This is a genomic window from Fusobacterium sp. (assembly GCF_032477075.1).
In the GTDB taxonomy this organism is placed as follows: domain Bacteria; phylum Fusobacteriota; class Fusobacteriia; order Fusobacteriales; family Fusobacteriaceae; genus Fusobacterium_A.
This window is the reverse complement of sequence record NZ_JAWDXO010000019.1, coordinates 1-56,119: the sequence shown is the minus strand read 5'-3', so window position 1 is coordinate 56,119 and position 56,119 is coordinate 1. Positions and strand designations below refer to the sequence as shown.

General features: G+C 28.0%; 55 protein-coding genes. 22 read left to right on the top strand and 33 right to left on the bottom strand.

The annotated features are described in order from the left end of the window. Positions 1-120: 120 nt before the first annotated feature. Entirely contained in the window at positions 121-804 is a 684-nt protein-coding gene (locus E6771_RS09315; protein ID WP_316091030.1) for a DinB family protein, read from the top strand. Positions 805-891: 87 nt separating this feature from the next. On the opposite strand, the gene E6771_RS09310 is transcribed toward E6771_RS09315, so the two are convergent. Continuing rightward, complete coding sequence (locus tag E6771_RS09310; RefSeq protein ID WP_316091029.1) at positions 892-1,434, bottom strand: hypothetical protein; 543 nt, start codon at positions 1,432-1,434, stop codon at positions 892-894. A gap of 139 nt (positions 1,435-1,573) precedes the next feature. Here E6771_RS09310 and E6771_RS09305 point away from each other — a divergent pair, with 139 nt between their 5' ends. Beyond that, positions 1,574-2,254 (top strand): pseudouridine synthase, encoded by a 681-nt coding sequence (locus E6771_RS09305; RefSeq protein WP_316091028.1) that lies wholly within the window; start codon positions 1,574-1,576, stop codon positions 2,252-2,254. A gap of 42 nt (positions 2,255-2,296) precedes the next feature. Further along, positions 2,297-3,298 carry a tyrosine-type recombinase/integrase gene (locus E6771_RS09300; protein WP_316091026.1) on the top strand — a complete coding sequence of 334 codons (1,002 nt, stop codon included), beginning with the start codon at positions 2,297-2,299 and terminating at the stop codon, positions 3,296-3,298. A gap of 642 nt (positions 3,299-3,940) precedes the next feature. On the opposite strand, the gene E6771_RS09295 is transcribed toward E6771_RS09300, so the two are convergent. From E6771_RS09295 to E6771_RS09270, 6 genes are all read right to left on the bottom strand, one after another. Then, complete coding sequence (locus tag E6771_RS09295) at positions 3,941-4,849, bottom strand: PhzF family isomerase (protein WP_316091024.1); 909 nt, start codon at positions 4,847-4,849, stop codon at positions 3,941-3,943. 92 nt (positions 4,850-4,941) lie between these two features. Beyond that, positions 4,942-5,727, bottom strand: coding sequence for a family 1 encapsulin nanocompartment shell protein (locus E6771_RS09290; RefSeq protein WP_316091023.1), 786 nt, complete (start codon positions 5,725-5,727; stop codon positions 4,942-4,944). A gap of 16 nt (positions 5,728-5,743) precedes the next feature. Continuing rightward, positions 5,744-6,103, bottom strand: a complete 360-nt coding sequence (locus E6771_RS09285; protein WP_316091022.1) for a ferritin-like domain-containing protein — start codon at positions 6,101-6,103, stop codon at positions 5,744-5,746. A gap of 186 nt (positions 6,104-6,289) precedes the next feature. Then, positions 6,290-7,114, bottom strand: a complete 825-nt coding sequence (nagB, locus tag E6771_RS09280; protein ID WP_316091021.1) for a glucosamine-6-phosphate deaminase — start codon at positions 7,112-7,114, stop codon at positions 6,290-6,292. A gap of 36 nt (positions 7,115-7,150) precedes the next feature. Next, positions 7,151-8,005 carry a MurR/RpiR family transcriptional regulator gene (locus E6771_RS09275; protein ID WP_316091020.1) on the bottom strand — a complete coding sequence of 285 codons (855 nt, stop codon included), beginning with the start codon at positions 8,003-8,005 and terminating at the stop codon, positions 7,151-7,153. A 15-nt stretch (positions 8,006-8,020) separates the two neighbouring features. Continuing rightward, complete coding sequence (locus E6771_RS09270; RefSeq protein WP_316091019.1) at positions 8,021-8,938, bottom strand: TIGR01212 family radical SAM protein; 918 nt, start codon at positions 8,936-8,938, stop codon at positions 8,021-8,023. Positions 8,939-9,339: 401 nt separating this feature from the next. Here E6771_RS09270 and E6771_RS09265 point away from each other — a divergent pair, with 401 nt between their 5' ends. Next, positions 9,340-10,185 (top strand): DMT family transporter, encoded by an 846-nt coding sequence (locus E6771_RS09265; RefSeq protein ID WP_316091016.1) that lies wholly within the window; start codon positions 9,340-9,342, stop codon positions 10,183-10,185. On the opposite strand, the gene E6771_RS09260 is transcribed toward E6771_RS09265, so the two are convergent. From E6771_RS09260 to E6771_RS09245, 4 genes are all read right to left on the bottom strand, one after another. After that, the gene (locus E6771_RS09260; protein ID WP_316091015.1) at positions 10,178-10,888 is read right to left on the bottom strand and encodes a 2-phosphosulfolactate phosphatase; all 711 of its coding nucleotides are present in this window, start codon (positions 10,886-10,888) and stop codon (positions 10,178-10,180) included. The two genes, E6771_RS09265 and E6771_RS09260, sit on opposite strands and share 8 nt — an antisense overlap. Positions 10,889-11,097: 209 nt before the next feature. Beyond that, positions 11,098-11,823, bottom strand: a complete 726-nt coding sequence (locus E6771_RS09255; protein WP_316091014.1) for a basic amino acid ABC transporter substrate-binding protein — start codon at positions 11,821-11,823, stop codon at positions 11,098-11,100. 42 nt (positions 11,824-11,865) lie between these two features. Continuing rightward, positions 11,866-12,594, bottom strand: a complete 729-nt coding sequence (locus E6771_RS09250; protein ID WP_316091012.1) for an amino acid ABC transporter ATP-binding protein — start codon at positions 12,592-12,594, stop codon at positions 11,866-11,868. Further along, complete coding sequence (locus tag E6771_RS09245) at positions 12,587-13,297, bottom strand: amino acid ABC transporter permease (protein WP_316091011.1); 711 nt, start codon at positions 13,295-13,297, stop codon at positions 12,587-12,589. The genes E6771_RS09250 and E6771_RS09245 overlap by 8 nt, the downstream gene beginning before the upstream one ends. A 473-nt stretch (positions 13,298-13,770) precedes the next feature. Between E6771_RS09245 and asnA the strand changes: the two genes are divergently transcribed. The 4 genes from asnA (at position 13,771) to E6771_RS09225 (ending at position 17,646) form a co-directional block, all read left to right on the top strand. Then, positions 13,771-14,754 carry an aspartate--ammonia ligase gene (gene asnA, locus E6771_RS09240; RefSeq protein ID WP_316091010.1) on the top strand — a complete coding sequence of 328 codons (984 nt, stop codon included), beginning with the start codon at positions 13,771-13,773 and terminating at the stop codon, positions 14,752-14,754. A 306-nt stretch (positions 14,755-15,060) separates the two neighbouring features. Beyond that, the gene (locus E6771_RS09235; protein WP_316091009.1) at positions 15,061-15,975 is read left to right on the top strand and encodes an AEC family transporter; all 915 of its coding nucleotides are present in this window, start codon (positions 15,061-15,063) and stop codon (positions 15,973-15,975) included. A gap of 93 nt (positions 15,976-16,068) precedes the next feature. After that, complete coding sequence (gene iadA / locus E6771_RS09230; RefSeq protein WP_316091008.1) at positions 16,069-17,223, top strand: beta-aspartyl-peptidase; 1,155 nt, start codon at positions 16,069-16,071, stop codon at positions 17,221-17,223. A gap of 18 nt (positions 17,224-17,241) precedes the next feature. Further along, positions 17,242-17,646, top strand: coding sequence for a YkvA family protein (locus E6771_RS09225; protein WP_316091007.1), 405 nt, complete (start codon positions 17,242-17,244; stop codon positions 17,644-17,646). A gap of 45 nt (positions 17,647-17,691) precedes the next feature. Here E6771_RS09225 and E6771_RS09220 read toward each other — a convergent pair whose 3' ends face one another. From E6771_RS09220 to E6771_RS09185, 8 genes are all read right to left on the bottom strand, one after another. After that, positions 17,692-18,447: a class I SAM-dependent methyltransferase gene (locus E6771_RS09220; RefSeq protein WP_316091006.1), complete on the bottom strand. Its 756-nt coding sequence runs from the start codon at positions 18,445-18,447 to the stop codon at positions 17,692-17,694. Between the two features lie 24 nt (positions 18,448-18,471). Then, a complete protein-coding gene (locus E6771_RS09215) occupies positions 18,472-19,188 on the bottom strand; it encodes an ABC transporter ATP-binding protein (RefSeq protein WP_316091005.1) in 717 nt (238 codons plus the stop codon). Between the two features lie 4 nt (positions 19,189-19,192). Beyond that, positions 19,193-19,990 (bottom strand): ABC transporter ATP-binding protein, encoded by a 798-nt coding sequence (locus tag E6771_RS09210; protein ID WP_410054671.1) that lies wholly within the window; start codon positions 19,988-19,990, stop codon positions 19,193-19,195. Then, the gene (locus E6771_RS09205) at positions 19,983-20,954 is read right to left on the bottom strand and encodes a branched-chain amino acid ABC transporter permease (protein ID WP_316091004.1); all 972 of its coding nucleotides are present in this window, start codon (positions 20,952-20,954) and stop codon (positions 19,983-19,985) included. The genes E6771_RS09210 and E6771_RS09205 overlap by 8 nt, the downstream gene beginning before the upstream one ends. A gap of 9 nt (positions 20,955-20,963) precedes the next feature. Beyond that, complete coding sequence (locus E6771_RS09200) at positions 20,964-21,848, bottom strand: branched-chain amino acid ABC transporter permease (protein ID WP_316091003.1); 885 nt, start codon at positions 21,846-21,848, stop codon at positions 20,964-20,966. A gap of 70 nt (positions 21,849-21,918) precedes the next feature. Beyond that, the gene (locus E6771_RS09195) at positions 21,919-23,079 is read right to left on the bottom strand and encodes an ABC transporter substrate-binding protein (protein ID WP_316091002.1); all 1,161 of its coding nucleotides are present in this window, start codon (positions 23,077-23,079) and stop codon (positions 21,919-21,921) included. A gap of 558 nt (positions 23,080-23,637) precedes the next feature. Next, positions 23,638-23,922: a GNAT family N-acetyltransferase gene (locus tag E6771_RS09190; protein WP_316091001.1), complete on the bottom strand. Its 285-nt coding sequence runs from the start codon at positions 23,920-23,922 to the stop codon at positions 23,638-23,640. A 25-nt stretch (positions 23,923-23,947) separates the two neighbouring features. Beyond that, positions 23,948-24,433, bottom strand: a complete 486-nt coding sequence (locus tag E6771_RS09185; protein ID WP_316091000.1) for a hypothetical protein — start codon at positions 24,431-24,433, stop codon at positions 23,948-23,950. 243 nt (positions 24,434-24,676) lie between these two features. On the opposite strand from E6771_RS09185, the gene E6771_RS09180 reads away from it, so the two are divergent. From E6771_RS09180 to E6771_RS09165, 4 genes are all read left to right on the top strand, one after another. Then, positions 24,677-24,919: a TIGR03905 family TSCPD domain-containing protein gene (locus E6771_RS09180; protein ID WP_316090999.1), complete on the top strand. Its 243-nt coding sequence runs from the start codon at positions 24,677-24,679 to the stop codon at positions 24,917-24,919. A 112-nt stretch (positions 24,920-25,031) separates the two neighbouring features. Next, complete coding sequence (locus E6771_RS09175) at positions 25,032-25,775, top strand: putative ABC transporter permease (RefSeq protein ID WP_316090998.1); 744 nt, start codon at positions 25,032-25,034, stop codon at positions 25,773-25,775. A gap of 282 nt (positions 25,776-26,057) precedes the next feature. Beyond that, on the top strand, positions 26,058-27,584 hold the full coding sequence (locus E6771_RS09170) for an ABC transporter substrate-binding protein (protein ID WP_316090997.1): 1,527 nt from the start codon (positions 26,058-26,060) through the stop codon (positions 27,582-27,584). 36 nt (positions 27,585-27,620) lie between these two features. After that, complete coding sequence (locus tag E6771_RS09165) at positions 27,621-28,649, top strand: M42 family metallopeptidase (protein WP_316090996.1); 1,029 nt, start codon at positions 27,621-27,623, stop codon at positions 28,647-28,649. Positions 28,650-28,815: 166 nt separating this feature from the next. Here E6771_RS09165 and E6771_RS09160 read toward each other — a convergent pair whose 3' ends face one another. After that, positions 28,816-29,544 (bottom strand): DNA alkylation repair protein, encoded by a 729-nt coding sequence (locus E6771_RS09160; protein ID WP_316090995.1) that lies wholly within the window; start codon positions 29,542-29,544, stop codon positions 28,816-28,818. Between the two features lie 383 nt (positions 29,545-29,927). Between E6771_RS09160 and E6771_RS09155 the strand changes: the two genes are divergently transcribed. The 3 genes from E6771_RS09155 (at position 29,928) to E6771_RS09145 (ending at position 31,579) form a co-directional block, all read left to right on the top strand. After that, positions 29,928-30,458: a GNAT family N-acetyltransferase gene (locus tag E6771_RS09155; protein ID WP_316090994.1), complete on the top strand. Its 531-nt coding sequence runs from the start codon at positions 29,928-29,930 to the stop codon at positions 30,456-30,458. An 89-nt stretch (positions 30,459-30,547) separates the two neighbouring features. Next, positions 30,548-30,769 (top strand): hypothetical protein, encoded by a 222-nt coding sequence (locus E6771_RS09150; protein WP_316090993.1) that lies wholly within the window; start codon positions 30,548-30,550, stop codon positions 30,767-30,769. Between the two features lie 57 nt (positions 30,770-30,826). Beyond that, positions 30,827-31,579, top strand: coding sequence for a toxin-antitoxin system YwqK family antitoxin (locus E6771_RS09145; protein ID WP_316090992.1), 753 nt, complete (start codon positions 30,827-30,829; stop codon positions 31,577-31,579). Positions 31,580-31,824: 245 nt separating this feature from the next. Here the strand turns inward: E6771_RS09145 and E6771_RS09140 are convergent, their stop codons facing one another. Then, on the bottom strand, positions 31,825-32,373 hold the full coding sequence (locus tag E6771_RS09140; protein ID WP_316090991.1) for a CD3072 family TudS-related putative desulfidase: 549 nt from the start codon (positions 32,371-32,373) through the stop codon (positions 31,825-31,827). 229 nt (positions 32,374-32,602) lie between these two features. Between E6771_RS09140 and E6771_RS09135 the strand changes: the two genes are divergently transcribed. Genes E6771_RS09135 through E6771_RS09125 form a run of 3 tightly spaced genes read left to right on the top strand, consistent with a single transcriptional unit; the run spans position 32,603 to position 38,177 of the window. Further along, the gene (locus tag E6771_RS09135) at positions 32,603-34,021 is read left to right on the top strand and encodes a TolC family protein (RefSeq protein ID WP_316090990.1); all 1,419 of its coding nucleotides are present in this window, start codon (positions 32,603-32,605) and stop codon (positions 34,019-34,021) included. Continuing rightward, positions 34,011-35,111, top strand: coding sequence for an efflux RND transporter periplasmic adaptor subunit (locus E6771_RS09130; protein ID WP_316090989.1), 1,101 nt, complete (start codon positions 34,011-34,013; stop codon positions 35,109-35,111). The genes E6771_RS09135 and E6771_RS09130 overlap by 11 nt, the downstream gene beginning before the upstream one ends. A 12-nt stretch (positions 35,112-35,123) precedes the next feature. Further along, a complete protein-coding gene (locus E6771_RS09125; protein ID WP_316090988.1) occupies positions 35,124-38,177 on the top strand; it encodes an efflux RND transporter permease subunit in 3,054 nt (1,017 codons plus the stop codon). A gap of 204 nt (positions 38,178-38,381) precedes the next feature. Here E6771_RS09125 and E6771_RS09120 read toward each other — a convergent pair whose 3' ends face one another. From E6771_RS09120 to E6771_RS09105, 4 genes are all read right to left on the bottom strand, one after another. After that, positions 38,382-39,464 (bottom strand): GDSL-type esterase/lipase family protein, encoded by a 1,083-nt coding sequence (locus tag E6771_RS09120; protein WP_316090987.1) that lies wholly within the window; start codon positions 39,462-39,464, stop codon positions 38,382-38,384. 214 nt (positions 39,465-39,678) lie between these two features. After that, the gene (locus E6771_RS09115) at positions 39,679-40,704 is read right to left on the bottom strand and encodes an aspartate-semialdehyde dehydrogenase (RefSeq protein WP_316090985.1); all 1,026 of its coding nucleotides are present in this window, start codon (positions 40,702-40,704) and stop codon (positions 39,679-39,681) included. A gap of 12 nt (positions 40,705-40,716) precedes the next feature. After that, entirely contained in the window at positions 40,717-42,039 is a 1,323-nt protein-coding gene (locus E6771_RS09110) for an aspartate kinase (RefSeq protein WP_316090984.1), read from the bottom strand. Positions 42,040-42,057: 18 nt separating this feature from the next. Further along, positions 42,058-43,221 (bottom strand): homoserine dehydrogenase, encoded by a 1,164-nt coding sequence (locus tag E6771_RS09105; RefSeq protein WP_316090983.1) that lies wholly within the window; start codon positions 43,219-43,221, stop codon positions 42,058-42,060. 114 nt (positions 43,222-43,335) lie between these two features. Between E6771_RS09105 and thrC the strand changes: the two genes are divergently transcribed. The 4 genes from thrC to E6771_RS09085 all read left to right on the top strand — a co-directional run bounded on the left by thrC (position 43,336) and on the right by E6771_RS09085 (position 46,596). Beyond that, positions 43,336-44,814 (top strand): threonine synthase, encoded by a 1,479-nt coding sequence (thrC, locus tag E6771_RS09100; RefSeq protein ID WP_316090982.1) that lies wholly within the window; start codon positions 43,336-43,338, stop codon positions 44,812-44,814. Then, positions 44,811-45,686: a homoserine kinase gene (gene thrB, locus E6771_RS09095; RefSeq protein WP_316090981.1), complete on the top strand. Its 876-nt coding sequence runs from the start codon at positions 44,811-44,813 to the stop codon at positions 45,684-45,686. The genes thrC and thrB overlap by 4 nt, the downstream gene beginning before the upstream one ends. Before the next feature lie 9 nt (positions 45,687-45,695). After that, the gene (locus E6771_RS09090) at positions 45,696-46,133 is read left to right on the top strand and encodes an ACT domain-containing protein (protein WP_316090980.1); all 438 of its coding nucleotides are present in this window, start codon (positions 45,696-45,698) and stop codon (positions 46,131-46,133) included. Positions 46,134-46,386: 253 nt separating this feature from the next. Then, positions 46,387-46,596 carry a Mu transposase C-terminal domain-containing protein gene (locus E6771_RS09085; RefSeq protein ID WP_316091031.1) on the top strand — a complete coding sequence of 70 codons (210 nt, stop codon included), beginning with the start codon at positions 46,387-46,389 and terminating at the stop codon, positions 46,594-46,596. A gap of 781 nt (positions 46,597-47,377) precedes the next feature. On the opposite strand, the gene cas2 is transcribed toward E6771_RS09085, so the two are convergent. Genes cas2 through cas6 form a run of 8 tightly spaced genes read right to left on the bottom strand, consistent with a single transcriptional unit; the run spans position 47,378 to position 55,972 of the window. After that, the gene (gene cas2 / locus E6771_RS09080) at positions 47,378-47,662 is read right to left on the bottom strand and encodes a CRISPR-associated endonuclease Cas2 (RefSeq protein ID WP_316090979.1); all 285 of its coding nucleotides are present in this window, start codon (positions 47,660-47,662) and stop codon (positions 47,378-47,380) included. After that, the gene (gene cas1b / locus E6771_RS09075) at positions 47,663-48,664 is read right to left on the bottom strand and encodes a type I-B CRISPR-associated endonuclease Cas1b (protein WP_316090978.1); all 1,002 of its coding nucleotides are present in this window, start codon (positions 48,662-48,664) and stop codon (positions 47,663-47,665) included. A gap of 9 nt (positions 48,665-48,673) precedes the next feature. After that, a complete protein-coding gene (locus E6771_RS09070) occupies positions 48,674-49,156 on the bottom strand; it encodes a CRISPR-associated protein Cas4 (protein ID WP_316090977.1) in 483 nt (160 codons plus the stop codon). 13 nt (positions 49,157-49,169) lie between these two features. After that, entirely contained in the window at positions 49,170-51,755 is a 2,586-nt protein-coding gene (cas3, locus tag E6771_RS09065) for a CRISPR-associated helicase Cas3' (RefSeq protein ID WP_316090975.1), read from the bottom strand. A 7-nt stretch (positions 51,756-51,762) separates the two neighbouring features. Next, the gene (cas5b, locus tag E6771_RS09060) at positions 51,763-52,515 is read right to left on the bottom strand and encodes a type I-B CRISPR-associated protein Cas5b (protein ID WP_316090974.1); all 753 of its coding nucleotides are present in this window, start codon (positions 52,513-52,515) and stop codon (positions 51,763-51,765) included. Positions 52,516-52,517: 2 nt separating this feature from the next. Then, positions 52,518-53,462 carry a type I CRISPR-associated protein Cas7 gene (locus tag E6771_RS09055; protein ID WP_316090972.1) on the bottom strand — a complete coding sequence of 315 codons (945 nt, stop codon included), beginning with the start codon at positions 53,460-53,462 and terminating at the stop codon, positions 52,518-52,520. A gap of 2 nt (positions 53,463-53,464) precedes the next feature. Continuing rightward, positions 53,465-55,258: a hypothetical protein gene (locus E6771_RS09050; RefSeq protein WP_316090970.1), complete on the bottom strand. Its 1,794-nt coding sequence runs from the start codon at positions 55,256-55,258 to the stop codon at positions 53,465-53,467. Positions 55,259-55,276: 18 nt separating this feature from the next. Further along, complete coding sequence (cas6, locus tag E6771_RS09045) at positions 55,277-55,972, bottom strand: CRISPR-associated endoribonuclease Cas6 (RefSeq protein ID WP_316090968.1); 696 nt, start codon at positions 55,970-55,972, stop codon at positions 55,277-55,279. Between the last annotated feature and the right edge of the window lie 147 nt (positions 55,973-56,119).

Here is a 56,119-nt window from a genome sequence, read left to right as displayed (position 1 = left end):
CTGCTCCTTTCATTTTAGGGAGGATATATAATCTTGAGCAAATTATTATACCTTAAAAGGTTAGGAGTAGTTCACATAAATTTAAGTTAACAGAAACTAGGAATATAAAAGGAGAAATGTATGAGTATAGCATCAGAATGGAATATACAGCAAAAAGAATTAAAAGAATTAATAGGAAAAAAAGAAACTTTTGATAAAGCAAAAGATCTTTATCTATCCATGCACAGATATCTTCATTTTTCTGATAATGACAATACTTTAATGAATCAATTATGGGAAATGCTTGATATAAAAGATTTTTCAATCATGCCAACTGCCAAAGATGTGACAATAGCTTGGAACATATGGCATATCACAAGAATAGAAGATTTAACTGTGAATATCCTTATAAGTAATTCTGAACAGATTTATAATAAGGAATGGCAGAAAAAAATGAAGGTATCTGTTAATGATACTGGAAATGCAATGACTGATGATGAAATAATGAACTTAAGCAAAAGTATAGATATAGAAGTGTTAAAAGAATATAGAAAAGCTGTGGGTACTCAAACTCAATCAATATTTTCAAAGCTTAAATTTGAAGATATGAAAAGAAAAGCAGAAAAGAAGGGTATAGAAAAAATATTGAATGAGGGTGGAGTCACTGATCATCCTGATTCAATATGGCTCTTAGATTTCTGGGGAAAAAAGAATGTTGCTGGAATAATACTTATGCCTGGAACTAGACATCAAATAGGACATATAAATGACTGCTATAATTTAAAAAACAGTATTAATAGAAAAAAAGAGTATTATAAAAGTTAAAAGAGGATAAAACTCAAATTTAGACTTAATTTTAGAAGTTATTAAATTACTAAAATTATATTTCTATTTGTGAGTTATCCTCTTTTTTTATCTTGATAATTTCTGTAATGATTTTAAAATCATCTTATTTTTCTGCATTTTTTCAAATTTACTCAATAGCCAATTAAGCTCCTGCTCATTAATGTTAAGTTCTTCTTTTATGTAACTTTCCAGTTTTTCTACTTCCTGTGGTAAAAGGATAGGTCTCGTAGAGCTGTTTATTTCTTCAACTGTTCCTTCTCCTTCAAAGAAAAGCAATACCTTTTTCCAGTTAGATAGTAAATCTGTTTTTCTTAACAGCATAATAGATTTATAATCAAGCTGAGGTATCTCTTTATAACCTTTTCTTTTCAAAAAAGTTTTAATTTCCTCATCTTTTTCACTAGCCAAGATAACTTCCCCAGCTTTTTTACTATTCATTATTTTGGGAAGTCTTTTGACTTTATCTTTACTTCTAAGATATTTAGATAAAGGAATAGTTTTTACTTCATTATAAAATTCACAGACATAATCATTAAATGTCATGTCATCTGGAATCTGGTTATTTTCTATTATTTCAATCATTTCATCAATTTTAGTAAAGTTTATCATTGTTTCTGAATCTCCTATCTTTTCAAAATAATCTTGCATAAATTATAACATTTATAGAAAGATTTTAAAAGGAAATTTGAAACTTGTCAAATAATATGTTAGTATTTAATTAGGAATGGTTAACTGGAGGAACATTGAAATGAGATTAGATAAATTTTTAACAGAATGTGGACTGGGAAGCAGAAGAGAAGTAAAAGAAATCCTCAGAACAGGAGAAATAACTGTAAATGGAATAATTGCTAATAATCCGCAAATGAATATAAAAGAAAATTCAGATGAAGTTTTTTATCAAGAAAAAAAACTTGAATATAAAAAATTCAGATACTACATATTAAACAAAAAAGCAGGATATATAACAGCTGTAGAGGACAATAGTGAACAAACAGTTATGGAGCTGCTGCCTGATTGGGTAATAAAGAAAGATCTAGTTCCTGTAGGAAGATTGGATAAAGACACTGAAGGACTTTTGCTGCTGACAAATGATGGAGCATTAAATCATAAACTGCTATCTCCAAAAAGTCATGTAGAAAAAACTTATTATGCTGATCTTGAAAAAGATATTTTAGAAGATGATTTAACAAAATTAAGAAACGGATTAGATATAGGTGGTTATATTACAATGCCAGCAAAAGCATCAAAGGTAGATTCAAATAAAATACATCTAACTATAAAAGAGGGAAAATTTCACCAAGTAAAAAAAATGCTGGAAGCAGTTGGAAATAAAGTGGTATTTTTAAAAAGAATATCATTCGGAAAATTAAATTTAGATAATCTAGAACTTGGAGAAGTAAAAGAGATAAATTCAGAAGACATCATATAATTTTCTTAATTTTTTTAATAGGACTTTTTAAAAGAGGTAAAAATGGATATAATAAAAAGAGAAGAAGCAGGAATAGCAGTCAGCAGAAGAAAAAAAAGAAATAAAGAGGAACGTAAAAGTATATTCGAAATATATCGTTCTCAAAAAACCCTTAAAGATTATATGTTTTACCTCAAAGATTTTCTAAACTTTGTATATGAAGGAGAAGAAAATATAAGAGCAGAAGAGTTAATCGAGCTGATGAAAGATGTAGAAAAACAAGATGTGGAAGACTATATCGCCTGCTTGGTAGAAGAGAGAAAACTAAAAAAAACATCTATAAATAAGATAATTTCTTCATTAAAATCTCTATATAAAGAGATGGAAAAAAATGGTTATGAAAATCCGTTTAAATATGTAGAACTTTTTAAAGTATCAAGAAATATTGATAATGTACTTAAATTATCTTTTGAGGATATAAAAAAAATTATAGGACAATATCAAATAAATGGAGAAAAGGACTACAGAAATGTAAATATTTTATATACATTATTTTATACTGGAATGAGAAGCCAAGAATTAATCAATCTTAAATTCAAGCATATCTTAGAAAGAGAAGGGAACTATTATATAAAATTGGAAGAAACTAAAAGTGGTCGTGAACAATATAAATCTGTGCATAATATTCTTATCCAAAAATTAAAGGAGTATAAGGGATATCTTCAATCATTGTATAATATAGATGATACCAAGATAGAAGAACAGTATGTTTTTAGCAGCTCAACAGAAAAAAACACTCAACTTTCTTACAGAGCACTTTATGATCTTGTACAAAATATGGGCAAACTAATAGGAAAAGATATCAGTCCACATAATGTACGTCATGCTGTTGCTACAGAACTTTCTATTAATGGTGCAGATATTTTAGAAATAAGAGATTTTCTTGGTCATGCTGATACAAGAGTAACAGAAGTATATATAAATGCTAAATCAATTTTAGAAAAAAGAGTTTTAGAAAAACTTCCTGTCTTTTCTTCTTTAGAAGATATAGATGAAAAAAAATAGTCTTATAATTTAAATTAAGAAAAAAATAAAAAATTTCAAGAAATTTATTTATAAACAAATAATTTCTTAAATAATTTCATTTTTAACCTAAATTACAATATAAGCTTAATATTTATACATAATTTATAAAAAATTATCTTATTTTAACAAATTAATTAGAGAATAATTTATTATTATTTTAATTAAAATTATTTAAATAATTTTTCAGCATATAATTAACATTATATGTGGTTTAGTTATCCGAAATAATAAAATAAAAATTATTTTAAATAATTTATGAGTTTTTTATAATAAAAAGAGATATCAAAAATTTTCTGATTACTCAGTAAGAAATTTTCATTTAAAAAGATATCTCTTTTTTATTTTTTCTCATTAATTATATTTTTAAAAAAGTCCTATAGTTTTATTTAAAAAACAAATAAATTTTCTCCCTATCTATTTCTTTCAAATAATTATAAAAAATATTTTCTTAAAGTTATAAACATTTTTTATTTTTCTTAATAAAAATTATAGGTTCATTTTTGAAAATTGCTTCAAAACAAAATTTTAATCAAAACTTAGATTTTTATTTTCATATATCAGCAATAATTTTTAATTAAAAAATTTAAAACAATTTGATATTTCAAAAAAATCAGAAATATTTTATAATTCTATTGTAGTTTTAAAAACTACTACAGCAGTTCCAGATATCTCAACTTTCACTGGTTCTTTATTTTCTATGTGGACATTTACATTTATTTTTCCTTCTCTACCAATAGACATCCCTTGTTTGGCACTAAATTTAAAATTATCCTCCTTAAATTTAGCTAGTTCATACTTGACTATATATGCACCTACTGGTCCATTTGCATTTCCTGTAACTGGATCTTCTTCTATACCTATAGCTGGCGCGAACATTCTTCCTTTCAAAAGAATATCTTTTTCATCACTGTCAAAAGTAAATACAAAATATCCATTACAATTTATAATGTTGCTCAATTTATTGAGTTCTTTCATATCAGGTTTCAAATTATGAAGCTGCTTATAATCTTTTATTCCTATCATTACTTTAGAATGTCCTGTTGAAACTATTTGTACTGGAGCTTCTGTTATTAAGTCATTATTATCTATACCTAAAGCAGAAACTAATCTTCCTAAATTTTTTTCTTCTATAATATCTCCAAACTCTACTTTTCCTTGAATCATGGTAATATTATATCCGATTTTTTTGGGTTCTATTTCAACTGGCAGGATTCCAGCACCTGTTTTTTGCCTGATACAAGTATTTTCTTTAATTTTCCTTTCTAAAGCAATAACATAATGAGCTGCAATAGTTGCATGTCCACAAATAGGAACCTCTTTTAAAGGAGTGAAAAATCTCACATGTATATCATATTCTTTTGAATCAGATGAAAAAATAAAAGCTGTTTCAGAATTATTTAATTCTCTAGCTATTTTCTGCATATCCTTTTCACTTAATCCATCAGCATTATAAACTACTCCTGCTGGATTACCTAAAAATTTTTTATCTGAAAAAGAGTCAATTTGATAAACTTTATAAATTTTTGACATAATTCCTCCTGCTTTACTTTGATTGATTAAATTATAACATTTTGATTCAAAAAATAAAAGAGCTAGAACATTTCTATTCTAGCTCTAATCTATTATTTAAATAATACTATTAATGCTGGATCTAAAACTCTAAATGAAAAACTTTCAGTTATAAATAACTCTACAACACTTTCATTATGGTTTTGATATCCTAATGCATAATCTTCACCAATTATTAGTTCAATATTTTCATCATCAAATGGAAGGAGTATAGCCCCATCTATTGATTTACTTACTATTATTTTATGACCTAGTATCTTTTCCAGTTTTTCAGGTAATGAATATTCTTTTACTATTGTATTTAGATAGTACCATTTTTCATTACTTACTACTAGAACATAAGGTTTTTTAGCGAAAGCTGCATCTAATTTTAGTATTCCTTCAAAGATAACCTTTAAAGTTTTATCAGCAGTTTTTCCAAAATCTAAAGTATCATAACTGCTTGATTTATATATTCCTTCTATTTGTCCTTCTTCCAGTCCTTTGAATATAGCTTCCTCTTCAAATTTAGCAGCCTTTCTTACTCCCTCATCTAAAGAAGTATAGTCTACATCCTTTGCTCCTCTTTCAATATTATCTAATTCCCATCTGCTTAAAGGGAAACATATTCTAGATTCAGTAAGGGGCTGTACTTTATATACTCCATATTTAATATCATCCTTAGTTTTTACATCCATTCTTCCTGTAGTTATAGATGTTACTTCTCTTCCTAATGGTCCTGTTACTCTTACAAATTTTCTAGCTGATAATTCTTTTGATAATACTGCAGTTGCTCTTTCTTCTATTTCTTTCCATCCATTAGCTGTAATAGGTGCTAATTCTCTTTTTAAAAAATCCATATATATAACCTCCCAATTATTTTAAATTTCCTATTTTTAATGAAGAAGAAGATTGTGCTCCATCTCCAGAGGTAGCTTGTTCTTCAATATCTTCCAATGATCCTTCTGTGAATAAGTAATCTTTTAATTCATGATCAAATTCAGGAATAGTTCTTCTTAACCATTCAATTATCATGGCAGCATGTTCTAATTCTTCATTTCTATTATGTATCATAAGTTTTCTTAATTCTTCATCAGTAGCAAGTTCTGCTCTCTGATTATATACATCTACTGCATCCATTTCTTCTCTAAGACTTTCGATTGCTCTAGTTATGTCTTTTGTATTGTTACTTAATGTTTTCATGTTCTCCTGCATTGCTTTCATAGCTTCTACCATAATTCTTACCTCCAATTTATATTACATTACTAATAAACTCTTATATATTATTATTCAACAGTCTAGAGAGAATTCCTTTAAAAAAAAATAAAAAAAGACCTGAAATTTTAAAAAATTTCAAGCCCATTTCTTCAATTGAAATTACTTTTATAAATTAAAGAATTTTAATCATAAATATTTGTAAAACTATTTAGTATTATATAAATCTGCCAGTATTTTGTCTGTATCTAGATTATTTTTTTCTATATCTTTAAAATATCTGTAAGTTCCAACTTTCAATTCAGCACAAGCTGCTTCATCAGAAACTATTATTCCACATCTGTGTAATTGCAGAGCTGAAATAGTCCACATATGGTTAACTCCTTCTTCTACTCCATAATGAAGTGCTCTCGCTTTATTAAGACCAGTTACCATAATAAGAACTTCTCTGGCATCAAGTATTGTTCCTACTCCCACAGTTAATGCTAATGTAGGAACTGCATTTATATCTCCACCAAAAAATCTCGCATTAGCGGCTATTGTATCCATTGTAAGTTCTTTATCTCTAGTTCTAGAAGCAAGTGAGGATCCTGGTTCATTAAAAGCAATATGCCCATCAGGTCCAACTCCACCTAAAAATAGATGAATTCCACCATATGATTTTATTTTATCTTCATATCTTTGACATTCAGCTTCATAATCTTCAGCCATTCCATCAAGTATATTTATATTCTCTTTTTTTATGTCTATATGATTAAAAAAATTATTAAACATATAATAATGATAACTTTGGTCATTATCAGGTGTAAGTCCTACATATTCATCCATATTAAATGTAACTACATTTTCAAAAGAAACTATTCCATCTTTGTTAAGCTCTATAAGTCTTTTATACATTTCTAAAGGTGTTCCACCAGTAGGAAGTCCTAATACAAAAGGATTTTCTTTTGTAGGTTTAAATTCATTAATTTTTTTTGCTACATATACTGCAGCCCAATCTCCAACTTTTTTTTCTGTTATGATAACTCTCATGATACCCTCCATATGATTCTATTTTAAAAAACCTTATTAATTAAGCTTAAAACCTTTCACAAGTTCAATAGCTTTGAAAATATAATCTTGTAAGTCTTCATTTTCAAGCATAAGTTTTATATATATCATATCTATTACTGTTAATTGTGAAATTCTTGGAGATAAAGCTGTTGCTCTAAAATCGCTCTTCATTTCTACTGTGCTTAATTTTATATCTCCTAATTCCCGTATAGGACTTTGAACTACACTTGTTAATGTAATTATTTTTATTTTCTTATTTTTGGCAGCTTTTACAAGGTTGAATACTTCTAATGTTTTACCACTATGAGATATTACAAAAAGCACATCATTTTCATTCATTGTAGCTAAACAACTCAACTGCATATGAGTATCAGCTTCAAATAAACTTTCTTTACCTAATTCTAAAAGCTTAAAATGAAAATCTTTAGCTACTATTCCAGAAAACCCTACTCCAGCAAGCATAATTTTTCTGGCACCAGATATTACCTTTACAGCTTTTTCTAATTCTTTAAAATCTGTTATCTCATAAGTATTATTTACTGCCATTGTATTTTCAGTAGCTACTTTTTTACCAATTATTTCAAAAGTATCAGAAGGTTTAATTTCTTCATGCATTATATTTACATGCGATTCCGCTTTTCTATTTCCAATATCTTGACTAAGTGAAAGCTTAAAATCAGGAAATCCTTTAAAGCCAAGTTTTTTTGAAAACCTTACAATAGAAGCTTGACTAGTATCACAATTATTTGCAATTTCATAAGTATTAAGATTCTTTATCCTTTCAGGATCCGCCAGTATATACTCAGCTATTTTCTTTTCTATAGATGTAAGTTGATTTTTCATAGCATTTAATTTAATAATTACTCCCATTTTAAAACGCCCCCTTTAAATTTCAGTTCCCCCTTGGTATAAATTTCCCATTTTCATTTCTTTTTCAATACTATTTAAAACATCTCTTTTATTAAGACTCCATAATGGTGCTTCCAGTGTATCTTTATTTCCATCTCCTGTCAATCTATGTATAACTATATTATACGATATATTTTGTAATATTTTAACTACTTTTTTCACATATTCATCTTTTTTTTGTATTTTTAATTCATTTGCCTTATAATATTTTTCTAATTCAGTGTTTTTTATAATATGCAGTAAATGTAACTTTATACCCCATGTCCCACATTTCTCAGAAAATATGGCTGTATTTAAAGAGTCTTCTTCTTTTTCTCCTGGAAGCCCTATAATTATATGAGTAACAAATTTTATACTATGTTTTTTTAATTTTTCTGCTGCTTTTTCATAAGTTTTTAAAGGATATTGTCTATTGATAACTTCTGCAACTTTTTCATTTATAGTCTGAAGTCCAAGCTCTATCCATAAAAAATATTTATTATTTATTTCATCCAATAATTCTATTACATTATCTTCTAAGCAGTCTGGTCTGGTAGCAATAGCCAGCCCTATAACTCTGGGATGAGCTAAAGCTTCATAATATACTTTTCTTAAATATTCAACATTTCCATAAGTATTAGTAAAATTTTGAAAGTAAGCTATGACTTTTCCAGAAGGAAATTTTTTTTCTATAAGTTTTAATTGTTCATTTATCTGTTCACTAATAGATAATTTTCTGCTTCCACCAAAATCACCACTGCCACTTTCACTACAGAATATGCACCCTTCAGTACTTAAAGTCCCATCTCTGTTTGGACAGGTAAATCCTCCATCTAATGAAACTTTATATATTTTTTCTCCAAAAGTATTTTTAAAATAATTATCTAAAGAATTATATCTTTTTCTATTATTCATTGTTGTTCCTTTCTAAAATTGAAATTTCTTTATTATATTGTAATAAATTTTAAAGAAAAAAGAAACATTATATTATATTTTTTATTAGTGATATCTTTATATTCTTTTAAAATAATTGATAAAATATTTTGTATCATTTCAATAATGAAAATATATTTTAAACAATATTAAAGAAAAATAAAAATAGTATTTCATATTATTTAATATTATATTATAATGTTATTAATAATTAATTATTTGACCAATGAAAGCATATTTTAAACAGTATTAATAAAAATATAAAATAAAATATATATTTCAAAGAGGATATTGAAGTTTAGAGAAAGCATTCTAAAATGAAAAAAATTATTATAAAAAATTTTAAAAATGACTATATAATATTAAAAACATAGGGGGAAGAAATGAACAGACAGTTAAGAGCGAATTTTTTTGTAGGATTAGTAGCTCTATTTTGGGGTTCAACTTATTTTCTAACTAAGATAGGAATAGGTTTATTGGAACCATTTAATCTTACTACTCTAAGATTCGGAACAGCTTTTTTAGTGACAGCTGTATTCTTTCATAAAAGAATATTAAACTCAGATAAAGTAACATTAAAATATTCAGTTATATTAGGAATTTTAGCATTTATATCAGTGCTCACAATGACCATTGGAGTAAAATATACAAGTGCTTCTAATGCAGGATTTTTAATAAGCCTTTCTGTAGTAATGATTCCAGTAATATCAGTTATTTTTTTAAAAAAGAAAATAAAATTTAGATTGCTTGTAAGTGTTATTTTGGCAAGTATGGGTATAGCTTTTTTAACTTTAAATGAGCAGTTGACTATAAATAAAGGAGATTTATTATGTATTATCTGTGCTTTCGCTTTTGCTCTCCAAGTATTAGTTATGGAACAGATTCCTAAAAATGCAGATTCAGTAGCCATAGGTGCTTTACAAATGGGAATAATTGCTATTATGAATGGACTTATCTCATTCACTACTGAATCTTTTAAATTTCCACATGATATGAAATTATGGGGAGTAATAATAATATTAGGTATATTTTGTACAGCAGTTTGTTATATTATGCAGATATATGCCTTAAAAGATACCAGTGCTATACAAGCTGGAATAATTTTATCTTTAGAGCCTGTATTTTCAGCATTTTTTGCTTTCGTATTCCTTGATGAACTTCTTTCAGTAAAAGGTTACATAGGAGCTGTTTTATTATTTATAAGTGTTATTTTAGCTGGAGTTATTTAGTTATAACTCCATTTTTATATTCTGGAACTATATCAAACATATCCATAGTAAAACAATGGCTCATATCCTCATGAAAACCTATTGTTTTTAAATATTCGAAATGCTTGCTTCCTTCTAAAGTGTTTTCTATACTAAGTGATGTTTCAGCTAATTTTTTCATAGCAAGGCTTATATCTGTAAGCTTTACATTTTTATTTTTCTCTTTTACTCTTTTTATTATTTCTCCTGCACACAGTGCATCATCTAAAGAGAAATTATTATCTGTTCCTGAGCAAATTATCACAGTATCATCATTTTCCTTTAGTATTTTTTCAGCTACACTTTCCACATTTAAGAAAGCTGCTATAAAAAGTTTTTTAGAACCATTTGCAGAATTTTCAATAGCTCTTGTTCCATTACTAGTAGTCATAAATATATCCTTTCCCTTTACAGCTTCCTTTGTATATTCTAATGGAGAGTTTCCAAAATCAAACCCTTCAATTTTTAAACCTTTCCTTTCTCCACCTAATATAAAAGATTTAGATTTTTTTGAATTTTCTAATACACTTTCAATATCTTGATATGGATATACTGCCTTTGCTCCATTTGCTAAAGCTGTTATCATTACACTTGTTGCTCTCAATACATCTATTATTACTATAATTTTATTTTTTATTTTTTCAGGCTGTATATCTGCTGCTGTTAAAATAATATCTATTTTCATTTATTTTCTCCTCATATAATTATTTATATAGTAATTATATCACTTTTATTCAAAAAAGAAGAGAATCAAACTAATTTTTCTAAAAGAGAAGTACTATAAAAAATAAACAGCCTCAATTCTGTGAAATACAAAATTTTAGCTGTTTAAAATTAAAATATTCATTTTATAAAATGTCAACTTTTATCATTCTTTTAAAATTGTATATATTATTAATTAAAATATTTTTGAATAAGTTTGTCATAAGTTCCATTTTCTTTAATTTCACTAAGAGCTTTTTCTACTTTTTCTAAAAGTACCTTATCATTTTTTCTAACTGCAATTGCATATTCTTCCTGTTCTGCATCTGCATCAGCCAAAATTAAACCTTTATTTTGTGCAACATAATTTTTAGCTGGTTCAGAATCTAGTACAATGGCTTCAACTTTTCCAGCTTGAAGTGCCATTATTCCAGCATATGCAGCATTAAATCTTTCGATTTTGACCCCTTCAATTTCACTGACAACCATATCACCAGTAAATCCAAGCATAACTCCTACTTTTTTTCCTTTAAGATCTGCAAAAGATTTTATAGAATTATCTTCTTCTTTTACTATAATAACTTGACTGGCAGTATAATAAGGCTGTGTGAAAGATACAGTTTTCATTCTTTCTTCATTAGCTGTCATTCCAGCTATTACCAAATCAACTTTTTTCATTTGAAGTGCTGGAAGCAGTCCATCAAAAGCCATGTCTACTATTTTAATATCTGCATCTATTATCTTTCCAATCTCTTGTACTAAATCCATGTCAAAACCTGTTATTTCACCATTTTCAAGATATTCAAATGGTGGAAATTCTGCATTTGTTCCAACATAAATTTTATCTTTTGCCAATACTGTTACTGATAATGCTAAAATCATAGCTGTCATTAATAATGATTTCAATAATTTATTCATATTATTACCCCCTTCTTATAAATCTATTAAACTACAAATTTCTTATTTATTCAAGACTTTCTCTAAAAATTCTTTTGTTCTTTCATGTTTTGGATTATCAAACAGTTCAGCAGGGGTAGTATCTTCTAATATATCTCCTCTATCCATAAAAAATAATCTATTTGCAACATTTCTTGCAAAACCCATTTCATGTGTAACTATAAGCATTGTCATTCCTTCTTTTGCCAGACCTCTCATAACATCCAGAACCTCTTTAATCATTTCTGGGTCAAGAGCAGATGTAGGCTCATCAAAAAGCATCACTTCAGGTTCCATAGCAAGAGCTCTCGCTATAGCTATTCTCTGTTTTTGCCCTCCAGATAATTGATTTGGATAAGCATCTGCTTTCTCTGTCAATCCTACTTTTTCTAATAATATCATTGCTTTTTTTTCTGCTTCATCTTGAGAATAACCTTTTAATTTCATAGGTGAAAGAGTAAGGTTTTCTAAAACTGTTTTATGTGGAAAAAGATTAAAATGCTGAAATACCATTCCTACTTTCTCACGTACTTTATTTATATCAGTATCTGGAGCCATGAGATCTTTACCTTTAAAATATATATGTCCAGCAGTAGCTTCTTCAAGTCTGTTCAGGCATCTAAGGAAAGTAGATTTTCCACTTCCAGAAGGTCCTATTATTGCCACTATATCTCCTTTGTGGATTTCAGCACTTATATTTTTTAATACTTCTAATTTTCCAAAGTTTTTATATAAATTATTTACTTTAATCACTTACCTTCAACCCCTTTTCTATTCCTCTCATGAATTTAGTAAATACAGCTGTCAATATCAGATATATTAAACCTACTGCCAATAGAGGTTCAACTCCTCTGTATGTCTGACTTGTAATAATATTTGCTGATCTCAATAAATCTACTCCTCCAATAAATCCTACTATAGATGTTTCTTTCAACAATGTAATAAATTCACTTACCAATGCTGGAAGTATTTTTTTTACAGCCTGTGGAATAATTATTTCTTTCATTGCGATACCATAAGGCATTCCAAGAGCTCTTGCAGCTTCCATTTGTCCTTTATCAAGTCCTTCTATACCAGCTCTTATTATTTCAGCAACATAAGCACCTGAATTTATTCCAAAAGATAATCCAGCTATAACAAGTATAGGGGTATCTCTTAATGCTCCTACAAATATTAAGTTAGCAAGTATCATAAGCTGTACAACTGCCGGTGTTCCTCTTATAAGATCTACATATGCAAATGCCAGTGACGATATTGGATTAAATTTTTCCCAACCTTTTTTATGTTTTAATGGATAAAAATGTGACAATTCCATAAGAGCAATAAGTATACCTAATATCACTCCTATTAAACCTGCCAGCATAGTTGTCCCAATAGAGAAAGCCAGACCATTTACAATATACATGTATCTGTTTCCTCCTAGAAAAATATCTTTTAGTAATGCTAAATACTCCATTTGTTCCCCCTTCATTTATTTAAAATTTTATTCTTTTATAAAAAAAAGTACAGCCTTCAAAAATAGGTCTGTACTTAAACTCTTAAAAAAACAAAATCAATAGATAAATATCTATTGACCATTCTCATTTTATACTCATGGAAATATATTAGAATTTCCAATCTTTTCAAAGAAAGTTTAATATTGATCAGCCAATTTTAAAGATAAGGTGATATTCAATTTTCTATTAGTAAATTCCTTATCCTATTATTCCTGAATTTCATTTGCTTTCTCCCTCATGATTTATTTCCATATATTTTTTATTATTATACGCTATTACTTTTGAAAAGTCAATTTTTTTATTGACAATACTTTTTTTTCAATAAAATACTTTTTTAAATTTTTTTTTCATTAAGTATTGACAAGGACATCAACTAATGATATTATACTAAATTATATTGAAGTGATAATAATTTAATAAGGAAGTGATAAAAATGAGTTACAAATCAAAATTAGACATCAGGCAGACTGAAGTCGCAATCAAACAGGTAAAAGATTTCTTTGAAAGGGAATTAGCTAAAGAACTAAATTTAACAAGAGTTTCAGCTCCATTATTTGTTAAGCCAGAAAGCGGATTAAACGATAACTTAAATGGAATCGAAAGACCAGTAAGCTTTGTTACAAAAGCTGGAGATAAGGCTGAAATTGTTCACTCTTTAGCAAAATGGAAAAGAATGGCACTTCACAATTATAACTTCAATATAGGAGAAGGACTATACACTGACATGAATGCTATAAGAAGAGATGAAGATACAGATTTCATCCACTCATATTATGTTGACCAATGGGACTGGGAAAAGATAATAGCTAAAGAGGATAGAAAAGAGGAAACTCTAAAAGAAATAGTTTCTGGAATATTTGAAGTATTGAGAAAAACCGAAGAATATGTTATTTCTTTATATCCTGAAATAGATAAAAAGATACCTGAGAAAATAACATTTGTTACTGCACAAGAGCTTGAAAATAAATATCCTCTGCTTACTCCAAAAGAGAGAGAACATGCAGCAGCAAAAGAATATGGTGCTATATTTCTTATGAAAATAGGTGGTGCTCTTGATTCAGGAGAAAAACATGATGGAAGAGCTCCTGACTATGATGACTGGGAATTAAATGGAGATATAATCATAAATTATGAACCTCTAGGAATAGGATTAGAACTTTCATCTATGGGAATAAGAGTAGATGAAGATTCATTAGTAAAACAACTTAAAATAGCTGGTTGTGAAGAGAGAAGAGAGTTAGATTATCATAAAAAACTTATCAATAGAGAACTTCCATATACAATTGGTGGTGGAATAGGACAATCTCGTATTTGTATGTTCTTCCTTGATAAACTTCATATAGGAGAAGTTCAAGCTTCTATATGGCCAAAAGAAATTCATGAAATATGTAAAAAATTAAATATTCATCTTTTATAAACAAAAATTTAATTATGTGAATATTTACAAGAAAATTTTAAGAATTGTGAAATTTATGAAATAAAGTCAGATTAATACAGCGAAATTGAACGCTGAAAAATATAACTGTTTGAGTGTAACGAGTTTTGGATTTTTAGTGAAATAAGCCTAATTAATCAACTTTATTAAATATGAAACAATTTATAATTTTCTTTAAATTAAACAGACATTATGATAGTATTTTAATCCTCTCATTCAATTGAGAGGATTTTCTTTTTTTTAAAAATATGGTAAAATATTTTGATAAAACTCAAGGGGGAAAGAAAATTGATTACTTACATTTTACTGAAACAAATAATAATAATGTTTATGCTTATGGGGGTAGGTGCTGTACTTTATAAATTAAAATACATCACTGATCAGGGAGCAAAGGAATTTGGAAATGTTTTACTTCGTATAATTATACCAAGTGTTATTATTAAATCATATATAGTTGAATTTACTCCAGAAAAATTCAGAGATATGTGGATGTCAACTGGACTGGCTCTTTTAGGACTTCTTTTGGCAATGGCAGTTTCAGCTGTTGTCTATGGTAAAAGAAAACCAATTGAAAATTTTGCTTCATCATTTTCAAATGCTGGATTCATTGGAATTCCACTTACACAAGCAGTTTTTGGCAGTGAAGCTGTCTTTTATGTAGCTGCTTATGTCACTCTTCTAAATCTTTTTCAATGGACTTATGGAGTATTTATAATGACTGGAGAAACTGAAAATATAAAACCTAAAAACCTTATTACCAATCCAATGCTTGTAAGTATGATAATAGGTCTTGTAACATTTCTTTTCTCAATTCCTGTACACGAAACAGTTGTAAAAACAATAGGTTTTCTTGCCTCAATGAATACTCCAGTTGCTATGTTAGTATTAGGTGTATTTCTTGCTAAAGCTGATATAAAAGATATTTTTCTTGATTATAAAATCTATCCATGCATGGCTATGAGGCTTTTAGTTATTCCATTGATAACTTTAGGAATATTTTATTTCCTACCAATAGATAATACTATTATGGTAATGTCAGTTCTTATTGCTGCTTGTACTTCAGTTGGAGGAAACATTGCAATCTTTGCGCAACAGTATAATAGAAATTATCTTCTTGCCATAAAAACAGTTTGTCTCAGTACTATTCTTTCTATTGTTACAATACCATTGTTCTTTATGGCAGTTCAAATGTTATATATGTGAAATACCCATTCAAATTGAACAATTTAAATTATGATATTTACAGTTTATAGGTTATAATAATATTAGAATAAAAAATATATAAAGAGGTGTTGTATGTTTAGATTAATAAAAAATGTTGAAGTATACTCTCCCAAATTTCTTGGAATAAAGGATATTCTTTTTTACAATGATAAAATAGTAAAGATAGGAAATGATATAAATATTGATGGTTTTGACTGTGAAATTATAGATGGAACTGGGAAAAAAGCTATTCCAGGATATATTGATCAGCATATCCATATCACTGGTGGTGGTGGTGAAGGAAGTTTTAAAACAAGAGTACCTGAAGCTCCTCTATCTAAAATAGTTGAAGCTGGAGTTACTACAGTAGTTGGTGTACTTGGTACTGACAGCACTACAAGAAATGTTGAAAATCTTCTTGCTAAAGCTAAAAGCCTAAAAGAAGAAGGAATATCTTGCTATATTACAACAGGAGCTTATGAATTTCCTTCTCCTACTATTACTGGAACAGTAAAAAGGGATGTCACTTTTATTGAGGAAATAATAGGGGTAAAACTTGCTATTTCAGATCACAGAGCTTCTTTTATCAATGAAAATATTTTGGAGGATTTAGGCTCACAAGTGAGAACTGCTGGAATGTTTGCTGATAAAGCAGGAATAGTTGTTCTTCATATGGGTGATGGAAGCAGAGTTCTCTCTCAAGTATTGAATGTTATTAAAGATTCTGAAATACCAATCAAACATTTTATTCCTACACATGTAAACAGAAAGGCTGAAGTATTTGAAGCAGCTTTAGATTTTGCGAAAAGAGGTGGTTACATTGATATTACTTCTTCATTTACAGAGGAAGACTATATGACAGCAGCTAAAGGAGTAATTGCTGCTCAGAAAGCTGGAGTGCCTTTAGATCGTATTACATTCAGTTCTGATGGATATGGAAGTTTTTCAGATTATGATGAAGCAGGAAATCTTATCAGAATAGGTGCTTCCCCCATAGATACTGACCACCAGCAGATAATAGAGCTTGTTAAAAAATATGGATTTGATCTTGAAGAAGCCCTTCAATTTCTTACTGTAAATCCTGCCAAAGCTTTAAAACTTTATCCAAATAAAGGAATACTTACTGAAGGCAGCGACGCTGATATGATATTGCTAGATGAAAATTTAGATATCAATGATGTTTTTGCACTTGGAAAACAATTTGTAAAAAATAAAAAAGTTATTATTAAAGGAACATACGAAAATTGATTTACAACAGGAGGGAAAATGTCAGAAAAAAATATTAAGGAAGAAGATATTGACCTTGAGAACATACAATATCAAGAGAAATATGATGAGAAAACTTTTCTTAACAAATTAGGAAGTGTTGTAAAAAAAGTAGGATTAAAAGGTGTTTATTATATATTGATTCTATATTTTACTATGAAGAAAAAAGGAATACCGCCAAGAGAAAAATCTATTATAATAGGAGCTTTAGGATATTTTATCCTCCCATTGGATATTCTTCCAGATATTACTCCATTGGTTGGATATACTGATGATTTAATAGCTTTGGGATTAGCTCTTGCAAAAGTAGCCCCATATATTGATGATGATGTAAAAGCAAAAGCTAAGGATGCAGTAAAAAAACTTTTTAAAACTACTGATGAGGAATTAGAGAAATTCCTATAAAAAATAAAAATGGATACCTAAAAGTAAAGGTATCCATTTTTATAACTAAATCTTTTTTGCTGCAATAAATTTTACCTTTGTATTATTTTGATGTTCAGGATTTTTAAAAAGTGATAAAAGCTCTTGTTTTATTTCCTTTGAAATTTTTTCTGGATAATATTTATTTATATCTAATCTATCTAAACGACTTTTCCACATTTCAAAAACTTCATCATCCATAATTCCAGAAGCTGTCAGTTCAGTATCTTCAAGGTCTTTCTCCGTAATTATTTCCATATATAATCTTTTAAGAATATTTTTAATTTTTCTTCCTGCCTGAAAATCATATACTCCATTTTCTTTTATATGTTCTTCATATCTTGCAAGTTTTCCAAAATTTTCTTCTGATAAAGGCTGATGTCCTCTTAAAAGATCATCAATTTCTATTAAGGCTATCCAGCCCCCAACCTTTAACTTTTCCACCCAGTTTTCAATAACTTTCTTCATATCTTTGGGAAAATAAGCTATTGAATAACTTGAGAATATTCCATCTAATTCTTCCGTGATATAGTCGATATTTGAAATATCATTCTCTATTATATTTACATTTTTTATATTCTTTTCTTTTAGGTTATTGAGGAGATTTTTATTTCTGTCAACAGCTATTACATGCTTTACTCTTTCTGAAACTATTTCAGTAAATCCGCCAGTTCCACATCCCAAATCAGCAATAATCTGATTATTTTCTATAGGAAGTAATTCCAGTATTTCCATCCATTTACGATATTTCTGTTGTTTTTCATATTCATCTCTCAATTCCATTTCAATCTTTGCTCCTTTTGTCTTCTAAGCACCTAAATATGCTTTTTTAATTTCTGGGTTATTCATAAGTTCTTTAGCATTTCCTTCAAGTGTTATGTTGCCAGTTTCAATAACATATGCACGATGAGATATAGACAGTGCCATTTTTGCATTTTGCTCTACCAATAAGATAGTAGTTCCTGCTTCATTCAATTTTTTAATTACTGCAAATATTTCTTTTACAAATAATGGTGAAAGTCCCATAGAGGGTTCATCAAGTATTAAAAGCTTAGGTCTGCTCATAATAGCTCTTCCCATAGCAAGCATCTGCTGCTCCCCACCAGAAAGTGTTCCAGCCATTTGATTTTTTCTTTCAGACATTCTCGGGAAAACTTCATAAAATCTAGCACGGTCCTTTTCAAGATTTTCTGGAGTATCTTTTATAGTGAAAGCTCCTAACTTTAAATTATCTTTTACTAATAATCTTGAAAATATTCTTCTTCCTTCTGGAACTTGAGCTATTCCAATTTCACATATTTTATGTGATTTCTCTTTAGTGATGTCTTTTCCTTCAAATATTATATTTCCCAACTTAGATTGGATAAGTCCAGAAATCGTCTGCAAAGTAGTTGTTTTCCCTGCACCATTGGCTCCAATCAGAGAAACTATTTCTCCCTGTTTTACATTTAGGGAAATTCCTTTTAAAGCATGAATATTATCATAATATACGTGTAAATCTTTTATTTCAAGCATGTTTTCCATGAGATTATTCCTCCTCTTCTCCAGTTTCATCCTCATCATCCTGTCCAAGATATGCTGTAACAACTGCTGGTTCATTTACCACTTTCTTAGGATCTCCAGAGGCAATTATATTTCCATGATCCAATACAACAAGTCTTTCACAAATTCCTAGTACCAGTTTCATATCATGTTCTATCAAAAGAATTGCTATATTGAATTTATCCCTAATTAAACGAATAGTATTCATGAGTTCTTCAGTTTCTGTAGGATTCATTCCTGCTGCTGGTTCATCTAAAAGAAGTACCTTTGGATTAGTAGCCATTGCACGTGCTATCTCCAGTTTTCTTTGTTTTCCATATGGAAGATTTCCTGCTGCTGTATGTGCATATTCTTCTAATCCGAATATTTTTAAAAGATTCATAGCTTTTTTTTCAGCTTCTTTTTCTTCTCTCCAGTATTTGGGAGTACGAAACATTCCAGCCAGTATTCCATATTTCATATTAAAATTATTTGCTACAAGTACATTTTGAAGAACAGAAAGATATTTAAAAAGTCTGATATTCTGAAATGTTCTTGCCAGTCCCTTTTTAACTAATTTAAATGTAGGCATCTTATTGATAACCTCTCCATTAAATCTATATTCCCCAGAAGTTGGAGAATATACTCCAGTAAGAATATTAAAAACTGTTGTTTTTCCTGCACCATTTGGTCCAATAAGTCCTACAAGCTCATTTTCTTTTATTTCAAGATTAAAATCTGTAACAGCTTTAAGAGCACCAAAAGTGATAGATATATCTTTTGCACTTAAAATAGGATTACTCATTTGTATCACCTTTTTTCTTCATAAATCTTTCAATTACCTTAGTTATCTGGAATTCTTTACGTCCTAATAATCCAGTTGGACGGAATATCATTGTCATAATAAGGAGCAGAGAATAAACTATCATACGATAATCAGAGAATCCACGAAGAACCTCTGGCAGAATAGTTAAGGCTATTGCTGAAAGAATAGAACCTGTAAAACTTCCCATTCCTCCCAGTACAACCATTACCAGTATATTGATTGAATAGTTGTAGTCAAACTGTCTTGCACCTAATATACCAAGATAATGTGCATAAACTCCCCCAGCCACTCCTGCGAATACAGCTGAAATAGTAAATGCAAATGTCTTATAATATGTAGTGTTGATACCAGAAGCACCACTTGCTATTTCATCTTCACGAATGGATAAAACAGCCCGTCCATGTCTGCTGGTCATGACTGAAAACATCATCATAACAGATACAGCCATAATTATATAAATAACACCAAATTTATTGAAACGAGGAATTCCACGAAGTCCTTGTGCTCCTCCAGTAAAACTGAAATATTCAATAAGAACTCTTATAATTTCTCCAAATGCCAATGTAATAATAGCAAGATAATCTCCATTTAATCTAAGAGCTGGAATACCAATTATGATTCCAATAATTCCAGCGACTATTCCTCCAATAATAAGAGCCAGAATATATCCAGGAATTCCTTCAACAATTCCGCTTTTAGCAAATAAGGCAGCAGCATATGCTCCAACAGACATAAATCCAGCATGTCCAATAGTTATCTGTCCCAGGCACCCAACTGTAACATTAAGACTTACAGCAAGAATTATATTTATACAGATAAGGGTAAGAATATTTGTTTGATATCTTGAAATAAATCCAGCTCCAATCATGCCTATAAGTATGAAATAAAGAACTGCTAATAAAATAAATGTTGAAATATAACTAATCATTTTTGTTTTTGACATCTATATCACCTATACCTTTTCTCTCATATTTTTACCTAGTATGCCTGTAGGCTTGACTAAAAGTACAACTATAAGGATAGCAAATACAAAAGCATCTGCCAGTTGAGAAGAAAGATAAGCTCTTGTCAGACTTTCTACAATTCCCAAAATAAATCCTCCAATGACTGCTCCTGGAAGAATTCCTATTCCTCCTAAAACAGCTGCAATAAAAGCTTTTATTCCCAGCATAGATCCCATAAGAGGCTGAACTTGAGGATAAGCTGAAACATAGAGAACAGATGCTACTGCTGCCAGCCCACTTCCAATTGCAAATGTTAATTGAATTGTATTATCTACATTAATTCCAACTAATTTTGCTGCTCCATAATCTTCACTTGTAGCCATCATTGCTTTTCCATATTTAGTTTTTTTCATAAAACATTGAAGCCCCACTGATAAAGCTATTGTAAGAATAATAGTTACTACAGTCCCAAAGTTTAAATGCATTCTTCCTATAACTATAGGTGCATTTGTAAATACTTTTGGAAATGCTCTTGTATTTGGAGTGAAAAGTTTCATAAAAGTATTTTCTAATAATAAGCTTACTCCTATGGCTGTAATTAGGTTAGAAATTCTTGGTGAATTTCTAAGAGGTCTATATGCTATCCTCTCTGTCAAAGTACCTAAAATTACACATATAATTATAGCTGGAAATACAGTAAGCCATACGGGCAACCCTATTCTTGTAAAGACTGGAATACTAAATAATGAAACATATGCTCCTACCATAATAATATCTCCATGAGCAAAGTTTATGAGTTGAGCTATTCCATAAACCATTGTATATCCTAAGGATACCAAGGCATATATACTTCCTATTTGTAATCCATTTATTATCTGAAGTAAAAATTCCATTTATATTCTCCTTTCATATATTATTTTTAAAGAGAACCATCCCTCAAGGAGAGATGGTTCATATTTTTAACTATTTAGGCTGAATAACTGAGTCAAATGTATAGTTTCCATCTATAATTTTAATTATAGTTACAGCTTTTACTGGGTTATTTTTAGCATCAAAAGTAAGTTGTCCAGTTACACCATCATAATTTATATTTTTCATTGCTTCAACAACAGCTTTTCTATCTGTAGAACCAGCTTTTTCAATAGAAGCTTTTACGATATAAGCAGCATCATATCCTAGAGCAGAGAAAGCAGATGGATCTTCATTATATTTAGCTTTATAAGATTTAATAAAGTTTTGTACTTTTTCAGAAGTATCCTGTGTTGAATAATGATTTGTAAAATAACTATTTTCAATAGCACTATAAGCTGATTTATCTAGTGCTTTAGCAATTCCATCCCATCCATCTGGACCAATAAAAGTAGATTTGATTCCAACTTCTCTTGCTTGAGTTGCAATTAAAGCTGCTTGCTCATAATATTCAGGTACAACTAAAACATCAGGGTTAGTAGGAGCAATCTTTGTTAACTGAGCTTTAAAATCTTTATCCCCATCTGCATATCCTTCTTTACCTACAATAGTGATTCCAAGTTTTTCAGCTTCCTCAATAAATGACTTAGCAATTCCATCAGAATAGTCACTTGAGTTATTTACTAAAACAGCAGCAGTTTTTGCATTAAGTTTTTGTTGTGCAAAGTTTGCTAAAACAACTCCTTGATATGGATCAGTAAAGCATACACGAAATACATTAGGTCCTGCTTCAGTGATATTATATTGAGTTCCTGTAGGGGTAATCATAGGCATATTATCCTGTGCAGCAATTTCTGCAACTGCCAGAGTAGGTTTTGATGTAATATCTCCAATAAGAGCTACAATCCCATCATCAACTAGTCTGTTATATGCAGTGACTGCTTCAGTAGAATCTCCTTTTTCATCGTAAACAATAAACTCTACTTTTTTTCCTAGAATTCCTCCATTGGCATTGATTTCTTCAAAAGCTAGTTTGCTTGCATTTGATGCAGTAATACCATAAATGGCAAGTCCTCCAGTAAGTGGTGCTAATCCTCCTATTTTAATGACTTCAGGTTCTTTCTTTTCAGCATTGGCTACTGGTTTTTCACTATTACCTCCACATGATGTTAATAATAATGAAAGTCCTAATAAAGCTGTGGTAAATTTTTTCATATTTGTTCCCCCTTTATTTCTTTATTTTTATTTTAATTATAAACTAAATTGTATACAGTGACCAATAAAATAGTTGTTTTGTTTGTTGTGGGCGTACAATTTGAATAGTTAAAAAAAAGCAGCCTTGTTAGGCTGCAAAGTATCTATTCTGTCCTTTAACATTAACTACCACATCAAAGAAATTATTTAATCAATTAAACTACTTTTATTTTATGTAAATATAGTTTAAAGATTCAGAATATTGTTTGTTAACCTTAACAAAATCATTTGCATATAAAATTTTACTCACTATGTGTATGAGTAGTATCACATATATGACCAATGATATAATGTTAAGTATAAACATATTCTTCCTCCTCTTTAATAAATTATTGTTATGTCGAGTATAAACCTAAATTACAAAAAAATCAAGTAAAATTTTTAAAATATTTTTTATTTTTTAAAATTTATTGAATTTTAATTTCTTAATCAATTAAAGTACTAAAAAATAGTTACAAATATATTTTATATTTATACAAAAATTTTATAAAAATTTGAAATCTTAATATTTAAAATTTTCTACTTAATAACATCCAATAATTCTTCTCTATGTTTTTTTAATTCATGAAGAACATAAGGACAAGTAGCAAGTATTTTAATTGAATGCTCCCTCGCATAATTTACAAGCTGATCAAACATTTGTTTTCCAAGTCTCAATCCTTTTTGACTATCATCCACCCAAGTATGATCAGCTATTAGTGTATCTTTTCCCGCAAAAACAAAAGTCATTTCTGCAACTCTTTTTCCATTTTTCTCAATATAAAATTCACCATTTTTATCTGATATTTTTCTTAAAATTTCCATTTAAGTTCCTCCTTAGTCATATATTTTAGTTAAAAAAATCTTTTATTTTATCTTTTATTTTATTTGTATCTACTAAATATTGTTTGACATCTATAAGTTCTCCATCTTTATATATTTCAGTAAGAATAAGTTCTTTTTCACTTGTATATCTGTTCCAATCACCTTCTCTTTTTCCATTAAGAAAATTTCCTGTATAAGCAACTATACCATTTTTATGATATTCATAAAATGTTCCAATTGCCATACCATTTTCAAAAGAAGCTTTTGATTGTATTTGTCCATTCTCGTAGTATGTAAATTGTTCTCCATTATATTTTCCATCTTTAAAGGTTTCCTTTATTTTTAGTTGTCCATTTTCATATTTTCCTGTAATGACTCCTGAATAGGGTTTTTCTTCATTTACTATGTATACTATTCCGCCTCTTTTTTGTTTTTTTGAAATATCGACTTCACTCAGACTGCATCCTATTATTGAAAAAACTGCAAGAATCAATAAAAGTTTTTTAAACATATTTTTAACCTCCAATATAGATTGTTATAATTAATATTAATATTAATATAAAGACATAATTTTCCTTTATTTTAATTTTTTTTTATATTATTTGAATTATACTCCATTTATTTTTTTATTAAAATAGAAAAGAAAAATTATATAATTTATATATGTAAGAGTTATAATGGTACTATTTACATTTTTTCAATTATTTTGTATAATATTATATAAATTGTATGGAGAAAAATTTAAGGAGGAAAAATGCATTACTATTCAACTGAAAAAACTTGTGCAAGACAGATAGGTGTTTCTGTAGATGGAGATGGAATCATAACTGAAATAGAATTTGTAGGAGGATGTGATGGAAACACTCATGGACTTCAAAATCTTATTTTAGGGATGACTAAAGATGAAGTTATTAAAAGATTAAATGGTATAGATTGTAAAGGAAAAGGAACTTCTTGTCCTGATCAGCTTGCAAAAATATTAAGAAAAATTAAATAATTTAAAAAGACTCAGGAAATAAAATTTTCTTGAGTTTTTCTTTATATAAAAAGAAAAGCATTACTTTATCAGTAAAACTCTTATATAAGATTTTATTGAGGAGGAAATAATTATGTACAAATATCTTTACTATTTTTTTATCTACTCTTTTTTAGGATGGTGTCTGGAAGTATGCTATGCAGCTTTAAATACAGGAAAGTTTATTAACAGAGGATTTCTGAATGGACCTTATTGCCCTATTTATGGTGTTGGAGTTGTTATTATTATCTTATTTGTATTTCCTTTAAGAAAAAATATATTTGTCCTTTTTATAGCTTCAGTTCTCCTTACTTCTATATTAGAATTGACAACTGGATTTGCTTTGGAAAAAATATTTGATTATAGGTGGTGGGATTATTCAAATGTTCCATTTAATATTGGTGGATATGTGTGTCTTAAATTTTCTCTTATGTGGGGAATAGCATGTATCATAGTTGTAGACATTATTCATCCATTAGTTAGTAACTTTGTAAAATGGATACCACATTTTATTAGTAAAATTTTATTAGGCATAATGATAATAGCTATAGTTATAGACTTAGTTGCTTCTGTAAGAACTGTCTTAAAGCTAAATTTAAGATTAGATAGAATAGACAAAATAGCTATAGATATACATAATTTTTCAAATGGTATAGGAAGTGAATTAACTACTGATTTCTTAACTACAAATGAAAAAATCAAAAAACTGAATCAGGAAAAAGAAAACTTAATAAAAAAACTGAATTGGGATCAAAAGCGTCTTTTAAAAGCTTTTCCTACTATGAAATCAAATTATCATAAAGAATCACTGGATAATATAAAAAATAATTTAAATTAATAATAATTTTCAAAAGACAGTTAAGATTATATTTTATTTTTAGACTGTTTTTTTTTATTTCAGTAATAATTTTTTCTTTAAAATAGATATTAAACATATTTTTAAATTAAAATGTTTTATTTTTAAGTATATCCTATTATTAAATTATTTAAAATTTCAAGCAGATAAATTTTTACTCATAAATATATATTCTATATATTTTTAAAAAATTCCCTAAAGGAGTAATATATACTAATAAATTTATATTGCTATACCTATATATAAATATGGAGGAGGAAAAAAATGAAGAAAAAATTAATTACAATTTTAAGTCTGGCTCTCTTTATTTTGGGATGTTCATCTAAAGATGGAGAAAAGAAATCAGGTGTACCACAAGAAAAAGTAGTAGTAGTTTCACAAGGATCAAAACCTAAGAGTCTAGATCCTAATATGTATAACGAAATCCCTGCTCTTGCTGTTACAGAGCAAATATTTAATACTCTTTTAAGAGTTGATGACAAAGGGAATGTAGTGCCTGAACTAGCTGAATCTTATGAATATGTTTCTCCTACAGAACTTGTTATTAAGATTAAGAAAAATGTAAAATTTCATAATGGAGATATTATGACTGTCAATGATGTAGTTTTTAGCCTTAATAGAATGCTTGAAAAACCTGCCAGCAGAATTATGGTTGAAATTATTGATAAAATAGATATTATAGATGATTCAACTATTAAACTTACTTTAAAAAATAGTTCTGCTCCTTTATTATTCAGCTTAGCTCATCCATTAACTGCTATTTTAAATGAAAAAGACACAAAAGCTAAAAATGATATGATTGCTACTGAACCTATGGGAACTGGTCCTTACAAATTTGTAAGCTGGGGAGATGGAGAAAAGATTGAATTTGTAGCTTTTGATGATTATTTTGAAGGAAGACCTAAAATAGATAAGCTTATAATAAGAGCTATAACTGAAAACAGCAGCAGACTTGCAGCTCTTGAGACAGGAGAAATAGATATTGCTTACTCTGTAGCTCCTGTAGATACTGGAGTTATTGAAAACAATAAAAAGCTTGAGCTTATTTCTGCTCCAACTACATCAACTGAGTATATGACTTTAAACACAACTAAAGCTCCTTTTAATAATAAAGACTTCAGAGTTGCTTTAAACTATGCACTTGATAAACAAAGCATGGCTGACTCTGTATTTATGGGAAAAGCTAGACCAGCAACTACTATAGTAAATCCAAATGTTTTTGGTTATTCAAGTGAAGTTCTTGGATTTGAATACAATCCAGAAAAAGCTAAAGAACTTATAAAAAAATCTGGGGTTGCTAATCCAAACTTTAAACTATATGTAAATGATAATGCTGTAAGGTTACAGCTTGCTCAAATAGTTCAGGCTAACTTTAAAGAGATTGGAATAGATATGGAAATAGAAACTCTTGAATGGGGAGCTTATCTGCAAAGAACTGCTCAAGGTGAACATACTGCTTTCATAGGCGGATGGGTATCTGGAACTTCTGATGCTGATATCGTTCTTTATCCACTTCTTCACAGCAGTTCACATGGTGGTGCTGGAAACAGAGCTTTCTATACTAACAAGGAATTTGATAAGGAAGTAGAACTTGCACGTGCAACTTCTGATCCAGAAGTAAGAAAAACTCATTATAAAAATGCTCAAATGATATTACAAGAAGAATCTCCATTAATTGTTCTTCTATACAAAAATGAAAATATAGGAATTAATAAAAGAATAAAAGGATTTAAATTTGATCCAACTACAATGCATAATTTATATAATTTAGATATAGTAGAAGTGAAATAATAAAATTTTAAGAATACGTTTAAGGAGTGATTTCAAATGAATATTGATTTAGATTACATCTTAGATACAACAGTAGAACTTCTTGGTATTCCAAGCCCTGTTGGATTCACAGATGCTGCTATGAACAGAGTAGGAGAAGAACTTAATACTCTTAATATTCCTTTTAAAATGACAAAAAAAAGAGCTATTATTGCTTTCATCGAAGGAGAAGACAGAAATTACAAAAAAATGATCTCTGCTCATCTTGATACTTTAGGTGCAGTAGTAAAAAAGATAAAACCTAATGGAAGACTTGAACTGATCAATGTGGGAGGATGTCCTTGGGCTGGAGTAGAAGGAGAAAACCTTACTGTCCATACACTAGATGGAAGAGAATATGAGGGAACTCTTCTTCCTACAAAATGTTCAGTACACATTTATGGAGATGTAGCTAGAGAAATGCCTAGAACTGCTGAAACTATGGAAGTTAGACTAGATGAAGATGTTCATACAGCAGAAGATACAGAAAAATTAGGAATCAGAGTAGGAGATTTTGTTTCTTATGAAACTCGTACTAGAATCACTGGAAATGGTTATATTAAATCTAGATATCTTGATGATAAATTATGTGTAGGTCAAATCTTAGGATATATAAAATTTCTTAATGATTATAAACAAAAACCAAAATCTGATCTTTATATTTATTTCTCTAATTATGAAGAGATTGGTCATGGGGTATCTGTTATTCCAGATGATCTTGATGAATTTATAGCATTGGATATTGGTTTAGTTGGAGCAGATGCTCTTGGAGATGAAAGAAAAGTAAGTATCGCTGCTAAAGATAATAAAACTCCTTATGACATAGAAGTGAGAAAAGGACTTATGAAAGCTGCTGAAGAAATGGAGATCAATTATACAGTTGACGTATATAATAGATATGGCTCTGATGCCAGTGCTGCTGTACTTCAAGGATTTGATTTCAAATGCGGATGTATTGGTCCAAGTGTTGATGCTTCTCATCACTATGAAAGAACTCATATTGATGGTGTAATTGAAACTGTAAGACTTATGATTGCATACTTATAATAATTAGAGGCTGTTGTAAATTAGTAATTTATTTTACTAATTTTGACAGCCTTTTTTATTATTAATTAATTTTTATACAAGTTTATAAAATTTTTCAATTTTCTAATATATTTACATTAAAAATAAATATCAGAGTAAAAATCACATAAAATCTATAAAATGAATGCTATTTTTTGTTTCTCATTCCATGTTTAATAATCCATTTTTGTGCCTTACTTTGCTCTGTTTTTTGCCATTGAGCAATAATAAATTCTGCTTTTTCAGGAGCTTCTTTATACAAGTCATTTAAATTATTTCCAACACTTTTTTGTACAAACTTTTCAAAGTCATCCTTTAGATTTGTAAGAATAGTAGAATATCTTTCAAAGTTATTCAATGCAACAAGTAGCTTTAGTGACCATGGCAAGCATATTCTTACCCCTTCACTTGCAAGCCTTCGTACATGAACATTATTATCCTTTGTCCAAATGATTAATTCATCCATTACTTCAGTAGGATGTTCTTTTAACAAAGGACGAATAGCATATTCACCAGTAAATCTCTTAGTTAATTCCTTTATAAACGACAAAGATAATTGCCAGTTTTTATTTCCATGACGTTCAACATATCTACTAATAGGCCATAGCCACCATCCAAAGTTAAACATTCCTTCTGCCTGTTTTAACTCTGACCCAAGTAAATCAAAAAATGACTGAATATTTTTTGAATAATCACTATTCATGCTTTTTTCCATAGCATCTACTATAAAATCAAAACGTGCAAACAATTCTTTATCATCTAATTTACCTATTAAGTTTTGAGAAAATACTTTTTGATTAAAATTAGGAATTACATAAGAGAGTTTATTAGAAAAATCTTGGATATATTCATCATTATAATGATCTTTATGTTTCATGGAATTTCACCTCATGAACATATTAACATGTGTACAGTCTCTATGTCAATTTGATTGTTACCATGTATTTTAGTTTATATATCTATGTTTTGAATGGAAAATTAATAGTAAAATATGCTTACTCTAAAATAAATTATAAAAAGAACTATAATTTTTTAAAAATTAGATTTATTAGCTCAGATTATTTTAATTAAACATGTCAAATACTCAAAGTTTTTATAAATTTAATATAATAATATAAGTACATAATAAATTATATCAAGTTCTAATAGTATAATTTTTAATTTTTTTAGATGTACATTTTTTACCGAAATTTCTTTTTAGTTGCAGATAAATACATTTTCCTGTAAAATTATCATTAAATATATATTTAGGGGGAAAAGATGGATAAATATGTTATTAGAAAAGGAACAGCAGATGATTTAGAGGAATTAGAAAAATTATATGATTCTCTGAATGACTATCTGGAACAAAATGTTAATTATCCTGGATGGAGAAAAGGATTGTATCCAGTCAGAGAAAATGCTATTGATGGAATAAAAAATGAAAATTTATATGTAATAGAAATAAATGAACAGATTGCAGGAACTGTTATATTGAGCCATGAACCTGAAAAAGCTTATGATAAAGCTCTCTGGAAAACTGAAAATAATTATGAAAATATCATAGTTATACGGACTTTTGCTGTCCATCCAAAGTTTATGAAAAATAATGCTGGATTTTCTCTTATGAAGTTTGCAGAAAAATTCGGAAAAGAAAATGAGATGAAGTCTATCCGTTTAGATGTTGCCATTCAAAATACACCTGCCATATCTTTATATGAAAAATTAGGATATGAGTACATTGATACAATAGATTTAGATCTCAATATACCTTGGCTGAAATGGTTTAAATTATATGAACTTCTTTTGTAAATAAGTTTTTTATTGCCACAATGTAGTGTTAAAAGCATTTTTATGCTATAATGAAATATAAATTGAATATTTTGAGGAGCATTATATTTATGGAAGAAAGAAAAAACTTTTGGAAAATCTGGGGAAAATTTGTTGGGTTGCTTTTAGTTGTTCTTGCATTGTGGATACTTTTAATATTTATATGTGACAAAGTATTAGGAAAAACCTTTGAGGAGCTAAAATATATTCACTATTTCATTTTATTAGTTGTAATAATTAAAGCAAAAAAATGGTTTTTAAAAAAATTAGATGAACAGGATAATAAAGAATAAAGAAATAATTGAAAAATAAAAAATTGATGAAATATAGTTTTGGGCAGGAGGATTCAAATGAAAACTAGGGAAGTGGAATTTTACCAGAAACAATTAATAGATGGACTAGCTTATGTCATAGGCGAAAATGATCCTTTCTCTGGAAATTTTATATACAGATATCGTGATGGTGAAATTAAAACAATTGAACCTTATGTAAGTGGTCTTAAAGAAGGAACTGAAATAAAATTTTATGAAAATGGTCAGATAAAAGAGTCTATAGATTTTGAAGCTGGTCATATTTCTGGTGATTCTATTCTATATTATGAAAATGGTCAAATGAAAGAATATATGAGATTTCAAAATGATAGAATGGATGGAGAATGGGTAAAATATTATGAAGATGGCTCTGTTAAAGCAAGAGGGTTCTTTAAAAATGGGAAACTTAGTGGAAATAAAATCACTTATTATCCTAATGGTGGAATAAAAGAATTGGCTTCATTTAAAGATAATCTGCTTCATGGAAGATATGAAACATATTTTGAAAATGGAGAGATAGAACTAAGTGAAAATTTTTCTAATGGACTTCTTGATGGAGAAGCTGTCTACTATTATGAAAATGGAGAAGTAAAAATAAAAGAAGAGTATAAACTTCATGTAAAAAATGGTAAATATGTAAGATATTATGAAAATGGAATCATTAATGCTGTAGGAAATTTTAAAGAAGGTCAGCTGAATGGTGACTGGAGTATGTTTTATGAAAATGGAAAACTTTTAGGTACTGCTTCTTTTAAAGAAGGAGAAATAACAAAAGATGATGATGAAAAATAAAATTAATAAAGCTAAAACAAATCAATTATTTTTCAAGTTGATTTAAAATTTTATTTCTTTATCAAATAGTATTATTAAATAAATTTTTATATGGGGGCTGTTGCAAGTTAGTAAATTATTTTACTAATTGCACAGCCTTTTTCTTTTTAAATAATAAAAAATATGTTATTATTAATTGGTTTTTGCATAGGTATATTATAATAGTATATTAAAATATAAACCAGTAAATATCTGTAAAATAATTTTTATCTTACTACACTCTTAATAAAATCAAACTTTTTATCTATATCATCTATTGATTTAACCCCTATCATAGGAATTGAGATTTTTTTTAGTGAAAGTCGTTCAAAAATCTTTTCCATAAATAACCCCATTCCATCTATTTCCATATCATAATCTGATGTTGTTTCTATTCCACAACTTGGAGAACGATTAACACCTATAATAGCAGCAATTTCAAATCCATATTCATGATATTCAAAAATCTGCTGCATTACATGATCAACTAATAGTGATAAAATTTTATCAGCATTACACTTTTTCATTTCTCTTCTAATACGTGTATTTTCTAAAGTTATAGGACTATATGCTCCATTAATATTTCCTCTATCAAGTCCTAAACAACAAAACTCTGGACAGGGCATTTGAACAATTTCAATATCAGCATTCAGAAAAAAATCAATAATACTTCTAAAAGCTGCAGGATAAACTGCTGTTCCATCAGAAATTGAATTTTGGTTTAACAAACAATGAGCAATGAAAACAACACGTTTACTTCTTCCATCATTAAACATGAAGATTCTCCCTTAAAGATTTTAATTTTTTGAACTTATATATCATAGTATCAAAGAATTATATCACATTATTTTATAATATGTCTATATGATAATAGCTCAAATATAGAAAAGAGAAAATACTAAAAGAATCACTAAAGTAATATATTTTAATAAAAATAATAGTAGTAAAAAATCTATTGTTGTAATAAAATATAAAAAACACTTAAATAGAACAAAGGAGGTAAAATTGAAAAATTTAATCTTAATATTTTACTCTATTTTAATAGCAGGTTGCTCTGCTCTTAATACCTCTGATAAAAATAATGAATTACTTGATAATCTATCATTAAAAGAAAAGGAAAGCAAGGAATATATAAAGCAATATAATAATATTCTTACTTTAGAAACAGCTTTAAAAATAAGTGTAGATAGAAACCTTGATTTAAAAGTAAAAATTATTGAAGAAGAAATAGCAAAACTTGACAAAAGAATAGCTTTTGGCAATTTTCTTCCAAAAATATCATTAGGATACAGTTATACTATGTTAAACAACAAAGTCATGGGTGAGGCTTTAGATACAGGGATATCTGCTATATCTGGATTTCCTGCTGCATTAGAAGGGAGATTGCTTGATAAAAGTTTTTCCTTTTTCAATATCAATGCACAAATACCTATTTTTGTTCCATCTACATGGTTTTTATATAGTGCCAGACAAAAGGGAGAAAATATCTCTGTTCTTACCAGAGAACTTACAGAAAAAATGATTAAACTTCAAACTATTGGTGAATATTACTATATTCTTGCTTTAGAATCTGAAAGAGAATATTTATCCAAAGAACTGGCTTCTGCTCAGGAGTTAAATAAAAATGCCAAAGTTGCACTGGAAACTGAAAGTATTCTAAAATGGGAGTATGAGGGAACAGAGCAAATGGTCAAAATGAAGGAACATGCCTTAAGACAAAATGAACGTGATCTTCAAAGTGCAAAAATTTCTTTGATGAATAACCTTAATCTTTATCCATTTTTAGATATCCACCTGCAAAAGCCATCTCCTTTCACAGAAAATAATATTTCTATGGAAGAAGCTGTTTATGAATCTTTAAAAAACAGCGATTTTATAAAAATAAGAGATACTGCTGTGGATATGAATGAGGATGCTGTAAAAATAGCAGTTACAAATTTTCTTCCAAAAATAATTTTAACTGGAGGATATATAAATACAAGTAATGAAGCTCTAGCTGATCCTGATTTTTTTATGGGTACTCTTGGAGGATTTTTTTCTATATTTAATGGTTTTCAAAATGTAAATGAATATAAAAAAGCCAGAAAAAATCAGGAAATTGCTTTTATTAGAAAAGAACAGGAGATAATGAAAGTTATTTTTGAAACTGTCAATGCATATAATATGTTGGAAAGTTCTAAAGAAGAAAGAGATATAGCTTCAAAAAATTATATTGTAAATAAAGGAAGATTTGAACAGAAAAAAACTGAAAAAGAAGTAGGAGCTATTGATAACTGGGAATACATAAAAGCTTTAGCTGATTACGAACAAGCTTTAAGTATAAAAGAAAAAACTGAATATAAGTATCAAATTTCTCTTTCTTCTCTTAATATGCTTATGGGAAAATCTATATTTACAAAAGGAGAAAAGATATATGAAAAATAGAAGAATAAAATCAATGATTTTGATTGCTGCTTCTATCTTGTTAATTTCTTCATGTGGAAAACAGCAAGAAGAAGAAATAATAATTCGTCCTGTAAAAGTCATGGAAATAAAAAATTCTGATAGTATTGAATATTTTTCTTTTTCTGGAATAACTGCTCCAAGCAAAGAAACAATTCTATCTTTTAAAATTGCAGGGCCATTGGAAAGTATGAATCTCACTCAGGGGCAAATAATAAAAAAAGATGAGATACTGGCTAAAATGGACAGCAGAGATTATAAAATAAATCTGGAAGTATACAAGAAAAAATATGAAGCTGCAAAAGCTTCAGCTGATAATGCAATTCTTCAATATGACAGAGCTGAAAAACTTTATAAAGCAGATGCTATGACAAAAAAGAATTTTGATACAGTAACTGCTCAGAAAAAAGCAGCTGTTTCTCTTTTAAAAGAAGCACAGCAGGGAGTAGAAAATGCTCAAAATAAATTAAAGGATACTGAGCTTAGAGCTCCATTTTCAGGATATATTTCTAAAAAATTTGCTGATGCAGGAAGTGTTGTAAATGCTGGAACACCTGTAGTTTCTCTTTCAGCTGATGAAAATCCAGAAGTAACAATCAGTGTTGCTATTAAAGATACTGATATTTTAAAAAATGCTGTATCATTTATTTTTGTTCCAAATGACAGCGAAAAAAAATATGAATTAAAACTTAAAGAAATTGGAAAAAACCCTGAATTTTCAAAATTGACTTATCCTGCTACTTTTGAATTATTAGATGGAAAAGATATCAGAATGGGAATGAGTGGAAAAGTTTTAGCTTCTATTAAAAGAGATGAGTCATCACCAATTATTATTCCTGCATCTGCTCTTTTTGAAGATAATGGAAGTAAAGTATATATTTATGATAATGGTGTAGCAAAAGCAAGGAAAGTTAAAATAGGCAATCTCTATCCTGATGGAAATATAATAATTCTAGAAGGGTTAAATAAAAATGACAAAGTTATCACTGCTGGTGTTGATACTATCATTGATGGAGAAAAGGTAAAACTTATTCCAGAAGAAAGTGATACTAATGTGGGAAATGTCTTATAAGAGGTGGAGCATATGAATATAATCGATTACTCGATAAAAAATAGAACAGTTACACTTTTTTTGACATTTGTCATTATAGCAGGAGGAATTTTTTCTTATGTTAAACTTGGAAAATTAGAGGATCCTGAATTTAGAGTAAAAGAGGCTATTGTTGTGACCTTGTACCCTGGAGCTGATCCTCATCAAGTTGAGCTACAGGTAACTGATGAAATAGAAGGTGCCCTTCAACAAATTGCAAATGTTGAATATATTGAAAGTGTTTCTAAAGCTGGTTATTCAGAAGTTAAAATAAAATTAAATGAATCGTTAAAAGCAGAAGTAATAGATCAGTATTGGGATAATGTAAGAAAAAAAATAAATGATGTTCAAAAAAATCTCCCTACAGGAGCTATTTCTTCAGTAGTTTTAGATGACTATGGGGATGTATATGGAATGTTTTTTGCTGTGACAAGTGAAGGATATTCTAAGGAAGAATTAAATCGGTATGTAAATTATATAAAAAGAGAGCTCCATTCTATTCCTGGGGTATCCAAAACTTCTGTCTATGGAAAAGTTGATTCTGCTGTAGAAGTAGTCATTGACAGAGAAAAGATAGATGCTCTTGGAATAAATGAAAAACTTATACTTACTTCTTTTATTTCTCAAAATCTTCCTGCCTACAGTAATTCTATAGAACATGGAGATATGAAAATAAGAGTAGATATCAATGAAGCTTTTAACAGTTTGGAAGATATAGAAAATCTGGTGATTTTTTCTAAAGATAATTTGAGAGGCGGAGAAGAAACTGTTTTCCTGAAAGATATTGCAGTTGTAAAAAAATCTTTTTCAACTCCTGTAAAAAGTAAAATGAGATATAATATGAAAGAAGCTATGGGGCTTATGCTCTCACCAGAGGTGGGAACAAATGTTATAAATACAGGTAAAGCTATTGATAAAAAGCTTGATGAAATAAAGAAAAATCTTCCTCTAGGAATAGAAATTGAGAAAGTGTATTACCAGCCAGATCTTGTTACTAATGCTATCGGTCAATTCGTTAATAATCTTGTTGCCTCAGTAGTAGTTGTGGTTGGAGTTCTTTTATTTACAATGGGTATAAGAAGCGGACTCATAATAGGAAGTGGACTTATTCTTTCTATATTAGGAACGTTGATATATATGCTTGCTGTTAAAATGGATATGCAGAGAGTTTCTCTTGGTTCATTTATAATTGCTATGGGAATGCTTGTTGATAATGCTATAGTTGTAGTTGATGGTACACTTACCAGTCTGGAAAAAGGTGAAAATCGGTATGAAGCATTAACTAAACCAGCTAAAAAAACTGCTGTTCCTCTCCTTGGGGCAACTACCATTGCTGTAATAGCATTTCTTCCTATGTATTTAATGCCAACTGATGCTGGAGAATATATTTCCACTCTTTTCTGGATAATGGCTGTTTCTTTAGGTTTAAGCTGGATATTATCCTTAACTCAAATACCTGTGTTCTGTGATAGCTTTTTAAAAATAGATAAAGAAAAAGATAAAAATGGGAGAAAAGAAAAATTTTATGATTTATGCCACAAATTTTTAGAAAAAGTTTTAGCACATAAATTTCTTTCTCTGGGAATAGTAATTGGAGCATTTTTATTTTCTATGCTGCTTTTTACAAGACTGCCTATTACCTTTTTCCCTGATTCTGATAAAAAAGGATTTGTTGTAAATTTATGGCTTCCTGAAGGAACTTCACTTGATAAAACAGATAAAGTGAGTCAAATAGTAGAAAAAGAATTGCTTAAAGATAAAGATATAATAAATGTAACAGCAGCAGTTGGATCTTCTCCTTCTAGATACTATGTTGCAACTATTCCAGAGTTACAAAACAGCAGTTTTTCTCAGCTTATTATTTCAGTAAATAAATTAGAGAGTGTAAATAGAATTGGAGAAAATATAAAAAAATTTGTTAAAGAAAATATTCCTGATACTAAAATAGAGGTAAGAAAATATGTAAATGGTATTCCTACTAAATATCCTGTAGAAGTGAGAATACTTGGTCCTGATCCATATATACTGAGAGAGTTGTCTAAAGAAGTTATGAATATTATGAGAACTGTACCAAATGCAGAAAATATACAGACAGATTGGAAAAATAAAGTTTTGACATGGTCTCCTGTATTATCTCAAAATATTGAAAGAAAAAATCTGATTTCTCCATTAGATGTTGCCAATTCATTAAATAGAGCAACAGAAGGGATGACTCTTGGAAAATATAAAGAGGGAACTGAAATAATGCCAATAGTTCTAAGAGAAAAATCTGGCGGACAACAGCTTGAAATTAATAATATTGGTCAGACACCAGTATGGGGATTAGGAATAAAAAGTCTTCCTTTAAATAGAATTATTGAAAAAGAAAGTTTAAAATGGGAAGACCCTGAAATCTGGAGAAGAAATAGAGTAAGAGCTATAAAAGTTCAATGTGATATTTCGGGAGGTGTCACTGCTGAAAGTATTAGAAAGGCAGTTGAAAAAGAAGTAAATAAATTATCTCTTCCAGAAAATTACAAAATTGAATGGGGCGGAGAATATTATGAGCAGAATAAAAATGTGGCTGCTGTATTCTCTAGTCTTCCATTACAGGGAACTATTATGTTTTCAATATGTGTACTTCTATTTGCAACTCTGAAAGATCCATTTATAATTTTTGCTATACTTCCTCTTTCATTTATAGGAATAGCACCTGGATTATTTCTCACAGGAAGGTCTTTTGGATTCATGTCTATAATAGGTGCTATAAGCCTCAGCGGTATGATGATAAAAAATTCTATTGTTCTTATAGACGAAATAAAATATGAGATAAATGTGGATAAAAAAGACCCCTATACTGCCGTTATAGATTCAGCAGTCAGCAGAATAAGACCAGTTTCTATGGCATCAGTTACAACAATTTTTGGAATGCTGCCTCTTGTATTTGATCCATTATATGGAGATATGGCTATAACAATAGTTTTTGGACTTACAGCTTCAACTATGTTGACACTGTTTGTTGTTCCACTTTTATATTCTTTGTTATATAAAATTGAAAAGAAACAATAAAATGAAAAGATCAGAGGAAAAGAGGATTTCTTTTCCTTGATCTTTTTCTATTTCTACTATTTATTATCCATAAAAGAGATGACTATAATATTATTGTAACTAAAAATGAAATATATATTTCAAAATTTTATTCAATAAATTTCACTCTATTTTTACAGATAATTTTTTATTAATCATTAAAAATCTATAATAAATTTCTAGATTTTATAAAATTTTCAGTATTTCCTCTATAGATTTACCAGCTATTTCTTCAAAATATTTTTTGATATCATAGATAGCTCCCCATCTTTTAGTAGTATACTCATTTACTCCATACCTCATTGCTACATCTACAAACCTTTTTTCAAGAAAGCAAAAACTATTTGGAAGAGCTAGGTTGTCACACATTTGAACTAATTTATCATAATCATCATAGACAGCTTCAGTTATAAAATTTTTCATAAATTCATAATCTTCTTTGGTTATATCCCATTTTCCAATAGATGTAGTTATATCTTTCAACATAAAAGAATGTGTTATACATATCTGAGCAACTTCTTTCCATCCCTTAGACATACAATATTTATATCCTTCCAGCATATGTCTTTCCTGCACTATTCCAACTCTTCTTCCTATATCATGAAGTAATCCAATTATATAGGCTTTTTCACTGTTCATATGAGGGCAATATTCTGCAATTTTTTTACAGGCAAGAGCTGTATATTTAGAATGGCTTATCCACTGTCCTGGATTAAGTTCTCCTGCTTCTTCTAATTCTCTTTCAGCAGTTTCTCTGTCTGGATATCCTATTTCTTCATATTTTACTTTTTCTACAATTTCAGTTAAAGCTTTATTAAAAATGTCATATCCATAATTATTTAAATGAATTCCATCTACAGTATATTTATCTGCCAGCAATTCACGAGCATCTAAAAACAGGTTATAAATATCAAAGAAATCTTCATTGTATAAATTTTTTAATTTGCTATTTAACATTTTAGATTTTGCATTTATTCTTGAAGTATCACTTGGAAGCATACTTAATAATATAAGTTTTTTAAATCTTTGCCTAAGTATTTCTACAGTTTTATTATAATAATCTAATGTATATTCTTCTTGAAAACCACATAAAATATCATTTACTCCCACTAAAAGTATTCCAATATCTCCTTTTATTTCAAGTTTTTCCTCTAGAAGCCATAATATATCTCTTGTTTTAAATCCTGCATGCCCATAATTTATATATTTACTGCTGTAATTCCAATCTATAATACTGTCACCAAGCATAACTATTTTTTCTAATGCCATTTTTATTCAGCCTCCTTATCTAACAATTAAATTATATTATAGATAAATTATAAAAACAATAAAATCTTCTTGAAATTAAAGAAAGAAAATGTTAGTTTTTTATTATTAATTTATTTTTTATTTATTCAATTATCGGACTTTTATATATTGATAAAAATAAAATTAGAATATCTGCATTCTGCTTTTTCATAACAGCTATACAGATATTCTAATTTTATTTTATATCATTTCTTTTTTTTATAAGCAGTTCTGCAATTTGAACAGCATTAGTTGCTGCTCCTTTACGTACCTGATCTCCACAGCACCAAAGAGTTAATCCTTTTCCTTCATCATTACTTATATCTTCTCTTATTCTTCCAACATATACCAGATCTTGATCACTTGTATCTAAAGGCATAGGATATTTTTTATTTTGAGGATCATCTACTAATTTTACCCCATCTGCTTTGCTTAATATTTCTCTTGCTTTTTCTGCATCTATTTTATCTTTAAATTCAATAGTTATAGATTCAGAATGACTTCTATACACTGGAACCCTAATACATGTACAGTTAACTTTTAACTTGGGATTATTTAATATTTTTCTTCCTTCATTCTGAAATTTCATTTCTTCTGAACTGTACCCTTTTTCATCAAAGCCTCCTATCTGTGGTATTAAGTTATAAGCTATCTGATAAGGAAATGTTTCCATAGTAAAATCCTTTCCTTCTGCTATAGCTTTTATTTCTGCATTCAATTCAGTTATTCCACCACTTCCAGCACCTGATACAGCTTGATAAGTAGATACTATCATTCTTTCTATTTCAGAATATTTATTAAGTTCATTTACTGCTACCAGTCCTATTATAGTTGCACAATTTGGATTTGCAATAAGTCCCTTATGGGCTTCTACAGCTTCTGAATTTACTTCTGGAACTATAAGAGGTACATCATCTACCATTCTATAAGCGCTACTGTTGTCTATCACTACTACACCATTTTCTATTGCAGATGGAATAAATTCCTTAGCCTGTTCATTTTCCACTGCTCCTAATAATATGTCTATTCCTTCATAAATTCCTTTTTTAGCCTCTTCTATTTCATACTCTTTTCCTTTAAAAAATACTTTTTTCCCAGCACTTCTGCTGCTGGCAAAAAGTCTTATATTTTCTACTGGAAAATTTCTTTCTTCTAATACTTTCATCATTTCTTTACCTACTGCTCCTGTAGCTCCTAGTATTCCTATATTATATTTTTTCATTTTTATATCTCCTTAAATAACAAAATTATTATATATAACATTTATTGCTTTTTCAAAATCTTCATTTTCAACTCCAACTATAATATTTATCTCATCTGACCCTTGAGATATCATTCTGATATTTACTCCGCTGTTCCCTATAGCAGCAAAAAGTTTTCCAGACATTCCAGGTCTGTCAGCCATATTTCTTCCTACAGTAGCTATAAGACTTATATTATCTATCACTTTTACTTCAGAAGGTTCACATTCCCTTTTGAGATCTGCCACTATTTCATAAAGATATTTTTTTATATTCTCAGTGGCTGCCACTATAGAAAATGTATCTATCCCAGTAGGAATATGTTCTATACTTACTTTATACTTTTCAAATATCTCTAAAGCTTTTCTTATAGCTCCTACTTCTCCTGACATATGATCTTTATATATTGATATAACAGAAAAATCTTTTTTTCCTGCTATTCCAGTTATAAAATAATTTTTGGTATTTTTCAACAGCTCATTATTCTCATCAACGATTATAGTTCCAGGGTTTTCTGGAGCATTTGTATTTTTGATATTGATAGGAATATTAGCTTTTTTTACTGGTGCTACTGCATCAGTATGAAGCACATTAGCTCCCATATATGAAAGCTCTCTCAATTCACTATATGTTATTATTTCTATTCTCTTAGGATCTTTAACTACATTTGGGTCTGCCATTAGTATTCCAGACACATCAGTCCAGTTCTCATAAATAGCAGCTTTTATACAATCTGAAACTATAGCTCCTGTTATATCTGAACCTCCTCTGGAAAAAAGTTTTATTTCTCCATTTGGTAATGTACCATAAAATCCCGGAATAACTCCCTTAGGACTTCTTTCTACTGCTTTTTCCATTGCTTCTCTTGTTTTTTCAGTATCTACTTTTCCATTATAATCAAAAAATATTACATTTTCAGCATCTATAAAATCGTATCCTAAATATTCTGCCATTAACATTCCAGCAAGATATTCTCCTCTGCTCACCAAATAATCTCTGTTCATTCCTTTTTTCATTCTGCTTTTTATTATTCTGAATTCACTCTCAAGATTACATTTCAATCCTAATTCATCTCTTATTTCTAAATATCTGTTTTCTATTATAGAAAACATACTTTCATATGAAACAGAATACTTTATATGAGCATAACAAAGATATAATAAATCAGTTATTTTATTATCTTCTTTAAATCTTTTTCCAGCAGCTGACACTACTACAATCCTTCTGTTTTCATCATTTTCTATTATATTTTTTACTTTTTTAAACTGTTCTGCATCAGCTAGTGATGATCCTCCAAATTTTGCTACTTTTATCATTTTAGTCTCCTTTAATTTCTAGTTCTCAAATCTAGCATAAAATATTTCTTTTTCCAGATATTTTTCTGCTGCTTTTTTCATAGCACTGCAGTCTATCTCTTTAGTTATATAAATAATATTTCCTGAATATTCTAATTTTTTTTCAATAATATCAGAATTATCTTTTATAAATTGTTCATCATTAATTCTTACATAGTATTTCCCACTTATTAGAGAACTGTCTTTTATTAAACTTTTCTCAAATTTTCTTTCAATTAAATTTCCTTTAGCTTCCATAATATCAATTATATCCTGTACTATTGCATTTCCAGTTGGCAGTTTACCTGCTCCCTGTCCATAAAATTTTAATTCTCCTATAGTTTTTCCAGAAATAGTTCCTATATTAAAATTTTGGGGTACTGCTGCTTCTATTCTGTCATTTTTAAAAAGTACTGGTTCTACTGCAGCACAATAGTTATTTTCTGCTTTTTTTCCTTTTGCAATAAGTTTTACTGTATAACGAATATTATTAAAATATTCTATATCTTCTTTTTGTATATTTCTTATTCCAAAAACATCTATTTCTTTTTCTGGTATTTCACATTCAAAAGCCAAACTTGAAGTTATCAACAGCTTTCTCATTATATCTATTCCATCTATATCAGCTGATGGGTCACTCTCTGCATATCCTTTTTCCTGTGCCTTTTTTAATATTTCCTGAAATTCATAACCTTTTTTAGTCATATTATCCAATATAAAATTACTTGTTCCATTAAATATCCCATACACTTCGCTTATCTCATCTATTCTTTTTGCTTTTTCTAAAGACTTTATCCATGGAATTCCACCACAGACACTTGCTTCATATTCAAATGATACACCATTCTCATAAGCCATTTTGGTAAACTCCTTTAAATATGCAGCTACTACTGCTTTATTTGCAGTTACTACATTTTTTTTATTTTTTAAGGATTTTATTATATACTCATATGCAGGATGAATTCCTCCCATTACTTCCACTACTAAGTCAATATCTTTATCATTTAATATTTCTTCTGCGTCTGTAGTTATTATATCCATAACTTTATCTTTTTCATCTTTTACAAGAATTTTTTTCACTTCTATATTATTGGTTGAACTGCTCTTTAGTATCTCATATACTCCACTTCCTACTGTTCCAAAACCTAATAATCCTATTTTCATATTTTACCCCTTTCAAATTATTTTTTGTTTTTATAAGAAAAACACTTGTATTTATTTGAAAAACATTATATCATAGCAAGTAGGTAAATGCAATAACAATTTGGAGGAAAATTTATGAACAGCAAATTTGAAAGTACAAGAGAACAAAATATAGCATGCTCAGCTTCACAAGCTGTAATAAAAGGAATTGCAAGTGATGGAGGACTTTTTGTAAGAAGAGATATGAAAAATCTAAAGATAAATATTTCTGAATTAAAAGGTAAAAAATATACTGAAATAGCTGAAATAATTCTTTCTAAAATATTAGATGACTATCCAGAAAAAAGTATAAAATATTGTGTAGAAAGTGCTTATGATAAAAAATTTAGTTCTAATGACATAACTCCTTTAGTTAAGGTTGGAAATGACTATATATTAGAGCTATTTCATGGGCCTACTTCTGCTTTTAAAGATGTGGCTCTGTCTGTACTTCCATACCTTTCTACTGAGGCATTAAAACTAAATAAAATAAAAGAAAAAATTCTCATATTAACAGCAACTTCTGGAGATACTGGAAAAGCTGCTTTAGAAGGCTTCAAAAATATTGAGGGAATAAAAATACTGGTCTTTTTTCCAAATGATGGGGTCAGCAAAGTACAGGAAAAGCAAATGATATCACAAGAGGGAAATAATACATATGTTTATGCTATAAATGGTAATTTTGATGATGCTCAAAGTGAAGTTAAGAAAATATTTACAGATGAGGAAGTAAAGAAAAAACTAAAGAATAAAAATTATTCTCTTTCTTCTGCCAATTCTATAAATATAGGAAGATTGGTTCCCCAGATAGTTTATTATTTTTATTCATATATGAAATTAGCTGAAAGCAATGAAATTAGTTTAGGAGAAAAAGTTAATTTTACTGTTCCTACTGGAAATTTTGGTGATATTCTTGCTGGGTATTACGCAGAACTTATGGGACTCCCTGTAAATAAATTAATATGTGCTTCTAATGAAAACAATGTTTTATATGATTTTATTCAAACTGGAACATATGATAGAAATCGTCCATTCTATAAAACATTATCTCCATCTATGGATATATTAATATCTAGTAATTTGGAAAGACTTATATACCATTTAAGTGGAAATGATAATAAATATATAAAATCACTTATGGATGAATTAAAATCTGATGGAAAATATACTGTAACTCAAGAAATAAAAAATTGCATAGATAATCTATTTTATGCTGGATATACTAATGATTTACAAACAAGTGAAACAATTAAAAATGTCTATAATGAATATAATTATCTTTTAGATACACATACTGCTGTAGCATACAATGTCATGAAAGAATTTAAAGAGAAAGATTCTAAACATAAAAATATAGTTTTAGCTACAGCCAGTCCATATAAATTCAGCAAAGCTGTTTATGAATCTCTCTTTGGAGAAAATAATTCTGATGAATTTAAAATTATGGAATTGTTAAGTGAAAAAACAGGAGTTCCTATCCCTGAAAATCTTAAAAATTTAAAAAATAAAAAAGATATACATACTTCAATTATAAATAAAGAAGATATGAAAAACTGTTTTGAGGTGATATTATGATTACTGTAAAAGTCCCTGCAACTACAGCAAATATTGGTCCTGGTTTTGATACTTTGGGACTTGCTTTTAAACTTTATTCATATTTTACTTTTAAAAGAATTGAATATGGTTTAAGAATTGTTGGTTGTGAAGAAAAATATCAAAATGATTCTAATTTAGTATATACATCATTTAAGAAGACTTTAGAAATTCTAAACTATCCTGTTGCTGGTATAGAAATAAGTATAAAAAGTGATATTCCTGTATCCAGAGGGCTGGGAAGCAGTGCTGCCTGTATCATTGGGGGAGTAATGGGGGCAAATATTATTGCTGGAAATCCATTATCTAAGGATGAGATATTTAAAATATGCAATGATATTGAAGGGCATCCTGATAATATAGCCCCAGCTCTTTTTGGAGGCCTTACAGCTTCTTTAGTGGAAGATGGTATTCCATATACTGTTCAATATAATATTAGTGAAAATCTTTATTTCTGTGCACTAGTGCCAGATTTTAGATTATCTACAGCGGAAGCAAGAAAAGTTCTTCCATCTGAAATACCATATCAAGATGCAGTGTACAATGTATCAAGAATTGCTGTTTTATTGAAAGCTCTTGAAAATGGTGATGAACTTCTTATAAAAAAAGCTCTCTCTGACAGACTTCATGAAAAATACAGAAATGTTCTTATCAATGAATATGAAGAAGTAAAAGAAATTTGTGAAAAAAATGGAAATACAGCTCTTTTTATCAGTGGATCAGGACCAACATTGATGAATATTGCAAAAACTAAAGATTTTCAGTGGAAGATAGAATATGAGATAAAAAATCTAAAAAACAGCTGGATTATCAGAACTTTAGATATAGATATGAAAGGAGCAGTTGTTTTATAGGAGGATATTATGAAAGAAAAATACCTTATTGTCAATAAAAAAATACTTCCAGACTATTTTGAAAAAGTAGTTGAAGCTAGAAATCTTTTAACTGAAGGTAAAGTAAAAGGAATAAGTGACGCTGCAAAAATTGTTGGAATCAGCAGAAGCACTTACTATAAATATAAAGATTATGTCTTTCTTCCTTCTGACAACAGTATAGGAAGAAAAGCTCTGGTTTCTATGATGCTTGAGCATAAAAAAGGAGTTTTGTCTGAAGTTCTTAATTATCTATCATTTGTGAATGGAAATATAATTACGATAAATCAGAATATTCCTATAAATAATGTGGCATCAGTAGTAATATCCTTGGATATTTCAGATATAACTATTCCTATTGAGGATATAATTATTGGAATAGAAGAAATAAACTATGTAAGTTCGACAAAGCTTCTTTCATTAGAATAATAAATAGAACCTCAGAAGCTAATAAAGATTATTGAAAGAAATCTATGATAATATTTCTATAAAGGTCTCTAAATATTTTACTGAAGATGAGAAAATTAAAAAATTTATCTCTTTTCTTAAAGAAGATATAAAAAACTTTCTTGATTCATATATCTATTTAGATGATGAGAAAAATAATTTTTTACTTAAATATGAAATGATATAGGATATTCCATGTGTTTGTGAATTTGATATCTTTCTTCAGTAAACCAGCATAAAAACAAGTAAATCTTTTTTAAGATTTAATAACTTTATTTATACCAATAATTTTTTAACTTCTCTGAAAGGAAAGAAAATTATTGTTAAATACAATCCTTTGGATACTGATATTTTATACTTATTCTTTAAAAATCAATTTTTAGAACTGCTAATATTACAACAGGCTAAAAAAATTCTTAGCCTGTTTTTATATTTGATCTCATGAAAATTTAAAACTAATAAGTTAATATTCTACTCAATCTATGCTACCAGCTTTACAAAGCAATCAAAATTTAAAAACTTATTAGTTACTATTCTATATAAATTTGCTGAATTTATGGCATAGGAGGACTAGAATTTAAAAACTTATTAGTTACTATTCTATAACATCGACGGCAAGCAACAAAAAAATAAAGTTGTATTTAAAAACTTATTAGTTACTATTCTATATGATGTATTTGTACAGCCTTTAAAATCAATATAGATTTAAAAACTTATTAGTTACTATTCTATGAAACAAACTTGTAGTATCTTATTAAATTAAAGAAATTTAAAAACTTATTAGTTACTATTCTATCAACATCGACGGCAAGCAACAAAAAAATAAAGTTGTATTTAAAAACTTATTAGTTACTATTCTATCGACAAGCAGAACACTATTAAATAGTTTAAAAGTTTATTTAAAAACTTATTAGTTACTATTCTATAAAGTTTGAAATGGATATGGAATATAAGGGAAAACTATTTAAAAACTTATTAGTTACTATTCTATCCATATATACCAAATACAAATCACATTTCACATCTTATTTAAAAACTTATTAGTTACTATTCTATCTTCATAAAATAAGCATTCTCATTATTTACTATTCTTTCTATCATTGAATTTAACAAGGCTTTTTATCTTTTTTTCCAAGCTATACAATTTTTTATACTTTAATTTTTTATCTTTTCAATCTCTTTTAAAATAACTATTTAATAAAATTGCTAGTTTTTAGACTTGGAAATCATATAAACATATTTTCATCATCTTTCCAAGGTGTTCCTATTATCTCTTCATCAAAATAGTGTTCACTTATTAATTTTACAATGCTTATAAAATCTTCTTTTTTATTAATAATATCCTTTAATTCCAAACGCAATCTTATTAAATTACTAGGAGTTATCTCTCCACGAAATACAGATCTCTGATGATGGTTTAAATATTTCTTACAAATTTTAAAAACTTTATTCACTCTTTTTTCATTTATGTCATAAAAAAGAAATATATAGTTATAATTTTTACCTTTCATTTACATCTTTTCCTTTATATAAAATGGTATAAATTCTTTATTTTCTAATAAAAATTTTATTAACTTATATGCATCATATTTTATAGCTGTTATGTAGCTAATCTTTCTTTTTAAAACAGGATGCTCAAAAGTTTCATTCATTCTATCTTCTAAAGAATTTAAAAATATTTTTTTACCAGTTTCATTTAAAATACAATAATTCAAATTTTTTTCAAAATGTTTTTCTACATTTAGTTTTCTGTTGTTTACACATTCAAAAATTGTTCTAAATACAATAATTGGTTTAAAAACCTCTGATAAATCTAAAGATAATGAAAATCTTCTCTCAGATGGTGAATGTAAAAAACTTATTGTTTGTTCTAGATGTGTCTGGTAAATCTGACTGATAGTTTTAGTATATAGAATCGAATTTCCAAAAGAAATCAAAGCATTTATGGGGTTATCTGGTGGTCTTTTAACTCTTTTGTTCATAATAAAATCTTCTCTTAAAAAGATTTTAAAATTATCATAAAATTTCGCCCAAATCTCTCCTTCCACTGCCATTATCTCGTTTATATCATTACTCTCATTCAATCTTCTTTCTACCTCATTAGAAAGCCACTCTAAATATTCCTTTAACTCTTTTTTATCATGACGATAATAATGATAAAGCAACTCATAAATATTTTTTCCAATTCCATTTACAATGCTTTTAGCTATAATCTCTTTATAATTTTTATGAGCCTCTGCTTGTTTAATCACTAACTTTCCACTTACATATTTTTCTTTTGGATAAAAAGTTCCAGAATATCCCTCATAATGATTAAAAAAATGCAATGTAATACCATGCTTAGCTAAAAAATCAAAAAGCTTTGTATTTACAGAAATTTCATCTAATGCAAATATTTCTTTAACTCCTTCAATAGGAATATATGTTGTTTTACTTTCATTTTTAAAACACAGTGAGTTATCCTTTCTTTCAAGAGTTCCTTTACTCAAAATATATTTTGTTCCAGCTCTCATATACACTCCTTAAATATAGCAATATGAATAATATGCACATTTTTTACATTTATTATTTTTTTCAACTGGTGGCAATTCATCTTTCTCAACTAATTTTTCTATTTCCTCTATTATATTCTTTATATATATCTCATTTTCAGCAGTAAGTTCAATTTCATAGCTTTTTCTTGAAGATTTATTTTTTTCTATTACTTCTATTTTCCCTTTTTTATCTATTCCTTTTTCTTTTAATTTCAAGAGATAATAAAGTACCTGCATTTTTGCTGCTTCAATATCTGCATCTGATTTTTTTATCTCTATTAAATAATCTTTCTTTATCTTATCTACCTTGATATTTTCTACAGTTATTTCATCTGTTTTTTTTTCTTCATGCATAGCTTTTCCAATTTTTACTAATTCACTTTCATCTTCCATATTTATTCTATTGTAATGCATATAGCACTGCCTTTTACAATGAATAAAATAATTTATAATTGTTCCATTTATAGGCATAGACCCTCCATAGTTACAATATCATTTCAAAATCTTTATCTGATTGTAGTTTCTTTCTATCAAATTTTCCATTAATAAAATATTCTTCTCCATCTTCAATATATAGAATATTATCTCCAATTTTATCTTGATAAGACAATCTATATGTCATTTCCACAGGAATATTATATGAAAACAGATCCACTTTCTCCATTACTTTAGATAACTTTACTCTTCTTTCAGCATATCCCATTTCATTATTTAAAAGTATTTCTCTAAATTCTTTCCATACCTCATTTCCTTCTATCTCTTCTCTTTCTATATTCATATTTCTAGAGAAAAATATCATTTTTGTTCTTCTATCATCTGTTATTAATTTTAATCTTTCATATATTTCTTTAAAATTTAGTTGGATAACTTTATCTTTCCTAAAGTCATCTATATTTTCTTCTTTTTTTTCATCCTTAGAAAATTTTTCTAATTCCTTAAGAATTTTACTATAGTATTCATTAAAATTCTTACTTTTAAGAATCTCTCTCATCTCTTCATTCATCAGCGTAAATCTATCCTGTATTCTCACATCGCCTTTATAAATCTTTCCTCCATCATCTAATTTAAAAAAATAGACTTTACAATTTTTTTTCTTACAAGAACGATTAATTCTTCCTAAAAATTGTTCATCAGCGTCTAATATAGATATATTTTTGAATCCAATATCCATATCTATATCCACTCCTGCCTCAATTACCTGAGTTGCTACTAGTATCATGCTTTTTCTTTTGTTATCTTTTGCTTCTTTTATTATTCTTTTTCTCTCAGCTTTATTGTCATCACCAGTTATTAAGAAAATATCTTCCTTAATCTCCTCATTTCTTTCTGTTAATCTTTTATAGAAATCAAATGCAGAAGCTTTTTTAATAAACTCCACTACTACTTTTTTATTTTTATATTTTTCAAGAATAATTTTTTCTATTTTCTCAAATAGTTCTTCTCTTCCATATTCTTTCTCTAAGAGAGAGAAATCTAAGGATACTCTATCTTTAAAAATTGGATTTTTATAGTATTTTTCTCTGTCAGTTACAAGAGATGGAATTTTTGCATCTTGCATTAATAAAACTGATAAGTTTGGAAGTGTTGCAGACATAATAATTATTTTAATATTTAAAATCTCTGCATATTTTTTTAAGAATATTATTATCTCTTTCCAGATTTTATTTTTATAACTTTGTATTTCGTCCATTATTACTACACTATTAGCTAAGTGTGGGAGAGCAAAGCTACTCTCCCTATCAATTCCAAATAAAGTTTCAAAAAAATGGACATGAGTTGTTAAGACTATTGGTGAATGTATAAATTGTCTATTTAATAGTGATCTTTCATAATCGATATTATCTTTTTTATATTCATCTTCGCTTTCAACTTCTTTTATAGGAGTTATTGAATTTATTACTGAAATATTTTCCTCTAAAGATGAATCTTGAAATATTTCCCTCAGAGATGAATTTGTTTGCTCTACTAAAGTATTAAATGGAAATATGTAGAATATTTTATTTAGCTCTCTATTTTTTTCTAATAATCTCAATGCTAAATTAATAGAAGTAACTGTTTTTCCTGAACCTGTTGGTGCTTCTAAAAATAGAATATTTTCTTTTGTATCTTTTTCCAAATTTTCTTCTGCTTCTAAAAACATCTCACTTCTATGATAGTTTATATTATCCTCAGTAAAAAATTTCCCTGTTTCCTGATGTAATTTGATCCCTTTATATATTTCTGTATTATTAAAAACAGATATATACTCATTAATATTTGTAAGAAAATTTAGACTCTCTATTGGTTTTCCAGAACTATATTCACTTGTAGCATAAAAATCCGATGACACTAATAAAGAATACAATAATTTTGTATAAATATAATAGTCAATAGAATTCCACTCATCAGCTTCTACTGAATTATTCCATTCTTTTTCTCCTGTTTTTAATTGTTTCAATACTCTGAATAGATTTTTATTTTCTTTTATTGAAAAATTCAAATTAGGACAATAATTATTTATTTCTTCAAATAATTCTTTATATTTTTCATAATCATTTATTATTTCACAAAAGAAATCCTCATTTAAACTCTTAGTAGAAGAATGATGTCTTGATATGACATAGGAATTCAAAATGATAAAAATAAAACATTTAACAGCATTTTTGTTATCTAATTTTTTTTCTAAACATAGATTAAAAACTTTATTGCTAAAATAATCGATATATATTCTTGCAGATAAATTAGAATGCTTCTTACTTTGATATAAAGGAACTCTTCTAAATATTTTATTTTTCATTTTATCAATTTGAAAATTTATATTTAATTTACCAATATCATGCATACAAGGTACATTGATTATCATTTCATTCCAAAATTTTTTTAAAATTTCATTTTGACCCCAAAATTTCTCTGCAAGTTTATCAAAAACTATTTTTAAATTTTTATCTTTATATATTTTTTTAAGATATTTTACCACTAAATCAGAATGTTCTAATAATGTCTCTGGATTCTTTATATCTGATATATGAGCTAAAACTTTACTTTCATCTTTTACATACTTTTCTATTGAAAAAAGTTCTTCTTCAAACATATTCCTCCTAATAGAATTCTATTATTTGATTATTCACTTTTACAAAATTATTTTTATTTTTTAAAATACATTTTTTATTGGTAAAAATTAAACTTTCAACTTCATATTGATTAGAAATATTTTGAAGAGAAAGAGGTAATTTTTCTTCATATTTATGATCATATTTTATTTCATCATTTTCTGATCCTAAGACATTAAATTCTTCTTCAGAAAAACCTTCTATGTGCTCTTTCATAAATAGAGAATTTATTTCACTTTCATCTTCTAAAAAATTTTCTCCTTGAAATATCTCTACATTATTTATTGTTGCTAAATGATCATTCTTTCCAAGATATACTGTATATTCGAAATTATAATTTTTCATTCTTTCTTTCAATTCTTTATGAATATCTGTATCCTCTATTTTTATAAAAATATCCCATTCTACATCTTCCAACCATTGCTCTTTAACAATCAGATTTCCACCCTCTTCATTACTTGCATACCCTACTGAATTATTAAAAAACTGAATTTTCTTTGAAAAACTTCCATTAGTATTTTTAGGCATGATAGAAATTTTGATATCTTTTAATTTTTCATAAAACTCTGGATATTCCTTTTCTCCTTGAGAATTATATCCTCCATAACCCATTACAGCTCCTAATAACCCCAGTAATGAAACCTTGTGTATGTGTCCATAAGAGAAATATACATAAGAATTGACTTCAGGGATCTTAAAAAAAGCTGTTCTCCCACTTAAAGTAAATTTTAATATCTCCATGATTATACCTCTTTTCTAGTAAAGATATTATATTCTTTAGCTCCTTTTATATCATGTTTTATTTTCACATTTAAAGTATTGTAATATATCTCTACAGATAAAATATTATCTTTGAATTGATTTATAAGCTCATCAAACCCTAATTCTATTACAACAAAATCTTTTTCTTTAGAAAATTTTACATACTGAGCTAACTCTGGAAGATAATACCCCTCTTTTACCTCTATAAATAGCGCAAACTCATTTTCACATCCTAATTTTGAGTTTGAATTAAAGAAAGTGGCTGAAGTCAGAGCTGCATCTTTAAATTTTTTGTAGTCTTCTTCTGTGTATCCTTCAGTCATTCCCATTTTTATAAAATCTCTATACACTTGTGGATTAATCACAAATGGATAAAAATAGTGAGCCTCATTACTTACTATTTTTGTTCCCAAAGTTGATTGACTGGCTTCTCCTTCTTTTTCATCCTTACTGCTATCTCTAAATGGTGACAATATTTGTTGCTCTTCTACATATGTGTTTGCATATTTATTGAATCCTTGTCCTATCTGAACTGCTCCTGTAATAGATATATTATTTTTCTCCTCTGCAAAAGTTGCTCCAAAATTCTTTACATCTATTGCTTTAAAAAGATTTTTCATTACATTAGTTTTATCTTTCTCTTCTTTCAAATTAGCTTCAAATATTTCATCATATCTTTCTCTTAATGATTTAGGTCTTACTGCTACCTCACCTTTTTTTCCTTCTCCACTATCTACTTTCAAACTTTTTACATACAAAACTTTTTCTCCTTCATTTTCCCACTTTTTTTTCATTGGGTATTTCAAAGCTTTATCACTTCCAAAAACTTCCCCTGATGAAGTTGTTTTAGGAAATCCTGTAAAATCTGCATTCCAGTTTGCCATCATTGATCTTATTCCTATCACACCATATATTCTATTTTTCATAATTATTTATTCTCCTCCCCATTGATTTCTTTAATTCTATTATTAACTTCATTTTCTTCTTTAGCTGATTTTTCATAAATCAATGAGTCAGCTAAGTATCCTCCTAACAACCTATCCATATTTATTTTTTCACTCTCAGCCTCATATCCTAATATTCGTTCATAAAGAGTATTAAATTTTGTACTGTAGAAACCTATATCATAAGCATATTTTCTAAAAAGTTTATAAATTTCTCTTTTTAACCCTTCAATATCTCTACTTTCAATAACTCTTACTGCCAATTCATGTGTTTTTACAGTTATTCTATTCCTAGAAATTAAAAATTTTGATAATTGCCCTAAAGCGAAGAAATATTCTTCATCATTCTCTATCTCTCCCTCACCAGTTTCAAATATATTTCTAAATTTTTCTTTTATTTCTTGATATTTATTCACAGTCATACCCCTTTCTTTTTTTATACTATCACCTATACTAACCATTAAATTAAACATATCATATGCTTCTGATATGTAATCTTTTTTACATAAAGAATTTTTTATAAGTTCTAAAAATATTTTTCTGTAATTATCAACAAATTTTTTCATGTCCCCTTTATACACTAATTCAAAGAATACTTCTTTATATTGATTTGCTATATTTTTTATTTTTTCATCAAATATTTTTAAATCTTTTAAATTTTCAAAAATTATTCCATAAAGTTTTCCATTGAATAAAAGGTTATTCAACATAGCAACTAATTCAGAGTTCTTGCTTATTGAACTTCCATATTCCAATTTCCCCCTATCTCCATTTCCTAAACAATCTAATATTTTTATTTCAGGATAAATTTCAGCTCTATAATCTGAAATAATATCATATCTCTCTATTGCACTTTCACTTTTATCTTTTCTTATTCTTAGGTAATATCCAGTAAAATTATCACTTAAAGATTCTTTATTTCCCAAAGGGATTATTTCTTTTTTATCTGGTGAAATATATATATTTCTTTTTCCTGAATTTGCCATATTGTAAATATAGTCAAAGAATTTCTTTTGCTTAAATACTTCTTCTTCATTTAACAAATAAGGAACAGTATATTTCTCTTTTCTTGTTTTATTTTCTAAATATGGTTTTTTAGCATTTAAATTGAGGTTATTATTTGGCAATCCATAAGTTTCCTCATTTATTATTACATTATAGTCTACACTGTTGTATATATTAGGAATGACATATCTTTCATTCTCTTTCTTGTACTCTTCTATATCCTCATCAAAGAATATTTTGATATATTCCTTCCCCTCTTTTAATTCTTTTTTTATTTCATAAAGATTTGCTTTGATCCACTCATAATTTTTTTGAATTTTTTCTTCTGAAGGTTTTCCTAACTTTTCTTCAAGTTGTGTATATACCCTTTTCTTTTCCCCTTTATCATATTTTAGAAATGGATTTTTTAAAATTTCATAATACTTCTCTATACTTTCTTCTAATTCTTTTTTCTTTTCACTTAGAACATTATTCTTAACAAAAAAAGATAAATAATTGTTAGAATGAATTTGTTTTTTTCCATCGATTGGCTTATTCATATCCAATAATCTGCTCAAATAATCTCTTTCTGCTAAATATTCATAATCTCCTATTGTTCTTCTATTTGAATTTTCTTCTGATTTTTTTGTTCTTTCTATTTTTATATGATTACATTTCCCATCACTTTTGACTATAAAATAGTCTCCTGGTTCTAATTCATAGCTGTCAGTTATAAATCTTTCCCCTTTTTGGTTGTATATCTTAGTAAAGATTTCAACACATTCTCGTAACAAATAATCTCACCTCCTCTATTATACCCATCTTGGATTCATGTAAGAAAACCCTCTTGCATTCATCTCTCCCAGCCCAACACTCAGACATAGAAAAGCTAATTTTTGAGCAGTTTCATTTTTAGCTATTCCCAGAATAAGCTTATCTCCAAGCAAATTAATATTCTTGTATTTTATTTTTACAGGAATCTTATTCTTGAATTCAATAAAATTAAATAAATCAACATTTTCATCTAGCTTTTCATTAAAAATAGAATTATATTTTTTTATTATATTTAATTTTAATCTATTCTCATATTCTTCCAATGTAATATTTTTTTTCCAGTATCCATTTTCTGTTTTAAGTATTGTAGGTGTAACAGAAACAAGCTTATCAATATATCTATATTCCATTTCCCTTTCTTTTATTATCAAGCCTTTTAATTCCTTTGTTATATTATCTTTTAAATATTTCATGAAATGCTCTTTTAGTTCTTTGGAAATAGTTCTTATCTGTACTGTATATATTTCTCCAGCATTATACTTTTTAGTATTAACTTTTACTGGATAAAAAGAATTAAAACAATACTCTTTTACTTTTCTATCTTTATGATATTCTTTCCAGTATTCATTTTTATCAAAAGTAGAATCTATAAAAGCCGTTATTTTTTCTATGGTTTTATACGATTCTATGTCTTCTAATAAAAAAACTTTCAATTCCAGAATCCAACTCTTCATTTCATCCCTCCTTTTTAGTTCTTAATAATAATTATACCTCATTTTTCAATAAAAATAGTATGCCTTAAAAGGAATTCTTCCCTTTCTTTATTATTTTAAGGCATACTTTTTATTTTTTAGTTATTAAATTGTAACATTTTTTCTGAA

Coding starts and splice junctions, on each gene's coding strand:
- E6771_RS09195 (WP_316091002.1), bottom strand. CDS start 23,079: ATGAAAAAATTTACCACAGCTTTATTAGGACTTTCATTATTATTAACA.
- E6771_RS09290 (WP_316091023.1), bottom strand. CDS start 5,727: ATGGATTTTTTAAAAAGAGAATTAGCACCTATTACAGCTAATGGATGG.
- E6771_RS09070 (WP_316090977.1), bottom strand. CDS start 49,156: ATGCCTATAAATGGAACAATTATAAATTATTTTATTCATTGTAAAAGG.
- E6771_RS09315 (WP_316091030.1), top strand. CDS start 121: ATGAGTATAGCATCAGAATGGAATATACAGCAAAAAGAATTAAAAGAA.
- E6771_RS09140 (WP_316090991.1), bottom strand. CDS start 32,373: ATGTTTAATGATGGAAGAAGTAAACGTGTTGTTTTCATTGCTCATTGT.
- cas2 (WP_316090979.1), bottom strand. CDS start 47,662: ATGAAAGGTAAAAATTATAACTATATATTTCTTTTTTATGACATAAAT.
- E6771_RS09220 (WP_316091006.1), bottom strand. CDS start 18,447: ATGGAATTGAGAGATGAATATGAAAAACAACAGAAATATCGTAAATGG.
- cas5b (WP_316090974.1), bottom strand. CDS start 52,515: ATGGAGATATTAAAATTTACTTTAAGTGGGAGAACAGCTTTTTTTAAG.
- E6771_RS09260 (WP_316091015.1), bottom strand. CDS start 10,888: ATGAAAATAGATATTATTTTAACAGCAGCAGATATACAGCCTGAAAAA.
- E6771_RS09170 (WP_316090997.1), top strand. CDS start 26,058: ATGAAGAAAAAATTAATTACAATTTTAAGTCTGGCTCTCTTTATTTTG.
- E6771_RS09055 (WP_316090972.1), bottom strand. CDS start 53,462: ATGAAAAATAGAATATATGGTGTGATAGGAATAAGATCAATGATGGCA.
- E6771_RS09150 (WP_316090993.1), top strand. CDS start 30,548: ATGGAAGAAAGAAAAAACTTTTGGAAAATCTGGGGAAAATTTGTTGGG.
- E6771_RS09305 (WP_316091028.1), top strand. CDS start 1,574: ATGAGATTAGATAAATTTTTAACAGAATGTGGACTGGGAAGCAGAAGA.
- cas6 (WP_316090968.1), bottom strand. CDS start 55,972: ATGAAGAGTTGGATTCTGGAATTGAAAGTTTTTTTATTAGAAGACATA.
- cas1b (WP_316090978.1), bottom strand. CDS start 48,664: ATGAGAGCTGGAACAAAATATATTTTGAGTAAAGGAACTCTTGAAAGA.
- E6771_RS09310 (WP_316091029.1), bottom strand. CDS start 1,434: ATGATAAACTTTACTAAAATTGATGAAATGATTGAAATAATAGAAAAT.
- E6771_RS09115 (WP_316090985.1), bottom strand. CDS start 40,704: ATGAAAAAATATAATATAGGAATACTAGGAGCTACAGGAGCAGTAGGT.
- E6771_RS09145 (WP_316090992.1), top strand. CDS start 30,827: ATGAAAACTAGGGAAGTGGAATTTTACCAGAAACAATTAATAGATGGA.
- E6771_RS09245 (WP_316091011.1), bottom strand. CDS start 13,297: ATGGAGTATTTAGCATTACTAAAAGATATTTTTCTAGGAGGAAACAGA.
- E6771_RS09180 (WP_316090999.1), top strand. CDS start 24,677: ATGCATTACTATTCAACTGAAAAAACTTGTGCAAGACAGATAGGTGTT.
- E6771_RS09225 (WP_316091007.1), top strand. CDS start 17,242: ATGTCAGAAAAAAATATTAAGGAAGAAGATATTGACCTTGAGAACATA.
- E6771_RS09300 (WP_316091026.1), top strand. CDS start 2,297: ATGGATATAATAAAAAGAGAAGAAGCAGGAATAGCAGTCAGCAGAAGA.
- iadA (WP_316091008.1), top strand. CDS start 16,069: ATGTTTAGATTAATAAAAAATGTTGAAGTATACTCTCCCAAATTTCTT.
- E6771_RS09275 (WP_316091020.1), bottom strand. CDS start 8,005: ATGGGAGTAATTATTAAATTAAATGCTATGAAAAATCAACTTACATCT.
- E6771_RS09200 (WP_316091003.1), bottom strand. CDS start 21,848: ATGGAATTTTTACTTCAGATAATAAATGGATTACAAATAGGAAGTATA.
- E6771_RS09110 (WP_316090984.1), bottom strand. CDS start 42,039: ATGATAAAAGTAGCAAAATTTGGAGGATCATCACTAGCTGATGCAGAA.
- E6771_RS09125 (WP_316090988.1), top strand. CDS start 35,124: ATGAATATAATCGATTACTCGATAAAAAATAGAACAGTTACACTTTTT.
- E6771_RS09265 (WP_316091016.1), top strand. CDS start 9,340: ATGAACAGACAGTTAAGAGCGAATTTTTTTGTAGGATTAGTAGCTCTA.
- E6771_RS09160 (WP_316090995.1), bottom strand. CDS start 29,544: ATGAAACATAAAGATCATTATAATGATGAATATATCCAAGATTTTTCT.
- E6771_RS09285 (WP_316091022.1), bottom strand. CDS start 6,103: ATGGTAGAAGCTATGAAAGCAATGCAGGAGAACATGAAAACATTAAGT.
- E6771_RS09205 (WP_316091004.1), bottom strand. CDS start 20,954: ATGTCAAAAACAAAAATGATTAGTTATATTTCAACATTTATTTTATTA.
- thrC (WP_316090982.1), top strand. CDS start 43,336: ATGAACAGCAAATTTGAAAGTACAAGAGAACAAAATATAGCATGCTCA.
- E6771_RS09155 (WP_316090994.1), top strand. CDS start 29,928: ATGGATAAATATGTTATTAGAAAAGGAACAGCAGATGATTTAGAGGAA.
- E6771_RS09190 (WP_316091001.1), bottom strand. CDS start 23,922: ATGGAAATTTTAAGAAAAATATCAGATAAAAATGGTGAATTTTATATT.
- E6771_RS09255 (WP_316091014.1), bottom strand. CDS start 11,823: ATGAATAAATTATTGAAATCATTATTAATGACAGCTATGATTTTAGCA.
- E6771_RS09130 (WP_316090989.1), top strand. CDS start 34,011: ATGAAAAATAGAAGAATAAAATCAATGATTTTGATTGCTGCTTCTATC.
- cas3 (WP_316090975.1), bottom strand. CDS start 51,755: ATGTTTGAAGAAGAACTTTTTTCAATAGAAAAGTATGTAAAAGATGAA.
- E6771_RS09185 (WP_316091000.1), bottom strand. CDS start 24,433: ATGTTTAAAAAACTTTTATTGATTCTTGCAGTTTTTTCAATAATAGGA.
- E6771_RS09120 (WP_316090987.1), bottom strand. CDS start 39,464: ATGGCATTAGAAAAAATAGTTATGCTTGGTGACAGTATTATAGATTGG.
- E6771_RS09175 (WP_316090998.1), top strand. CDS start 25,032: ATGTACAAATATCTTTACTATTTTTTTATCTACTCTTTTTTAGGATGG.
- E6771_RS09295 (WP_316091024.1), bottom strand. CDS start 4,849: ATGTCAAAAATTTATAAAGTTTATCAAATTGACTCTTTTTCAGATAAA.
- nagB (WP_316091021.1), bottom strand. CDS start 7,114: ATGAGAGTTATCATAACAGAAAAAAAAGTTGGAGATTGGGCTGCAGTA.
- E6771_RS09165 (WP_316090996.1), top strand. CDS start 27,621: ATGAATATTGATTTAGATTACATCTTAGATACAACAGTAGAACTTCTT.
- asnA (WP_316091010.1), top strand. CDS start 13,771: ATGAGTTACAAATCAAAATTAGACATCAGGCAGACTGAAGTCGCAATC.
- E6771_RS09270 (WP_316091019.1), bottom strand. CDS start 8,938: ATGAATAATAGAAAAAGATATAATTCTTTAGATAATTATTTTAAAAAT.
- E6771_RS09090 (WP_316090980.1), top strand. CDS start 45,696: ATGAAAGAAAAATACCTTATTGTCAATAAAAAAATACTTCCAGACTAT.
- thrB (WP_316090981.1), top strand. CDS start 44,811: ATGATTACTGTAAAAGTCCCTGCAACTACAGCAAATATTGGTCCTGGT.
- E6771_RS09210 (WP_410054671.1), bottom strand. CDS start 19,990: ATGAGTAATCCTATTTTAAGTGCAAAAGATATATCTATCACTTTTGGT.
- E6771_RS09215 (WP_316091005.1), bottom strand. CDS start 19,188: ATGGAAAACATGCTTGAAATAAAAGATTTACACGTATATTATGATAAT.
- E6771_RS09105 (WP_316090983.1), bottom strand. CDS start 43,221: ATGAAAATAGGATTATTAGGTTTTGGAACAGTAGGAAGTGGAGTATAT.